Below are 54,380 nucleotides of genomic sequence, written 5' to 3' on the forward strand. Positions count from 1 at the left end.
TTGTCCTGCATTATCAATTGCAGGTCAGTGCGCTCGGCGACCCCATTGGGGCAGAGGTATTGCTGCGCTGGCATCATCCTGCACGCGGACTGGTGTCGCCGCTGGACTTCATCCCGCTGGCAGAAGAAACCGGCCTTATCCTGCCGATAGGCCTGTGGGTACTGGAAACAGCCTGCAAGCAAATCGCCATCTGGGCTGATGATCCGGTTAAATCCGGCATGCAACTGGCCGTCAATGTCAGTGCCCGCCAGTTCCGCCATCCGGGTTTTGTCGATGACGTCAAACGCATCTTGCATGAGACTGGTACCAACCCGGTCTTGTTGAAACTGGAACTGACCGAGAGCGTGGTGCTCGAAGATGTCACCATCGTCATAGAAAAAATGCATGCCATCAAGAAGCTCGGCGTCGGTTTTTCCATGGATGATTTTGGTACCGGTTATTCGTCACTTTCTTATCTGCAACGTTTGCCTTTGACACAGCTCAAGATAGACCGCAGTTTTGTGCATAATCTGCCTGACGATGTGAACAATGCCAACATCGTACGCACCATCATCAGCCTCGGCGCCAGCCTCGATTTGAACGTCATTGCAGAAGGTGTGGAAACCGAACAGCAGCGCGAATTTTTACTGCAGGCCGGTTGCCAGGCTTATCAGGGTTACCTGTTCTGTAAACCCATTCCCATAGACGAATTTGACCGCTTCATCAGTGCCCGCCACGCACTGCAAAAAGCCGACAGCTCAAAAGTTGAAATTCAGGTAAGCTAGTGGCACCGCCTTCGTAACCCAAAGCGAGGTGGGCAGTTTTCAAGTGGTATTAAAATAAAAGGGGAGACAAATGCGATTGAACAAAACAGTAATGCGCCTGGCAGGTCTGGCGCTGGCCGTATGCATGAGTGTGCAAGCCAGTGCCACCGAAGTTGCCGGGGTTAAGTTTGATGAAAACGTACAAGTAGGCGGCACTGATCTGAAGTTGAACGGTGCAGGCATACGTTACAAGGCCATTTTCAAAGTCTATGCAGCGGGACTGTATCTGAAAGAGAAAAAGACCACAGTACCAGAAGTACTGGCATCACAAGGGCCACGTCGCGTGACTATCGTCATGTTGCGCGACCTCAGTAATGAAGAATTCGGGCGTGGTTTCATGACCGGCATTCAACAAAACACCGACAAGGCAGAAAAGTCCAAAATGACTTCGCAATTCATCCGTTTCGGTGAATTGTTTGCCTCCGTGCCTGAACTCAAAAAAGGCGATGTCATGACCAATGACTGGATACCCGGAGTAGGCACCGTCGTAGCACTGAACGGCAAGAAAATGGGCGACCCTTACCCGGACCTCGGTTTCTACAATGCCTTGCTGCGTATCTGGCTGGGCGAATCCCCGGTAGATCGCAGTCTCAAGAAAGCCATGCTGGCTGAGGAAGATACGCGCGGCCGCTAAACCTGAAAGCTTCTAAGACCGCTGTTTCAAAACAGGCGCATTACAATGCGCCTGTTTTTTTGACGGACGTTTGCTAGTGCGACTCATCCTGGCAAAGCATATCTGGGGATACTCAATTTTTATCTGGCAGACTTTATTACTATGTTTACGGTTATTATCAGGTCGCGGCCATCAGGCGCTAAGACATTTAAGAAATGCTTTGATGAAACCTGCCCTTTTTTCTAGCAGTGTTGAAAATCAGAAGTCAGGCGTGTCGCGATATTTGACTGACGGGGCAATTTACAATTTATGGCAATGAGGCTGACAAGTCCATGAAAATATTTCTGATTTTACTTATCAATGTTCTGTTTGTTGTGAATGCTCAGGCGCGACCGATCAATGAACGGCAGCCGCAAGTAATTTCCTGTGAACAGCTTACGTCATCAAAGCCTGGTTTGGGTAGGGCATTTCAAGGATCAATCACTAATGATGACTATGCTTTTTCTGCAGTTATTCCTGCCGGATTGACAGGATGGGATGGTGTTGACCAGAGCGCTTCATTTCACGGGTTTACGATTTTCCTGAATTCACAAATCAGCATGTGTATCAATTTTGAGATACATAGGAGGATTGATGAGAAAGATACTCCCGTACCCTCCTGGCTCTCAAAATCCATTTCCCTGGGAGATGCACAGGCTTGGCAATCAAGTCGAAGTCAAAAGAATAAAAAGACAGGCATGACAAATGTCAGCACCTTGTTTTCATTCAATCGTGGCAACCAAATATATGATGGAGAAATTATCTTGATTGCTCCGACAGCAGAAATAACAGGCGCAAAAAGCATTTATGATAAGTTTATAACTACATTAGTCTTTCATAGCACATTGTGATCTGAATGCAGCTAGCCTTCAGATTTAACGCAGCAGTAAGGCTAGCCTGTAACATAGTTCTGTTTCCTGTGAGATCGTTAAATGAGAAAAGTAATTTTTGCTCTGGTTTTTTTGGGAGAAATGATTAGTTCTTGCGCACTGGCGCAAACCTGCCCACCCAGGATTGCTGGTAGTGTTGTACTTAAACCTGCAATTTCTGGATGGAAGGCTACATCAGACCGTCAAGATTTCGCCTTGCAAATCGTTTCAATTATTGCAGGACCTTTGTCTCGTCATCGCGCAGAACCTGAGGCTGAGCTGAAGCCTATGGAAAAGGATGGAATTCAATATTGGGCATTTGGTGCTCCAATCGGAAAAACAGAAGTATGGATGCGGTGTCAGTATGCGCAGACATCTGTTACATTGAGCAAGCGGGTTCGCTCAAATACGACACTGTGTTTTCAGCCTGGTGGCATGAGTACAGAGAAAGCGGTCAAGAGTAAAGTCGTTATCATGTGTGTTGATTCCTCACATAAAGCTAATGAAACGCTACGACCATACCAGGCTAGCCTCTCTCAAGAGAAATTCATGTTTGACACGACAAATGTGGGCACATTAATCGACCACGTTATCATGCTGGACTGGATTAATGTCATGACGCTTAGATTGATTTAATCATCTAAGAAAAACGTGAAGCCTGGCCAGATTCAATCTGAACCATGCTTCTTCATAAAGTCGCGATGAAAAATTTGTTGCGGGTGAAAATGCAGGAATGTCAGAGGTGATTCTGCCTCCACCTCCCCATCAAGGTATACGCAATTTTATCTGCTGTACATTATTGGTAACCTGATTGTCCTCATCCAGTTCAATATACTCGCCGCTCAAGGTATTGCCTTTTTGCCTGAGGTTTATCGCGATACGTTTGCTACCGGGTAAGCTTATCAGCTTAAATTGACCATTGTCTATCCACGCGCCCATGAAGAAATATGATTGGTGCAGATCACCGTAAATATCCACATTGCCAGAGTAGTGGATAAGACCAGATTTATTGGTTTCGTCCGCACGCATTTTGACTGATTCCTTACCCATGCTGCCGTACAGGATTTGTCCTCTCCAGTCTGTGCCTGTGGCATCGCCTTCGTTGAGTAAAATGGTGCGGCCATAGGCCGTCATCCATGGACGCAAGCTTGTATAGCTAAAAGTAAAATCAGTAGTAGCTACTTTATCCAGATATCTCTCGTCAGGACTGGTGCACCAGCGGTTAGTGAACTCTACCCTGTCGTCGAAAAAGCGACTCGTTAGCGCGTACTGATTAAAAAATTCCATGGGAGACAGTTTTGCTTTGATACTTGCCAGGCAGTCTTTATTTACACGCAGGCTGTCTTGCAAGTATTTTAGCTTGCGGTCGCCACGATACTGTCCACTTTTCAACTTGCGGATTCCATCCTGCAGCAAGTCAATTTGCTTGCGATAGCGTTTGCGCAACTCTGCGATAACTACTCGCTCCATCATCTTGCTGGTTTCCGGTTGCAAGACTTCATGCAAGTCAATTTTATGACCATTTCGCAAATCGAAATTAAAGTATTCGTCATACTGCAAGCAGGTGGACCGGCAAAAAAGCGATGTGACCTTTATTGCTAGCCTGCGTTCGTTCTGATAGACCAGTTCATGTGAAAGATCCCGGATAAAAGCAATATGGTCGCCTTCATTAGTCAAGCCTGGAACATAGTTATCTGGCGCGTAATAACCCAGTGTATAAATGTAAAGCTGATCATTGATGGGCTGGGCAACATCTGCGTCGCTCATTTTGATGTATGGCATCCTGAGTTCGACTTGCCTGATCTTCCCAGCCTCTTCAAAGGTCTTGTTCATCGTGCTGCTCAAGATGCTGAAGTCGGCTGCTAATACATTATCAGCGCATACGGCAATCAGGCCACATGTCTGCAACAGTAAGTTCGTCAGTTTTTCTATCATAGCCTTACTTGCCATCACTCATCCAGTCGCGTGCCAATTTAGTTGTAGTTATATTATGCATAATTGCTATGATTTGCGTTCAGTTTTTTTTACGGACACTGAAGGTACTCATTAGCCTTGAAAGAAGCGTTGCTCAACAATGCCTGTTTTTGCGCAGAAATACCGGGAAGCGGGTATTTTCGTGACACATATCAAGTATTCAAATCTGCTTATTTCTCAGTCGCTATATATAAGTGTATATTACGCTTCTTGTTCCTCATTTCCCTCTGGATACCTTATGCAAATCAAGACCCTGGGCAAACTCATTGCCAGTATTGCTTTCTGCACAATTTCTGCCACCAGCCTTGCTGCAGAAGTCACAGTCTCTGCCGCTGCCAGCCTGACCAATGCCTTCAAGGAAATCGCGCAAAATTATCAGGCGCAATATCCTGAAGCCAAGGTATCGCTGAATTTTGGTGCGTCTGGTGCGTTGCTGCAGCAAATTGCCAAAGGTGCGCCGGTCGATGTATTTGCCTCGGCTGATCAGGAGAGCATGGATGAAGCACAAAAACAGAGCCTGGTCCTTGCAACTGACCGCCGTGATTTCGTTAAAAATACTCTGGTACTGATTGCTCCCATAGACAGCGTCTTGTCCATCAAACGCTTGGAAGATTTGAGCCAGGCTGGCATCAAGCGTATCGCCATTGGCAACCCAGCTAGCGTACCGGTCGGGCGTTATACCCAGCATGCGTTGACGGCAGCAAAACTCTGGCCAGCGCTGGAAACCAAGGCCATCTATACCCAGAACGTGCGCCAGTCGCTCGATTATGTGGCACGTGGCGAAGTCGAGAGTGGCTTTGTGTATGCGACCGATGCTGCCATCATGAAGGATAAGGTCAAGGTCGCCTTGGAAGTACCACTGGACATGCCTATCACTTATCCTGTTGCGAAAATCAAGGCCAGCAACAATGGGGAAGAGGCCAAGCGTTTCATCTCCTTTTTGTTCTTGCCACAAAGCCAGGCTATCCTGACTAAATACGGTTTCCAGAAGCCGTAAAAAATAAGGTTATCGATGAATCCAGCATGGACAGCCTTGCTATTGTCATTGAAAGTCGCGGGTTGGGCCACGCTGCTGAACTTGATTTTTGGCATAGGCGTAGGTTATCTGCTGGCAAGCAAGCGCTTTCCTGGCCGGGACCTGCTCGATACCATACTGACCCTGCCCATGGTCATGCCGCCCACGGTACTCGGTTATTACCTGCTGGTCTTGCTGGGGCGGCGTAGTGCGCTCGGCGCATGGTTGCAAGATCATTTTGGCTTCAGCTTTATTTTTACCTGGCAGGGTGCGGTCATTGCCGCAGCCATTGTCGCCTTCCCGCTGGTATTCAAACCGGCGAGAGCGGCTTTTGAAGCGGTCGATGGGCAACTGGAGCAGGCGGCCAGGGTGTTGGGTATTTCTGAAATGGCCGTGTTTTTCCGCGTGACTTTGCCGCTGGCGTGGCGTGGCATTTTGGCCGGTGTCTTGCTGGCCTTTGCCCGCGCCCTCGGTGAGTTTGGTGCGACCCTGATGGTGGCGGGCAGCATACCCGGCAAGACCCAGACTTTATCGATTGCGGTCTATGAAGCAGTACAGGCCGGGCAGGACGATGTCGCCAATACCTTGGTCTTGCTGACTTCGGCAGTCTGTATTGTGGTCTTGCTGCTGGCAGGCAAGCTCGCGCCTGGCCGTATTGCCAACCGCATGTGACGCCTTTGAATATGAGCAAATAAAATGCAATTTGACCTGCACATACACAAGAGTCTGCAATCTGGCCAGCGTCGTTTTGAACTGGATGTTGTGGTTCGCAGCGATAGCCAGCGCCTCGTCATACTTGGCCCATCTGGTGCTGGCAAGAGCCTGGTGCTTAAAGCCATCGCCGGTTTGATGACGCCCGATACTGGTTACATCCATGTCGCAGGTAATACCCTGTTTGACCATACTGCGCGTATCAACCTGCCACCACAGCGCCGCCAACTGGCTTATCTGTTCCAGGACTATGCCCTGTTCCCGCATCTGAACGTGGCGCAGAATATTGCCTTTGGCCTCAGTCAGGGCTGGCGCAATCCTTCTGCCAAAGTACAGGATGAAAAGGTCGATTACTGGCTCGAAGCCCTGCACATCAAAGCCCTGGCCAGGCAAATGCCGCATGAATTATCGGGCGGGCAAAAACAGAGAACTGCCCTGGCACGCGCACTGATCGCTGAACCGCGCGCGCTCTTGCTCGATGAACCCTTTGCCGCACTCGACCAGCCCCTGCGCATCAGCATGCGCAAAGAACTGGACAGTCTGCAAAAGCAATTGAATATCCCCATGATACTCATCACCCACGATGCAGAAGACGCCCAGGTGTTTGGTGAGCATGTGCTGAACCTGCAGGATGGAAAGCTGCAAACAAGTTTGGCTGTTGCAGGTTCATCCGGCTCACCCAGCATATTCAGCGCCGCATAAAAATTTTTAACCACCGTTATATACAAGTTGCTATAACGTTTTTTTGAAAGTAACTATGTTGTCAGGTTTTAAACAATCTCCATTGCACAGATTCAAGCCCGGCCTGCTTGCCACCAGCATTGCCCTTGCTCTTCTGGCCATGCAAAGCCAGTCTGTTCAGGCAGCCGAAGACAAGACCTCAGCTTTTGAACTGGGTACAGTCTTGGTGACCGCAAAGCGCTTGCCTCAGACTGAAGTAGGCGAGACGGGTGACCAGGTTGCCTCTGTGCTCACTGCCAAAGACATACAGCAATACAACCGCAATAACATCGGTGACGCGCTGAACCTGCTCTCAGGTGTCAGTCTTTCCACCAATGCCCGGAATGAAAAAACCATCGCCGTGCGTGGTTTCGATAGCCGCCAGGTGCCACTGTTCATCGACGGCATCCCGGTCTATGTGCCCTATGATGGCTATGTGGATTTCAACCGTTTCACGACAGCCGACCTGGCCGCGATACAACTGGCCAAGGGTTTCTCTTCCATGGCGTATGGCCCTAATACTTTAGGTGGCGCAATTAACCTGATTTCGCGCAAGCCCAGGGCAGCGCTGGAGGGGGATGCCATCGTTAGTCTGGGCAGCGGCAGTGAGCGGCAGGCAGCCGTCAATCTCGGTGGCAAACAGGGTATCTGGTATTGGCAAACTGCTTTGTCTTATCTGCAGAGCGACACTTTCTCGCTGTCTGGCGACTTTGTTCCGACCAGCAGTGAGAACGGTGGCTCACGCAATAATGCCTATCGTAAAGACAGCAAGTTTTCCTTCAAGCTGGGTTTGACACCAAATGCCGGTGATGAATATGCGATCAGCTATTACAAACAAAATGGCGAAAAAGGCCAGCCACCATCCACAGTACCCGCCGCCGCACGCTACTGGAAATGGCCTTACTGGGATAAAGAGAGTCTGTACTTCATCTCGAATATCACGCTGGGTGAGCATGAAAGCGTCAAGCTCAGGCTTTACCATGATAGCTATGGCAATGAAGTCGATACCTATACCAACGACAGCTATACCACGCTCAAGACTTCTGGTTCAGGCAGTGTCAGCACTGGCCGCAGTATTTATGATGACCACACCAATGGCGCATCGCTGACGCTGGAATCCACGCGCCTTTCATCGCATACCCTGCGTCTGATAGGACATTACAAGGCAGATGAACATAAGGAGCTAGATGGTGTTGGTACGCTGAATACCCGCTTTAAAGACGTGCTGATGTCGATTGCGGCAGAAGACAATATACAACTGAGCCAGTCCCTGCTGTTGTCGCTGGGCCTGGGCAGGCATGAGTTAAGGCCGGACAGTGTCTTCAGTCTCGGCAACCCTTATTCCCTGCCACGTACACAGTCTGCAAGCGATGCGCAGGCAGGCTTGTTCTACACACTCAGCAATAGTGCACGCCTGTATGGCAGTATTGCCCAAAAGAACCGCCTGACCACACTCAAGGACCGCTATTCACAACGCCTGGGCACCTTTATAGAAAACCCTGACTTGCAGCCTGAGCGTGCCCTGAATATGGAAGTCGGTTACCAGGGGCAACCGTGGCAGGGTGCCAAAGCCGAGGCGGCAGTTTTCTATAGCGATGTCAGCAATAAGATCCAGACTGTTGCCAATGTCGTTGGCACCAAATCACAAATGCAAAATGCTGGCAAGGTCAGGATCAGTGGCATCGAAGCGGGTCTCAGCAGCAGCGTCAATCAATGGCTGGAGCTCGGTGGCAATTACACGTTCACTGATCTCAATAATATCAGCAATCCTGCAACTAGGCTGACTGATATCCCGCGCCATAAACTGACAGCCCATGCCACCTTGCATCCAATGGAACAAGTCGATATCACCGCCTATGTAGAAAACAATAGCAGCCGCTGGGTATCAAATACTTTGGAATTACCAGGCTTTACCACGCTCAATTTGAAACTGGCTTACCAGCCCATGAAGAACCTGAATCTGGAAGCAGGCGTCACCAATTTGACAGACAAGAATTATGCTTTGGCAGACGGTTTCCCCAATGCTGGCCGCATGTGGTTTGCCAACCTGAATTGCCGTTTTTAAGGATCATCAACATGTTCAAGCTACTGAGCAACACTGCATTCGCCCTCATACTCTTACACGCATCCACCGCGTTTTCACATGACAAGCCAGGGGACATCTCCCAGTATGTGAGCCAGACCCTGAGCATCACCGGTGCGGTTGAAAAACCGCTGACGCTGACCGTGGAAGACCTGAAAAAATTCCCCATACAGCAAATCAATGAATTGCCGCTGACCAGACAAAATGGTGCGAATGCAGGCAAGCTGGAAAACTTCAAAGGCGTGCGCCTGCGCGACCTGCTTGACAAAGCCACCGTCATAGCACGCGATCATAATGACGTTAAAAAAACCATCATCATCGCTACCGCCACCGATGGGTATAAGGTCGTCTATTCATGGAGTGAAATCTATAACACTGCCGTTGGTGAAGGTGTACTGGTCTTCTTTGAAAAAGATGGCAAAGCCCTGCCAGATGAAGAAGGGCGCATCGCCATGATCTCCGGCAAGGACATACGTACCGGCCTGCGCCATGTCAAATGGCTCAAGACCCTGGAAGTCAGGAAGATCAGCGATTAGCGAAAGCCTGCCATGGACAGCCAGCAACTGCATTTCATCCGCAAGCAAAATGAGCCTCATGCAGGGGCAGTATATTTGCGCACGGCAATTGCTGGTGTACTCAGACATGCACAAGAAGGCGAACTGCCATTGTTCGCCTGGACCCTGGGTTTGCCGCAGCAAGAGTTGCTAGTGATGCTGGCAAGTGGCTTTCCCGAGCCCGGCATGTCAGATACGCGGATATTGATGAACTTATCAGGTGAGCAGTACCATGCGCTGTTACAGACCGCACCTGTCGAATTCATGCAATTGAAACAGCTATTGCTGGATCATCAATCTGTGTCTGTTAATGCACAGCTCGCCAGTTGGCTGGCCAGCGCCATCGCCGCTGCCAGTTTTGGTAGCCGCCACCTGTGGCAAGATCTGGGCGTGTCAGGCCGCGAAGCAGTCTCGGCGCTGATGCGGGAATATTTCACTGAGCTGTTTCTGGCGAATACCCACAACCTCAAATGTAAGCGCTTTTTGTTTGCCGAACTGGGCCGCAGGCAAGGCAAACACGATTTACGTCCACCAAAATGTACGCATTGCGACGACTTCCATGTATGCTTTCCGGATTCAGCAACTACGGCATAGCACAACATGGCAGCGAAAGATAAATCCATCGCCCTGCAAGGCTCAGTATGGATGACAGTCGACGGTGAAAATTTTGGTGGCAAGGGGCGCATCGCCCTGCTGGCCCAACTGGCCGAAAGCGGCTCCATCACCCAGGCTGCAAAAGCCGTCAAAATGAGTTATAAAGCTGCGTGGGATGCCATCGACACCATGAACAATCTCGCAGGCGAGCCCCTGGTAGAACGCCTGACCGGCGGCAAGGGCGGCGGTGGCACAAGGCTGACGAAGCGCGGCGAACAATTGGTCAATAATTTCAGGATCATAGAACAAGAACACCGCGACTTCATCGCCCAGCTAGACCGGCAGGCCGTAGGCATTGCCGACGACTTTTTACTCATCAGGAAAATGAATATGAAAACCAGCGCACGCAACCAGTTCCTTGGCAAAGTCAGCCAGGTCAAACCCGGTGCCATCAATGACGAGATAGAACTCGAAATAGCCGGCGGCCAAAAGATAGTCGCCATCATCACCCATGAGAGCACGCAGGAGCTGGGCTTGCAAATCGGTGCAGAAGCCTTTGCACTCATCAAGGCATCTTCCATCATCCTCATGGAAGAAGACCCCAAAGCCAGGCTTTCAGCCCGCAACCAGCTCACAGGCACCATCAGCCGCATCCTGCCCGGTGCAGTCAATAACGAAGTGGTGGTTGAATTGCCAGGTGGCGCGACACTGGCTGCCATCATCACCAATGAAAGCGCGACCAGCATGGGCTTGGTCGTAGGTGGCACGGTGACTGGCTTGTTCAAGGCTTCGAGCGTGATACTGGGTGTGGCGGGCTGATTGTTTGATAGTTGGTGCAAGAGATGTCAGACCTGGCACCTCACTTCAACGTATAGCCCTGGATTTCGTGGTGCGGATAATTTTGCCAGAATACGCATTGACCAGTATGGATTCCATCTGTGTACTGTAGCCGTTGTCCGATAATATCTTGGTATACCTCCAAGCGAGAGTATCAAGTTCTTTATCGTATTCGAGCATGACAGTCATGTTTTTCTCGAACATGCTTTTCTTGACCAGGACCTCATTTTCATTGTATTCGAGCTTGTAAGCCATGTTTTTTTCATGAAACCCTTTTTTTGCGACGACGCCCATTAATTCTTTGAAAGAATGAAATACTTGTTTTTCTGTTGAAGTGGCATAAGCGGGCAGATTAATTTCTTCTATTATGCTTGCGTCTGATCTGAGTGAAATTTCTGCAGGAAAAATGACTTTGGGTATTCCTGGTAGTTCAAAATCGAATTGCAATATATAGGCCGGAATTTCCCATTGATAGTCCCTGGAGTTGGGTTCTTTTTTACGTAACTCTTTTGCGTTTATCACCTGACCACCTGCAAATTTCAAATGTGCATATTGCGCTTCACCCAGGCGTTTTTTAAGGTGCTCAATAAGTTTTGCGGCTACAGGCTGTGGGATATCTGCCAGCGATTTTGGTTCTTTCGGTTCGTATTTTCCGAAATAGACACTACCATGTCCACCCGACTCAGGAACAATCTCTGCAAATGCAGGGCAAGTTAGCTGCATTAAAACAGCGAGAAAAAGTAAGCGAGCTATGTGAATATGCATCATGTGAAGAATTTTTAATATCTTTAATGTGGTAGATAATTGTTAAGTGCTTAGCTACTGTGTACTTGCAAAAGAATTAGTCCACTGTGAATCTCAGGTCACGATTATCCTTCGCCACATTCCCCGCAAAGTCCGCTGCATGGATACGCAAGACATAATTGCCAGGCGCGAGTTTGCTGACATCCCAGCTGCCTTTTTTCGCAACACCATCCTTGACCGAATTGCTGGCCATGTACAGGAAGCGGGTTTTCTTGGCACCGTGTACAGTGATGCCGCTTTCTTCTGCATACAATAATTTGACCATTTCACGGTCAGGTGGCAGGGCGTTGAATTCCATCGTCATGCGTGGGGTTTCATAGCCAGGCACGGGGCTGCCGTCGGTGTACAGGAGTTGATAGCCCAATTGGTACAGACCCAGACGACGGCGTTTGGCATTACCATCGACCTGGTCATAGGCATCGACGACGATGCCATAGTCTTTGACCTGGCTGGACAGGAGCAGGCGGCCCTGCTGTTTGTCCTTGATTTCTTTGCCGCTGCCATCAACGATAGTGATGTCTTCTATCTCAGGTGCGACGGTATCGACCAGGCCGGGGAAGTTCAGTTGCAGAGGGTTGATTTTGAGGCCAGCGTGATTGTGTTCCAGATGCACATGGAACATGCGGTTGATACTGCCCAGTGCTTCGCCAGTCTTGAAACGGGTGCCGCGCCTGACACGCACTGCATAGGGTTTGCCATCTGCCAACGTCTGTAGCTGGAATTTATCCTCATCGATCAGCGCGTCTTTGGCGGTGCGCCCGACCTTCATGTGAATGTAAGCCATGCTGTCGAGCTTGATGCCTTCGCTGAGACCAGCGTAGCCCCAGCTACTGCTGGTGCCGCGTACTTTTTCACTGGCGATGGCATACACGGTTGTGCCCATGTTTGCCTGCACATCGAGGCCACCGTGGAAGTGATCACGGCTTTCGCCATCATAATTGCCACGCACTTCACCCATGGTGCCGACGACTTCGTGCGGTGATTTTTGCGGCTTGATGGGCCAGGGGTAGGATTTGATCTCATCATCAAGACGGGTATTTTTTATTTCCTGCACATTGGCTGGTGCTGCCGGTTTTTGCCCGGTCATGCTGTCAGGCATGCCTTTGCTATGCAGGCTCACCAATTGCAGGCGGGCGGAATCACTGACCAGCAGGCCACCTTTGTCATTCAACGCTATGCCTGTGGGCTGCAAGAAGCGTATGGCTTTTTCATTCCCGGCTTCAAAATTGATACCCACTCCCGTCACGCCACGCATCTCCCCTGTGGGAGAAATCTGTATGATGCGACCCTTGCCGCCTTCACCTATGTAAAAGTGATCGTCATAAGTGGCGACGATGCTCAAAGGGCGGCGCATCAGGGGTTTTTCTTCATCATCCAGTGCACGGGCCAGTGTGGTGACTTGTCCATCCTTGCTCAGCATGCGGATGGCGTCGTTCTTGCTGTCGGCGATGAGTATGTCGCCCTTGCTATTGAGTGCCAGCCCTGTTGGCGTATCAAACAGCGCAGCGGCCGCCTCGCCATCCAGATAACCAGAGCCATTGCCACCGGCGAGTGTGCTGACCTGGCCGTCAGGGCTGATCTTGCGTATGCGGTCATTGTAGGTATCGGCCACGTAAATATTGCCTGCTGCATCTACGGCTATACCCACCGGGCCATTGAATTGTGCCGTAATACCTGCGCCGTCCTGGTAACCAGGTTTGCCATTTCCTGCCAATGTCGTCACCATGCCTTCTGGGCTGATGCTGCGTATCGCGTGATTGCCAGTGTCAGCCACCAGCAAATTACCCTTGCCATCCAGAGCTATGCCAGATGGCGTATTGAAAGCCGCCTGATCAGCCTTGCCGTCGACAAAGCCTTCGACAGAACCGGCATAGGGCGCAACTGCACCATCAGTGCTGATCTTCAAGATCTGGTTATGTTCACCTGCATCACTGACAAAAATAGTGCCCTGCTTGTCTATCGCGACCGCGTAAGGATCAGAGAAATAACTGTTGTCGACATCAGGTAAGCCTGCATACACATCCAGCTCCGCTTGCCAGTCAAAGGAAGTAGGAGCTGGTTTGTTGATCACGCCCACTTTCGCCAGCAAATTGTCTGGCGCAATATCACTATTGTCCTTGCCCAGATAGCGTGCCAGCCCCAGGACTATGGCGATCAAGGCAATAACAAATAGAAGTCGTGTGAAAATGGTCCTGAGCATGGGGTAAGTAACTGGATTACGGCACAAGTCGTGCAGCTTAGCCCAAATGTCGTCCACTTGCCATCATAGATATGATGGCCCTGCGCAGAAATTTCATAAATGGATTAGCATCTGGTTTCTGCGCCTGAAAGGCCGCTATCAGATCAACCCAGGAAGGAAACACCATGTCCAGCTCTGTTCTCAATAATTTCCCTATCACTAAAAAATGGCCAGCCCAGCATCCTGAACGCCTGCAACTGTATTCATTGCCGACACCGAATGGCGTGAAAGTCTCCATCATGCTCGAAGAGACCGGCCTGGCCTATGAACCTCACCTGGTCAGCTTTGAGACCAATGACCAGACTTCGCCAGAGTTTTTGTCACTGAACCCGAATAATAAAATTCCCGCCATCATCGACCCGCAAGGCCCGGGCGGCAAGCCACTGGCGCTGTTTGAATCTGGTGCCATTCTGATCTACCTGGCAGACAAGACCGGGCAGTGCATCCCAACCGATGCGGCAGAACGCTATGAATGCCTGCAATGGCTGATGTTCCAGATGGGTGGCATAGGCCCGATGTTTGGTCAGCTTGGTTTCTTCAATAAATTTGCCGGCAAGGCCTATGAAGACAAACGCCCGCGCGACCGCTACGTGGCAGAATCCACGCGCCTGCTGGCCGTCGTCAACCAGCGTTTGGCAGACCGCAAGTGGATCATGGGCGATACCTATACCATTGCTGATATTGCCATCTTCCCATGGATACGCAATCTGATTGGTTTTTATGAAGCAGGTGAGCTGGTGGGCATCAATGACTTCCCGCATGTACAACGCGCATTGGCCGAATTTGTCGGGCGACCTGCGGTGCAGAGGGGCTTGTTGATACCCGCACGCGGATAATGTTCGCTAAAAATATCAGCCTCTTCAGTCTCTTTGGCAGTGCCTTGCTATTTTCTGGCACTTGCCTGGGCGCGACTTTCAGCGATAAACCGCTCAAGTATGTTAGCAAGAATTCCTCAGGGGAGAAAGTAGAGCTCACCATTCCTTTCATCTCAACCGAGGATAGGCAGGTGACAGATCGTATCAATAACTTTTTGCACATACAGTTATTGAATACTTTGCCACCTGCAAAAGAAGACACTGCTGCAAAGACTGCACTGATAGAGCTGGAGCTTCCTCTTGAGTCCATGGAGCCTGCATCTTCGGGCCTGCTGAATGGTAAGCGACACTATGCTATCGTTGTCAGTACTGAGGGCTGCGGCGCGTACTGCAGCCTGAATGATATACGTTTTGACTTTGATGCAAGGACAGGGCGTGTCATCACGCCTGTGGAGTTGTTAAGCGAGTCTGGTAAAAAGGCCCTGGCGATACTGGCGCAAAAAACCAATGCCAAGCGTTTGCGTACAGAAATAGCACGTCTGGAGAAATTGTCCAACAAGGCGACGAAAGAGCGCGGCAAAGAAACGGTAGCTGATCAGATCGAGCTATACGAGCGCTGCCTGGAAGAACGCTATACCAAATCTGGCAGCCTCTACGATTTGTATCTGAAGTATCCTGGTCAGATAAGCATACTTGATGGTGCACTCAGTTTTGACAGCGGCACATGTTCAGCACATGCCAACCGTGCCATTGATGATCTGGGTAATCTGGTCATGACACTCAAAGCACCGCAGTTGACTACTTACCTCAGCAACTATGGAAAATATATTTTGCTAGGCGAGGGGGATGGAGCAATTGCTGACATCAATCCCTATGCCCAGGTTTTTCGCGGCAAGATCAATGGCAACACGCCGATTACCCTGATGCTCACAGATAGTGTCGAAGGTGCATATTACTCAAGCTCGCGCTATTATTATGACAAACATCGCCAGGCCATACCGCTCAAGGTAGTACGCAAGAAGGATGTAACCGAGCTGACTGAATTTGACGGCAAGGGCAAACCAAGCGCCACCATCAGTTATCGTCGGGAAGGTAATAAATTACTGGGGCAGTGGCGCGGGGCAGGTAAGACATTGGCTTTCGAAGCCACACCTTGAGTTTTGTCCGTATCCCCGCCGTTTCCCTGATATGAGCAAACAAAAATACGATGAATATCTTAAAAAACGGACCGTTATTGCTTGTTCTCACCTTCCACGCTGTTGCCAGCGCTGAAAGCATGAGCAGGTCTGCCGAAATTGAAAAAATCTATCAACAAGACCAAAAGACTCGTTCTCTGTTTAAGCGGGGTGATGTCTATGACAGACCAGCTGAATTGAAATCAGATGCTGCCAACCGCATGCGTCTGTTTGAAATGATGGTTGATGATCTGCCGTGGAACGCCAGAGATTTTGCTTTGGTCTCGCGGGTTTTTCAGCACACCAATACCGGTGGCGAATCCGAAGAAAATGAGAACTGGCGTTCACAGGAAAATCACCTGCTGGGTTTTTTTATGTCACGCAAGGCAGCCAGGCTGGGTATATTGGAGGAGGCCGGGAGCATGGTTAGTCGTATTGAGCGCTATCTGAAGGCCAGCGGCATCCCCAGGGAGTATGGGCTGGAACTGGTGTCAAAAACGCCTTTCAAGGTGTGTACTATCAACCCCAGGATAAGCGATGAGCAAAGACTGGATGCCGGGCTGCCATTGAGATTGAATGAAATGATGAAGGAGTTTTGTCATTGATTGCTCAAATATGCTGACTGCAAAACAGCGTATCAGCCTGTATCAATGATACTTGCGCAACAGGGCTTCCAGCCTGCTGGCCAGGTCTGCATGCTTCTTATGCAGATAATGGTAAAGCGGTATCGTGCTGATGGGGGGAGTCAGCATATGTACCGTGCCTTCCAGCTTCATCTCTTTGACCAGTTGCAAGCCTGCCTGTTCATCAATGACGATCAGTTCTACCCGGCGGTTCAGCATCTGCCGGAAGGCGGCCTTGATATTGTGCTCGGCATGGCCAGTGCTGAAGCCCTGGGTGTTTTGTTCTATGACCTTGGTGCCAGTCTCATAAGAAAACGTATGTTCTTTCAGGCTGGCCCAGCCTTTGTCGAGGTCGATGTTTTTATCGAGGGCAAAGGCGACAGTATTGGTGGTTGCCAGTGGCACCATGATTTGCAGGAGATTGGGATATTCCACAGCCAGCCCGGCCTTGCGCATGAGCTCACCATCCAGACGCCCGCTATTTGATTCCTGCAGGGCGCGGTTGCCAGGCAGGTTGACGAACTCGACCCGCACACCGAGTTTTTTATAAAATTCAGTCAGGTGTACGGCGGCGGCTTTTTCCATGGGGCCGCCCTGGCCAAAGGTGGCTATGCGCAGGCTCTCTTGCTGCGCTTGTGCGGAGCAGATTGCACTGAGGTAAAAAATGCTGAATGTGACAAGCCAGTTTGCCGCCGTCTTGCCATACTTGCCTGGGATCATGCATGAACTCCAAATCCAGTGCTGGACATTGATTTTTGCCAAGTATTGCTGATACAGGCCAGCTGTGCAATATGAATATTTTGCTCATGTCAGATAGACCATGCCCGGATATATTATGGGCTAATCATGCAGCAAGCTCGCATTGCAGGTAGAATCTCGCCTGTCTAAAATAAATGGGCGAGAGCATGAACGCAACAAGCAACACAGGATTGACTCCACAGCAATTATTTGAAAACAACCGCAAGTGGGCTGCTGCCATCACGGCAAAAGATGCCAATTTCTTCAAGACATTGGCGGCACAGCAAAGCCCTGAATACTTATGGATAGGCTGCTCTGACAGCCGCGTTCCAGCCAATGAATTGCTGGGCCTTTTGCCTGGCGAACTGTTTGTTCACCGCAATATCGCCAACGTGGTCGTGCATTCAGACCTCAATTGCCTTTCTGTATTGCAATTTGCGATTGATGTGCTCGGTGTCAAACACATCATCGTCTGTGGCCATTATGGCTGCTCAGGTGTGCATGCCGCCATGACTAACCGCCGTGTCGGCCTGGCTGACAACTGGTTGCGCCATGTGCAGGATGTGCATCAGAAACATGAAAAATACCTGGGTGAGGTTCTCTCAGAGCAAGAGAGAAGTGAACGACTGTGCGAGCTCAATGTGATTGAACAGGTAGCCAACGTCTGCCGCACCACCATCGTGCAAGATGCCTGGGAGCGTGGCCAGCCATTGACTGTGCATGGCTGGGTATATGGCTTGCGCGACGGTTTGCTGAGCGAACTTGGCATGACCATCAGTTCTGTTGATGAACTGGCTACGCATCATGCAGCCAGCCTGACACGTTACGATCAATAAAGGCGCCATTGTTGGAATCGGTCGCGGATGAAACAGATGGCTGCTGAATGCAGCCATCGTCCCAATTGCAAGATCAAGGCATCTTCCTGATGGTCGCATTTAGATGAAATTCAGATGAAAATGCGAAAAAAGGCCGACCTGCCCAGCAAGCTTTGCCAGACTTGCGGCCTGCCATTTAACTGGCGCAAGAAATGGGAAAAAAACTGGGACGAGGTCAAATACTGTTCCCAGCGTTGCCGCAACAACAGCCAAAGCAATCGCAGTGGCAAGTCACAGACTTGAGAGCCCTTATCAGATCGGAAAGCGCCATGCAATCTACTGCACCTGCAACGACATTGCGCCTGATACTCGGTGACCAGCTCTATCCTGCACATAGCTGGTTTAACCAAACTTCCGGCGATGTCGTCTATGTCATGATGGAAATCCGTCAAGAGACAGATTATGTGCTCCATCATGCACAAAAAATTATCGCCATCTTTGCCGCCATGCGCGAGCTGGCTGCACAACTCCAGGCTGCTGGCCATCGCCTGCATTACCTGACTGTTGATGACGCAGACAATACGCAATCCCTGACAGCCAATCTTGATTGGCTGCTGGCACGTTATCAGTGCAGTCAGTTTGAATACCAGGAGCCTGACGAATTCAGACTCGATGCACAACTTGCCACCTATTGCGATGCCAGCAAGATCAATTGCCGCATGCGCAGTAGTGAACATTTTTTTACCCGCCGTGATGAAGCCGCCATCCTGTTTGAAGGCCGCAAAAAATGGCTGATGGAAAATTTCTATCGCCACATGCGGGTCAAGCACCAGGTCTTGCTGGAAGAAGCCAACAAACCAGTCGGTGGGCAATGGAATTATGACCACGACAACCGTAAAGCCTGGCCAGGCATACCCTGGGAGCCTGCTGATTTCCGGCCACGGCATGATCACTCAGACTTGTGGAAAACCATACAGCAGGCAGGCATCAATAGTTTTGGTGAGGCGAATGCGGCTAATTTTTCCTGGCCGCTGAACCGGGCAGAAGCACTGGCGCAACTTGATGCTTTCATCCAGCATGCCTTGCCGCATTTTGGTGAGTTCCAGGATGCCATGAGCAGCAAGTCATGGCGCTTGTTTCATTCACTGATTTCTTTCGCCTTGAATGTCAAAATGCTGCAGCCACAAGAAGTGGTCAGCAAGGTAGAGGCTGCACTCTGGGCCGGCCATGCCGCACTGCCTGCAGTAGAGGGGTATATACGGCAGATACTGGGCTGGCGAGAATATGTACGCGGCATTTACTGGGCGCAAATGCCAGGCTATGAAGAGCATAATTTCTTTGGCCATGAGGCAGAATTGCCAGCATGGTTCTGGACTGGTAAAACAAAAATGCGCTGCCTCTCCAGCGCCATCACGCAATCGTTGGAGCAAGGCCATGCCCACCACATACAGCGCCTGATGGTCATCGGCAATTTTGCCTTGCTTGCGGGCTTGCAGCCACAGCAAGTCCATCGCTGGTATTTGGGTATTTATATCGATGCGTTTGAGTGGGTAGAGCTACCCAATACCCTGGGCATGAGCCAGTTTGCTGACGGTGGTATGCTGGCAACCAAACCCTATGTATCTGCCGCAGCCTATATCGATAAGATGAGCGATTATTGCAAGGGCTGCCATTATGATAAAAAACAACGCACAAGCGAACAAGCTTGCCCCTACAATGCTCTGTACTGGGATTTTTTTGCGCGTAACGAAGACAAGTTATCCAGCAACCCGCGTATAGGCATGGTATATCCGCAACTCAGGAAAATGGATCAATCCACGTTGCAAGCTTTGCGTGACAGGGCAACAGATATACGTGCCAGGTTCGATGATCTTTAAGTAGATATAGCACCATTTGAAAGCCAGAAAATGAATCCCATACAGCCAAACAAGCTCATGCTCTCCAAATGGACTGCGGTAGAAGTCGTTGCCAAACAAAAGCATTTTCTGGTCAGTAAAGTCTATTTGCCTGAGCAACAAGAAGGGCAGCTTGTCATGAATGCCCAGGTAGAATTTGTTGAGCTTGAAGCCGTGTATACCAAGGCCCGGCGCAAGATTGCCTGGCAGGAACTGGCTGACCCTGCAATGTGGAAGCAAGGATGGCTATGATGGCGGATAGCCTGCTAAGCTCCTTCCCGCAGGGCTTCAGGGCGCTTGTGATAGGCGCATCTGGCGGCATAGGTGCGGCATTTGTAGAGCTATTGGCCGCGCAGGAACATTGCGGCCTGGTTGTAAGTCTGCATCGCCAAAGCCAGCCGCCACTGGACTTCGCCAGTGAAGACATCATCGCGCAAGCCGCTGATGTGATGAAAGAGCATGGCCCTTTTCATCTGATCATCAATGCGACGGGTGTATTGCATACTGCTGACTTCATGCCCGAGAAAAAACTGGCCGATTTGCAATATGCACAAATGCAGGCGACTTTTCTCGTCAATACCTTTGGTCCGGCCTTGCTCCTGCGTCACTTTGCCCCTCTGCTCGACAAGCAAAGAGCTGTCATGGCCATGTTATCCGCCAAGGTCGGCAGCATAGAAGACAATCACCTTGGTGGCTGGTATAGCTATCGCGCATCCAAGGCGGCGCTGAACATGATGATCAAGACCGCCGCCATAGAACTCAAACGCACCCATCCTGATGCTGTCTTATTTGCCTTGCACCCCGGCACGGTCAACACCGCCTTGTCACAACCTTTTCGCGGTGCCAGCATAGGCCGCCCGGTAGCCCAGGCAGCCAGTGAAATGCTGGCGGTGATCAACAGCATGCAGCCTGCACAATCGGGTGAGTTTTATACCTATGCAGGTGAGACGCTACCCTGGTGATCATCAGCAGATACTCAAACCAGTTGCATCACTTCATGCACTTGCTTGCGCGGTTTTTGCGGCCAGTTGCCTGCGGCGGCATGACCCACCGTGATCAGCATGACCGGGATTTCCGTGACATGCAGATCAAACTCACGCGCCACCGCATCTGCATCAAAACCACTCAAGGCGCAAGATGCCAGGCCCATCCCTTGCGCTGCCAGCATCAGGGTCATTGCTGCCAGTGAGGCCGAGCGCAGGGCTTCATCCCTTTGCAGCACCGCATTGCCAGTATGACTTCGTTCTGCCATACCCACCCATGTCGTCAGCATCTTGCTATCGATGATCCCGGCATCTACGGAGGGGCGCAAGGCGGGCTCCAGTTGTGTGTGGGCATTCAAGGTGCCGCAGATGAGGAACGTCACCGCAGCATCGCTGATCTTTTGCTGATTAAAAGCTGCTGCCTGCAAGCGCTGTTTAGCCTCGTCGCTGACAACCGCCACGAATTTCCAGTTCTGAAAATTATAGGCAGAAGGTGCCAGTGTCGCCAGGCGCACGAGCTCGCTGATCTCGTCATGGCTGAGCTTGCGGCTGCTGTCATAGTTATTCGCAGAAACGCGGGACTCAATAATTTCTTGTATGGATGCGTGCATCTTGTTTTCCTTGATAAAGATGAGAGTGATAAAAATTCAGGCCTGGATACGCATGCTTTTTTGCACGACGATGACACTGGCAAGAACGATCAATAAACCCGCCAGCGACATCCCCCGCATGCTTTGATCAAGTACAAGCCAGCCCAGGATGACGGCAGTAATAGGGCTTAACAAACCCAGTGAAGACACTGCAACCGGTGACAGACGCGCTATGCCGCGGAACCACAGGCTATAGGCCAGCAAAGCACCGATGATGGACAGATAGGCATAGCCCAGTATCTGCGTCAGGTTCAGTGCCGGCAGCGGCGCATCCACCAGCAGGCTCAAAGGCAGCAAGATCAAACCGCCCAGCAAGAGCTGCCAGCCAGTGAAAGCCAATACCGGCAAACTGCTTTGCCAGCGCCGCGACAGATAAGTGCCACCCGCCATACAAATCGCCCCAGCCGCAGCGGCCGCCAGACCTACGGCATCCATGACCGCCGTGGCTGATAGCAATAGCGCCGCCATCCCCAGCACTGCACAGACACTGGCTGTGATCGCCAGCGCGGCTGGCCTGCGCCTGTCCAGCAGCCAGGCCATCGCCATGATCAACAGAGGTTGTATGGAGCCAATCACGGCAGCCATGCCACCCGGCAAGCGATAAGCCGCAATGAACAGCAGCGCCTGGAAAAAGCCTATGTTCAGCGCAGCCAGCACCAGCAAGCGCCCCCATTCACGAGACAAGGGCAGGCGTTTGCAAAACAGCACCAGCAAAATCCCGCTCGGCAGGCAGCGTAGCAGGGCTGCTGTAAATGGCCGGTCTGGCGGCAGGAATTGAGTGGTAACAATATACGTCGAACCCCAGATGGCAGGGGCAAGGGCAGTCAGCAAGGTATCGAGCCAAAAGCCCAGACGTGAAGATGCATTTGCAGTTTTCATGATAATGTCTTGAGTTCAAGATAAATTCATCTTATCACAAACTATCTTGATATCAAGATAAATGCACATGCCTTGTGTGGTCTTTAAGGTCTGTGCAAGAGGTTAAGAGCGTAAATACATGAATCGCCAGATGGCTGCCCATATAATGGCGACCTATACGCAAACGAATAATTGATGCGCGAATGAATAATCAGGGGAGCGAGATGGCGGAAAAGAAGATGGATGCGGTCGACAAGATTTTGGAACAATGGCGCAATGCCAGACCAGACCTTGATTGCAGCCCCATGGAAAACATAGGCCGCCTGCGCCGTTGCAGTGACTTGCTGGGGCGCGAACTTGATGCGACCTTCAGCAGCTTCGGCATGAGCGCCTGGGAATTCGACATGCTGGCTACCTTGCGCCGCTCCAGCGCCACTTTCTGCATGAGCCCGACCGACCTGTTCTCCAAACTCATGGTCACCTCCGGCACCATGACCCACAGGCTGCAAAAACTTGAAGCCAGCGGCTGGATACTACGCCTGCAAAACCCCGACGACGCCCGCAGCATGCTGGTGCAATTGACGGATACCGGCAAAGACCTGGTAGATCGTGCGCTGGTTGCTCACGTAGAGAACGAGAGACGCATCATGGCTGGTTTGAGTGCTGCGGATTTGAAGCGTTTGAATGAGGGGTTGAGGGCGATGCTGGCGGTGTTGGAGAAGAGTGGAGAGGATATCTAAACACTGTTCAGGCCCCAAATCAGCGAGCAAGAAAGCAGAGTTCTCTGGTTTTTTAGATTATGATTGCAATCCATTTCAATGCAAGCATCACCAAAAATTATGACAGAAATACATATACTGAAAGACCAGCAGCAAGGGGCATTTTTTCGTGGTTTGAGAAAATCCATGCCTTTATGGCTTGTAGTCGGAGTCATACTCATGAATATCTACTTTTATAAATCATGGGTACTGCCAGCTTGCCTGATTGTAGCCTTATGCATCGCAATGCCATGGCAATTTTCTGGACGTAATAGATGGGGTGATCAATTGATCTTCACTCCAAGTGAACTTACAGTCATGAAAGGTGGTGAGATCGTTGATACGATTGATTTCCAGTCTCTTAAGCAAAAAAATTTTAATGACGATACTTTTACCTGCGTGTGGGAAAAGAATGGCAAAAGAAAATTTATTATTGTTGGACGCGAAAGCTTTAGCGATGAGAGCTGGCAGAAATTGGCAGATGCATACGGGAATTTGAACCATCAAGTTGTTTGATGTTTCTGAATTAGAAGTCTATGAATGATGCTCTGGTGTTTGCAATTCTGACTGCGTTCCTTTTTTTAGGACTATGGTCTTGCTGACAGGGGATGTGTGGTAATCCAGCGTTTCCAAATAAAGTTGCTTGCCTTCTTTGGAAACCAGCAGTTGCAGATTCTCAGTCCCGCCATGCACCTGCGCGTTGGAAAATGTACCGTCCTCACGCGTGGTCGATTCACTCACCCAGTTCCCATAAATAATGAAAACAGAGGCTTTGCTGACAGCCTTGCCTTCCTCATCCACGACCTTGCCCGACACTCTGAGCAAGGAATGGCATGCACTCAGGCAAAGGGAAAAAAATAAAAGTGGCAGAAGCTTGTATTGAATTTTCATTTGCTTGTTCAGAGAATGAGTGAAGCTGATATTTGTTGTAGTGGTGCTCTGATTTGACAGTTACCTGATTTGAAAGGCGGCAATTGTCAGGTCAATTTCAGCAGTACCATAGCTTTTACTCAAAAATAATCGCCTCAACACGCGCAGCCACATCATCAACGATGGCCAGTGGCACTTTTTCTTTAAATTTGGCCTGACGTATTTTCCAGTCCAGTGATTTCATTTGATGACAATGGACTGCACCCTGGGTATCAAGTCCCAATCCCATCAGGGTAACGATCATCCCATGTGTCGTGGCAGCATCTGCAGCACCTTGGGAAATGGGGCAGATCATCGCCAGACCGCGTTGATTGAAAGCTTTTTGGCTGATCACCAGACCAAAATGCCTGCCTTTCATTTCATGACCGGATGCCGGGTCAAATTGTAAATGGACGATATCACCACGAGCCGGGACGTATGCCGCCATCAGAGGACTTCCAATCCGGCGGGAGGCATTTCATCCCAGCCTTCTACTTTTGGCAGTTCCCCGCCTGGCATTTCTGCCAGCAGCTCTTCGAGCTTGTAACGACGCTTGCTTGGTGCATTGACAGTCATGCGTGCCCCTTCCAGCGAAAGCTCTACTTGGGAGCCTTCCTGCAATTGGTTTTGTTCTATAAACGCTTTGGGAACCGTCATCACCAGTGAGCCACCGGCACGTCGTAATGTTTGCAGCATAATGCCTCCTGATAATGCATCAGTTTTATTTTAGTAGGACTTTTTGTTATACGCAAGTAGGATAATTTTGAATGTATGCGCTTGGCATGCGTCCGATTACGCATGTTGCTGATTAACATTCGTAGGGCGTGATGTACAAGTACATAGGGGCATCACCAGTTTTTGTGCAGCCCTTAATACACTTGAATCTTTCGCCTGGAGTTTTCCCCGTTGCGTCGCAAGCATCGCGCCCATGTTTTTGAAGTCTGTAGGTTTTTCCTGCAAGAGGTGTGCGGCCGTTTGCTTTACACGAGAACTGGTCTCCGTCACCCGTACATTCTTCCTCAACTGGAAAATGCCCTTCTTCGCCATTTTTCTTACCGAAAAATATATGAGCGCTACTGTATTCGCAGCCTCTGTCAGAAATTTCGATAGCTACATTGTGGCTCTTACCTGAAACTTCATCAGAGCAAGCAGCAGAGCTTGTTAGCGGCGTCAGTAGGGCCGCAAATATAAAGAAGATCAGTTTCATATATTTTTTCGATGCGTCCGATTACGCTACGCTAATTGCACCTACCGCTGTTGCAGGCACCACCCCGTAATACCCCAAAAACATCCCCGCCGTCAGTTCTATCAACACCTTTTGCTGCTGCTCTTCCAGCATAGGCTGCCCCATCGCGACTTGCGGCCAGAAGGCCAGTGACTTGAGTTGTCCTTGCAGCATGTCGCCCATGAAATAGGGGTCACCAGCTGTTAACTTGCCGTCTGCCTGTGCTGCCCTGATCCAGGCGACGATGCCTTCTTCACGCTTGTTCATGCGTTCGACCATGTCGCGGGCGCGGTCTGGGGTGTGGATGGTGGCAGCAACGGCAACGCGGACCAGGTCGATGAAATTGGTGTCGCTCATCAGGCGCATCTTGTTGCCAAGGAAAGTTTCCAGCTGTTCGCGCAGGTTTTTATCGGCTTGATAGCGAAAATCATCCTGAGAAACAGCGCTTTGCCACAATTTTAACAATATTGCGGCGAACAAATCGTCTTTACTAGGGAAGTGGTTGTACACCGTGCGTTTGGAGACCACCGCCGTGGCGGCGATCTTGTCCATGCTGGTTGCATCAAAACCATTGAGGCGAAATTCATGGATGGCTGCCTGCAATATGGCTTCGCGCTTGCGGTCGGTCTGGCGTACGGGTTCTGACATTTTGTAATTTTATTATCTGATGTGCTGGTTGAGCCTGTCTGGCTGCGATAAAAGAATTTTACACTAAGTAGTTTACTTTTTCAGATTTAGAAACTACACTGTGTAGTGTAATAATTCGATGCAGTATTTTTCTTATGTAGTTTTGTGCAGTCACCAGGCGCAATCATTTATGCCCCGAATTTCGCGGTTTGTATTCAGTCTCTTCATGACAGGAGTGTTGATCATCATGGCTTATGTTTCTTACCCCAGCAATGCCCAGAATTTACCCGTCGTTGCTTCTGCAATTACGCCTGCAACACCGGCTCCCGCTACTACAGGCGGTTTTGTCAATGACAAAGAGATGCGCGAACCCGGCTTGTGGGGCAATCTCAAAATCATGTGGAAATTTTTCTTTGACAAGCCCAAAGACACTGTACCGGGTGGCAGCATTCCCGTGTTTGAGCTGACTCAAGAGCAGTTGCTGGCCGCGCCAGACAATAGCCTCTATCGCCTCGGCCATTCAACCATGCTGATGAAGTTGCAAGGCGAATTCTGGCTGACTGATCCTGTGTTTTCTGAGCGTGCATCGCCCTTCCAGTGGATGGGCCCAAAACGTTTTCACCAGCCACCAATCAGCATTGCAGACCTGCCGCCTATCAAGGGTATCATCCTGTCGCATGATCATTATGATCACCTTGATTATGCCGCTATTTTGCAACTGGCGAAAAAGACCGAGCACATCCTGACGCCGACAGGTGTTGGTGACCGTCTCATCAAATGGGGTATAGCTGCCGACAAAATTCAGCAACTTGGCTGGTGGCAAAGCACCTGGATCAATGGCACGCAGTTTGTCGCCACACCTGCCCAGCATTTTTCTGGCCGTGGTTTGCATGACCGTGACCAGACTCTGTGGGCATCATGGAGCATACTCACGCCTGAACTGAAAATATTTTTCAGTGGCGACACCGGCTACTTCAAGGGCTTCAAAGAGATAGGCGACAAATACGGCCCGTTTGACCTGACCATGATAGAAACCGGTGCATATAACAAGATGTGGCCTGATGTCCACATGCAGCCTGAACAATCGCTGCAGGCTCATATTGATTTGCGTGGCAAAACCATGCTGCCCATCCATAACGGCACTTTTGATTTATCACTGCATAGCTGGTTTGAGCCGTTCGAGCGCATTGTCGCGCTGGCCAAGCAGCATAATGTGCGTATCAGTACGCCGCAGATGGGTGAAGAAGTCGATATCGCTGAACCACAAACCGGCATGCGCTGGTGGTTGTTCCCCATGGCGCAGGCCAGCAAGCCTGTGTCTTTGCAGTCTGTGCTGGCTGATTGATTACCAGATACGCTTATACAGATACATCTACACAGAATATGGCTACAAGGCAGGCCGGGTTTTTTTAATCAAAAATCTGGCCTTACTTGATTATGGGTAAGGCAGCGCCAGCCAGCACAAACAAAGTCCCGCACGATCGGTTAAAAAGTTTCTCGCCTCGCTCCAGCCAGGGGCGTAGCTGGTGGGCCAATCTGGCCAGCAGGCATTCGACCACAAATTCCATGCCCGCAAATGTCACCGTCATGATCAGGAATTGCGTCAGCAAAGAGCGCTGTAGATCAATAAACTGCGGCAAGAAAGCGCCATAGAACAGGATCACTTTTGGATTCGCAATGGCGGTCAGCAAGCCGGTGCGGAACAGAATGTATCCGTGCGCACTGCCCTTGTTGTCTTTCAGCGAGAGATGCAGGGCGGGTGCGCGCCATAACTGTATGCCCAGCCAGACCAGATAAAGCCCGCCGCCTATCTTGAGCACCAGCAGGGCATGTGAAGATGCCTGTAACAAGGCGCCGAGCCCAAACATGGACAAGGCAATCAGGGCAGTAAAACCCACCACGCCGCCAGTGATGGTCCACAAGGCTTTTCTTGCGCCATACATCGCGCCATGTGTCATTGCAAGCAAGCCATTTGGGCCAGGTGTCAGCGACAGTCCCAGTACTGTGATGGCGTAAATAATCCAGATGCTCAATGCCATGTTTTCTCCCGTTTCTATGCAATCAGTGTAAACAGTATCATGTTTTATAAATGGTATTATCTGGACTTATTAGGGTAAATTATAGACATCGATTGTGCCAACATATATGCGTACTGAAACGGCTGTGGCAGACATACGCCTGCTGATTATGCCTTTGCCTGAATTTGCGATGCTGCCGTTCGGGGGATTTTTGGATAAGCTGCGCTTTACCGCAGATGAGGCAGACTACAGCCGCCAGCGCTATTGCACCTGGCAAATCCTGGGACTGGAAGCTGGCAGTATCAAATCCAGCAGTGGCATCGATGTACAAGTCCAGCTTACGCCGGCAGAAATTAATTATGCAGACTTTGATTATCTGGTGGTTTTTGGTGGCAGAAACGCGCAGGCAACGCAGGCGCTGGCACCACGCTACAAAAACTTTCTGCGTAAAGCGGCAGGGCATGGCGTGAAACTGGTCTGTATTGATAATGCCTGCTTTCTGCTGGCCGCCTGTGGCTTGCTGAATGGCCATAAAGTTGCCTTGCACTGGCGGCATGAAGCTGAATTCCGTGCATCATTCCCACGCATAGAAGTCGTCAGCGGGCAGATGTATTGTTTTGATGGCGAGCGCGGTGAACGCATTTCATGCGCCGGTGGCATGGCAGCGATAGACCTGGCGATAGAAATGCTGGCGCGTGCCTGTGGCCGCAGCCGTGCGCTGAAGGGCCTGGCCGACATGCTGGTCGATGAAGCACGCAGCAGCAGTCATGAGTTGCGCTCACTTGATATAGAAGCTGCAACGAACCGCCATACAGGTCGTGCCATTGCCCTGATGCGCAGCCTGCTCAGCGCCAGCAAGACCATCGATGAACTTGCGGGCATGGTCGGCATCAGCAGGCGGCAGCTGGATCGCCAGTTTTTGTCTGAGCATGGCATGACGGCAAAGAATTACTGGAATGAGTTGCGCCTGCAGCATGTGCAATGGCGCTTGCTTAATTCTGCCCACAGTATTGCTGTTATTGCAGATGAGGCTGGCATAGCCGATGTCAGTTATCTGGGGAAGATATTTCGCAAGCGTTTTGGTATGTCGCCTGCGCAATTTCGAAAAGCATCACCGGGTATGCCGTCAGACTTATAGCTGCACATCTGTACTGTGATCAACAAACATGAGTGCAGAAATACCGTGACGTAGGGCGCATTGTAATGCGCCGCATGAGATCATTGCATACTGAGGAAATAATCTGTGCCGTGTGCGTCGCATACATACGGCGCGTTACAACGCACTCTACATTCTCGCTTTTATTATTGCCAGACATGTTCCGCTCTCAAGGCTGCCGTATAAAATCCACGAGATCCAAGGTCTTCTGATCCGGCCTGGGCGTAAAAAAACTCACTGCCAGCATGGTGATGAACCCTGCCGGGACACCGAATACACCTGCCGATATAGGTGCGATGCTGAACCACTGATTTGCCGGGCTGCCACCAAATATGGGGTGGGTATACAGCATATAAAACACGCACACTACAAAGCCAGCAATCATGCCGCAGATGGCACCCTGGCGGTTCGCACGCTTCCAGAATATGCCCAGTACCAGGCAGGGGAATAGCGCTGATGCAGCCACTGAAAATGCCGCACCTACCAGTGACAAAATATCGGCAGGCTTGAGCGAAGCCACATAGGCCGCCACCAGTGCCACCACCAGTAACAGCAGCTTGGATATCGTCACCCGTTTTTGTGTTGAGGCTTGCGGGTCTATGATCTTGTAGTAGATATCGTGCGACAGGGAATTCGATATCGTCAACAGCAAGCCATCTGCAGTAGAGAGGGCAGCTGCCAGGCCACCAGCTGCCACCAGTGCAGATACCACATAGGGCAGGCCGGCAATCTCGGGTGTGGCCAGCACGACGATGTCACCATCAAGCACAATCTCGGCGAGCTGGACTATGCCGTCATGGTTGATGTCGGTGATATTCACGAGTGGGTTGTTGCGGTCTATATTGGCCCAGTAAGTGACCCAGGCGGGCAGTTTGGAAAATTCTGTGCCGACCAGGGAATTATAGATATCGTATTTAACCAGTATCGCCAGTGCCGGTATCGTGATGTACAGCAGCATGATAAAGAACAGTGACCAGAATACTGAATCGCGGCTCTCCTTGACCGAGGGCGTGGTGTAGTAGCGCACCAGCACATGGGGCAGGGCTGCGGTGCCCATCATCAGGCACAGTACCAGTGCCATGAAATTATTGCGTTTGCTGTCAGACTCTTTCTGGTCTTTGGCAGCGTAGGGAGTATATTTGGAGAAGCCGGGTTGCGATTTACTCAGGTAGTTATTGCGTATGTCGTTCCAGCGGTTTTGTGCCTCTTGCGGCGTTTTGGGATAATTCGCCAACACCCGGCTGGCGGCTTTGATATCCAGCAGCGAGGCATTGCCTGATTTTAATTCTTCGAGTTTGTGCTGCAATTCAAAACGGCCATCTTCCCATGATTGCGGTAATTGTTGAATTTTCTTTTGCAGCTCGTCGGCACGCTGGCGGTAAATGGCCCTGACTTCTTTTTCCCTTGGATCTGACTCAAAAATCTTTTCCTTGTTGACCAGCTCAGGCAGCACCGCCCCGTACGAGAGCGGCGCGACCGGGTTATTGGTGTGTTTGACTGACAGCCAGGCAACCGGGATCAGGAAGGCGATAATGATGATGATGTATTGCGCAACCTGGGTCCAGGTCACCGCACGCATGCCACCGAGGAAAGAACACACCAGTATGCTGGCCAGACCGAGGAAGATGCCGACAGAAAAATCCACACCGGTAAAGCGCGAAGTGATCAGGCCCACGCCATAGATTTGCGCGACCACGTAAATAAAGGAGATGAATACCGTGGCAATGACTGCCAGTATCCTGACCATATTGTTTTCTGGGTTACCTGCAAAGCGTGCACCTAGAAAATCTGGGATTGTGTATTGGCCAAACTTGCGCAGATAAGGTGCGATCAGCATCGCCACCAGGCAAAAGCCGCCGGTCCAGCCTATGATGTAGGCGAGGCCATCAAAGCCCTGCAAATACAGGCCGCCCGCCAGGCTTAAAAAACTCGCAGCAGACATCCAGTCTGCCGCCGTTGCCATGCCATTGAAAACCGCAGGCACGCGCCGCCCGGCGACATAATATTCGCTGATGTCAGCCGTACGGCTGACCACGCCTATGCCTGCATATAGCACGATGGTGGCAAACATGAACAGATAACCTATCCAGGCGCGCGGCACACCTTCTTTTTCGAGAATGGCCAGACTGATCAGGAAGATGAAAAACAGCAGCGTGTACCACAGGTAATACACCGTCAATCTTTGTGTGAAAGTTTTTTGTCCCATGTGATCAGCTTCCTTTCTGCCTGCGGCCTATCCAGCCCATGCTGAGTGAATAGATAGCCAGCATCAGCACAAAGCTCAGCGTCAGGCCTTGCGCCGCCATGTAAAAAGAAAACGGCCAGCCAAAGAAAACCACGCTGGACAATTCACGCGCAAAGAACAGCACACAAAAGCACAGCACAGCCCAGCAAGCCATCAGGGCCACGGTCAGTCGTCGGGTATGCCGCCAGTATTGTTTGCTGACACTGCCAGCCTGCTCAGGTGCTGTACTCATGACAAGCCCTCCATGGCAAGTTCATCGTAAGGATTCAACTGGAAAGAAATGCGGAACACGCAACCAGGGTAGGCCGGGTCTTGCGGTTGCGGATTGTCGAGTATTTCTATCCTTGCCTCATGCTGGCTGGCGATCTCGCGCACGATAGCCAGGCCCAGGCCACTACCTTGCACATTGCTGCCGAGGATGCGGTAAAAACGCTCGAACACATGCCCGCGTTCTTCACCCGGTATGCCACGGCCATTGTCTTCGACTTCCAGTACTGCCAGTGCCTGTTCATGGTCGGTGCGCACACGCACGGTCACACTATGGTCTTGCGGTGTATAGCGCAGGGCATTGTCAATGAGGTTACTGAGCATTTCACGCAACATCAGCGGGCTGCCAAAAATCAGCACGGCATTTTTTTCCTGTTCAAAACCCAGGTCTATTTTTTTTGCGAATGAAGCCTGTATCCAGTCCTGCACCACATTGCGGGCCAGGATGTTCAAGTCTATCTGTTCGCGTGGCTGATTGGCCGGCGCCAGGTTTTCTGCGCGTGCCAGTGTCAGCAACTGGTTGACCAGGCGCGTCGCTGCTTCTGAACTGGTGGCCAGTTGTGTCAGGGATTGATGTATCTCTTGCTGGTCAGTCTGGCGCAGGGCCAGCTCTGACTGCATGCGCAAACCGGCCAGCGGGGTTTTCATCTGGTGTGCTGCATCGGCGATAAAGCGCTTCTGGATAGCGATGGTTTGCGCCAGCCTTTCCAGCATTTCATTGAGTGATTTGACGAGGGGTGTAATCTCTTCCGGCACATGGCGTGAATCGATGGGGCTGAGGTCATCTGGCCTGCGCGCGCGTATGCGCTGCTGCAGTTCTGCCAGGGGTGACAGACCACGGCTCAGGGCAAACCAGACCAGCGCCAGGGCAATCGGCAGGATAATGAACTGCGGCAGGATCACGCCCTTGATGATTTCATTGGCCAGCAGGGCGCGTTTTTCCAGTGTCTCGGCGACCTGTACCAGGGCTAAATGCGGGTCTGTATTCGGACCGGGTTTGCCTGTCTTGTTGAGGTCGATATAGCTATAGGCAATGCGTATATCTATGCCGCGCAAGACGGCGTTCCTGAACTGGACTGTACCTATGGTCGGTTTGTCTTCTTCAATAGGAGCGGGAAGGTCACGGTCACCATCAATGAGCTGGTCTTTGCTGATCTTGATCTGAAAATAGATATTGTCGAGATCATCTGCCCGTAAGATATCCCTTGCAGGATTGCTGAGCTGGGTCACGACCTTGCCATCTATTTCTTTGACCTGCTGTGACAGTACCAGCACATTGTCTTCTAGCGCACGGTCAAAGGGCTGGTTGGCGATGGATTTTGCCACCAGGTAGGTGATGGCGATGCTCATCGGCCATAGCAGCAAGAGCGGTGCCAGCATCCAGTCAAGGATTTCGCCAAACAGGGAACGTTGCGTTTTTTCTTCGGGCTGCTTGCCAGCCAGGCTGTCAGGCGCTGCTGCGTCGCTGTCGTCCCTGCCTGGCTGTTGACTCATTTTTGTTCAGTGCTGGCGGTAGGCGTGGTAGTAGCAGAGCTTGTTGCCGGGGCAGTTGCAGGAACAAAGAATTTTTCCAGGCAATAACCAAGACCGCGCACCGTGGCTATACGCACACCATCCACCTCTATTTTTTTGCGCAGGCGGTGCACATACACTTCGATGGCATTGTTACTGACTTCTTCACCCCATTCACACAGATGATCGACCAGCTGTTCTTTTGATACCAGCCGCCCGGTACGTTGCAACAGCACTTCCAGCAGGCCCAGCTCACGCGCAGACAAGTCCAGCATCTGTTCATGGATGTAAGCGATACGACCAACCTGGTCATAAGTCAGCGGCCCATGCTTGATGACGGTAGGCCCGCCACCTGCACCACGCCGCGTCAGCGCACGCACGCGTGCTTCGAGTTCAGACAGCGCAAAGGGCTTGGCCATATAGTCATCTGCACCGAGGTCCAGTCCCTTGACTCTTTGTTCGACCGAATCTGCCGCTGTCAGTATCAGCACCGGCAAACGTGAATTACGCGCCCGCAAACGGCGCAAGACTTCTGGCCCGCTCAACTTGGGCAAGCCTAAATCAAGTATCAGCAAATCAAAGTCCTGGGTAGTCAGCGCAGTATCTGCTGCCTCCCCATCATTGACACAATCAGTGGCATAGCCGGATTGCCTGAGCGAGCGGGTCAGACCGTCGGCCAGTACACTGTCGTCTTCTGCTAGCAAAATACGCATGATGAATTCGTTTTACGGTGGTTTGTCTCTGTTATCGGATGTCAGCATGCAGGGATTTTTACCCGGCGACATCTCTTTCTATTTTGTCACGTTGCTGAGATTTGCGCCGCGTGCAGGATCAACTTTACCTCAATATCAGGTTTTGCTGGAGTTACGCAGGGATATATTTGCGCCATGACAAGGATTTGTCGTTGAAGGGCATCAGGGGAGCAGTTGTGGACAACATCAAAGCCAGAACTGGTGCGTCAAGACGCACCGCCTGGGCGTTTGAATTATGGTAACTGCTTGTTTATCGTCACCCTGAAATAATCTACATCGACATAATCATCCCCAGCAGAAGGTGATGCATCAGGCCGTACGCTGAACAAACCCATCTGTGCACCAACCCAGCGGCCCATCGTCGCAGTGAACTCATCGCCAATCGCATTGAATTGCTGATTGTCGGTGCTGTAATAGAATTGCGTTTTGCCACCTGCCTGCACCACCATGCGCAAATAGGCTGTGTTGCTGTCCAGTGGCAGGCTGGCGCGTACCACTTCTGCGCATTTTGCTTCTGTCTTGTCGCAAGTCGATAAGAATAACTGTCTTGCCTTGTCTTGCTGGCGCACGCCCAACCAGGCATAGTTAAAGCCATACATGATGAGGCCAGTGCTGCTGCCGTTTTGCAGGTGGCTGAGGTCCAGTCTGGTATCTACTGTGAATTGTTCGGCTGGTAGTTTTTGTAAAAGCAAGGAGGGCACATCCCACAGGTTCTTGCGTTCTGCATAGCTGCTGTCCGTTTGCGTGTACAGGCGCAGGTGCTGTGGCTTGGCTGTCAATGAATACCATGCTGGTTTCCAGTTGGCATTCCACTGCCATTGCAAGCCCAGCTTGCTGTCTTTGAATTCATCGCTAGTCGCAGGCTGTATTTGCGGGACGATACCAGATACCGGCATCGCATGTCTGAGCACGGGTTCACCTGTTCCGGTATTGTTGACATCGTCACCGATGATGGGCCAGCCATCTTTCCAGTGCATGGGTTGCAGGTGCACGATGCGGCCATAGGCGCGCTTGTCCTGGAAGTGGTAAAACCAGTCAGTGCCTGCTGGCGTCTGTACCCAGGCCCCTTGGTGCGGGCCATTGGTGGTTGACTTGCCCTGTGCCATAACGATCTTGTCTTCATACGGGCCCTCGATATGGCGTGAGCGGAATACCGATTGCCAGCCTTCTTCCACGCCGCCAGCCGGGGCAAAGACATAGTAGTAGCCGTGATGTTTATAGAGCTTGGGGCCTTCCAGCGTCTTGTAGCCAGGCAGCTTGTTGCCATCGATAACGACCTTGCCTTCGGTATCCAGTATCTGTGTCGCTTCCTTGTTCATGCGGTGCAGGCTTAGCATATTGTTGATGCCAGCACGGCTTTTGGCCCAGGCGTGCAGCAGATAAGCCTGACCATCTTCATCCCACAAGGGCGTAGGATCGATGATGCCCTTGCCTGCCAGCAGCAGGTGAGGTGTAGTCCAGGGGCCGCTGAAATTTTCTGCCGTCATCACATAAATGCCCTGGTCAGGATCGGGATAAAAAATCCAGAAGCGCTGGTCGTGATAACGCAAACAGGGTGCCCACACACCCTTGCCATGCTGTGGCCTGGCAAAGTCAGCGAGTGGCAATTGCTGGGGCAGGGCATGGCCCACCAGTTGCCAGTGCATCATGTCTGCCGATTCCAGCAAAGGCAGGCCGGGCGCACTATTGAAGCTCGATGCCGTCATGTAATAGCGCTCGCCTACACGTATGACATCGGGGTCGGAATAATCGGCATGGATGATGGGGTTCTGGTATTGGGCCCGGTCGGCATGGGCAGCATGTTGGGCATGCGCTGGCGTATTCAGAACAGGCAGTAGCAGGCACGCTGTCAACAGTTGAGGCAAAAATCCGGCTTTTCTTGTCATTACGCATTACCTTAGAGTTTGGTTGACCAATTTTAAATTGGTAAGGCCAATTATGCTGGGCAAAGCCGCGGTGTGCAAGCATGGTTTGCAGATGGAAGGCAAAAATCAGGATGTTGCGCAAGTCAGCTGATTGCAATTTCTTGTTGACTTCAATGATTACGCGTGTAATCATTCATTGTCGATTACATCTGTAAATGAATGTCTGATGCAAATTTCGCCCTGGAGCCTGCAATGAAAAACATCGCCATCAGCGAGGCAGAATCGCTAGTCATGGAAACCCTGTGGAAACAGCATCCGCAGTCAGCCGAGGAGGTCAGCGCCGCTTTGGCGCAGCAACAGGATTGGCAGGAAGCCACAGTCAAAACCCTGTTGAACCGCCTGCTTAAAAAAGGTGCGATCGCTGCCGAGAAGGATGGCAGGCGTTTTTTGTATTCGCCCATCCTGCAGCGTGAACAGTGGCTGATGTCCGAGAGCAAAGGTTTTCTCGACCGCATGTTCAATGGCCGCATCGCACCGCTGGTGGCGCATTTCAGCGAACAAAAGAAATTATCGAAGCAGGATATCGCTGAACTCAAACGTCTCATCAAGGAGCTCGGTGATGATCAGTAATTTCTTGCAGCCAGCAATACTTGCCTGCCTCGTCATCAGCGGCCTGATCGTGCTGATCCTGCTGGTCAGAAATCCCTTGCGCAAACTGGCAGGTGCCGGTATTGCCTACCAGCTCTGGGCGGTCTTGCCACTCTCCCTGCTCGCCATGTTTTTGCCGCACCGGCAATACCTGGACATGGCGGAAAAATTGCAGGCTCCTGCTAACCAGCTAATCTCAGGTACAACTCTGCTGGAGATACAGCCTGCCAGCACCTGGCCAATAATTCTTGTCAGTGTATGGCTCATAGGCAGCCTGTGTCTGCTGGCCCTGCTTGGCATGCAGCACCTGTATTTCTTGCGCAGGCTCGGCAAGCCGACCGAGAGCGGGGGTGTCTATCTCGCCAGCGATGTTGATACCGGCCCGGCGCTGGCAGGCTGCTTCAGACCAAAGATCATTGTCCCCGCCGATTTTTATGAGCGTTATAGCGAGGCAGAGCAGGCACTCATCATCCGCCATGAACTGGTGCACAAAGGCCGTGGCGATGTCATTGCCAATACCCTGTTTGCGCTGCTGCAATGCCTGTTCTGGTTCAACCCGTTCGTGCATGTCGCCGCCCGCTGCTTTCGCCTCGACCAGGAGCTGGCCTGCGATGCCAGCGTGATTGCGCAAGAGCCACAGGCCAGGCGCACCTATGCCGAAGCCATGCTCAAAACCCAGTTAAGTGTCACCCCCAGTGCCCTGGCCTGCCATTGGCCTTCCCGTCATCCCTTAAAGGAGAGAATCATGCAATTGCAACAGAACAATCCGAGTAAATTGAAACGTGTTGTCGCCTACGCAGTATTGAGCTGCCTGTGCAGCGTCAGCGCCTACAGTGCCTGGGCTGCGACACCAGTGAGCAGTGTTGCCACACCCATACAGACTGGCCAGGACGCGGACAAGTCAGAAGTGGGCAGTTATTCCGTGGCGATGGATATCAAGGTTGCTGGTATAAAAAGTTCACCCCGTGTTGTAGTCAAGCAAGGTACGCCAGCCGCCATCGGCATACAGTCCGAAGACGGTCAGGCAAAATGGGACTTCAGTTTTACGCTTACTCCGGCGCCTGGAGACAAATATAAAAATTCGGTCGTCATAGACATGATCGTCAAAAAAGGCGATGAAGTGATCGCCAAGCCAAAACTGATTACAGGCCTGGGCCAGCAAGCGAAGCTGCAAAAAGAAACGCCAGACAAGCAGCAGGACTTTGATATTGCGATGACGGCTAGTCTGGTCAAATAAGTGGAATAAATTAATATCCGTGCGACATCAGGCAAGCTCTATCGGGCTGCCTGGTTTTGCTGTTCTGTTAAAATCGACGAAAGTAATTTTATGTTGATGCATCAGATCGAGACCGACTGACAGGACAGGAAAAAATGCTGTGAAACAAACGCTTGAGGCAAGCACAGAATATCAGGCGATCAGCAAATTTTACGGTGGGCGCCGGGCTGAACGCAGCCAGGAATTGCTGATGAAGCACATTGATGACGGCCTGGACATCATGATGCGCCTCGATGCCAGCATGGACGCCTTGAAGGCGTTTTGCATACATCCATTGTTTCAAGGAGATGCAGAATTAGCTTCCCATGCGTCCATGGTATCTTCATTTTCGGCAGAAGTGATGATGCTGGTGATGAAGTACCGTCGCGCAGCCAATGCCTACTTATGCAAACCACATACCGATGCATGGGAGATAACTGATCTTGCCATCTACGTAGGCTGGACCGTGCCAGAAGTGCGCAAGATGCTACTGGCTGACAAGTTGCAAAATCAGGCAGATTTTTTGAAGCACCATGCCGATACCCATCAACGCAAGGCAGAATTGAAGCGTTATTTTGAACTCTGGATAAAGTATCTCAATGAGATGAAATGAGCCCGTTTATCATGCAAACCACCTGCACCAAACTCGCCGTCGCATTGTTGCTGTTATCTGCTTCCACTGCCATGGCGGCATCTGCCAAAGTTTGCACAGGCGACGCCGCCCTGAGCCAGCTCGACGGTTACTGGACCACCACTCATTTTCTGAGCCTGCTGAAAAAGCATGGCAACTGGACAGGGGCCATGACAGCCACTGACAGCCAGCAAGTTGCTCTGAGTATCAGGGATGGCCGCATCAAACAAAACCTGGCCTGGCATGAGGGTGACGAGACTGCCTATTGCCTGCGCCTAGCAGGTGATAAAGTCTGGTTAGTGGGTAACGGCAAGCACAGGGCAGAGCAGGGGCCGTATCAACGCCTGGGCACACTTGAGCAGAACGAGGCCGACCTTTATCTGGCACGCATCATACAAGGCTGCTTTGTCAGCGAAGAAAAAGAGCAATGGTGTTTCGCAGACGGCAAGCTCAGCATCAATGGCAAACCGGATAAAGCCAGATTGTCCCTGGATTTGTCTGAACTGGATTTATATGGCACGCCATTGCGTGTTGAAGGTCGCAAACTGCCATTCTGGTACCTGGTCAGGCGTGGTGATGCATGGGTAGTCTTTGAAGACGATTATGCGAGTAATGAAAAACGTGTGCCCGTCGATCCAAAAACCAGCAAGCCCTGGCGCGTGTTAAGAAAGCAGTAGGCCAGCGTGAAGCTTTATTTTACTGTTGTGCGCCGTTACTTCCGCGTTAAGTTTATTCTGTTGCTGGCATTGATCATCGCTCTGGCTGGCTTTATCCAGATCATGCTGAGTATTGCTCTTTATCCTGCAATGCTGGCCCAACAATCTGCCATACCAGAGAAAATTAAAGCTGATGCGGCGATAGTGTTAGGCGCATCAGTCTGGAAAGACAGGCCATCACCCGTATTTGCAGAGCGCATCAAGCATGGCATACACCTGTACAAAAACGGTCAGGTGCAGTATCTGATTTTTACAGGTGGCTTGAGCGAAGGCGATACTCTTTCTGAATCAGCCGCAGCCCGCCAATATGCGATTGCCGAGGGTATTCCTGCTGAAAAGATTTTGATCGAAGAGGTATCGAAAAATACCCATCAAAACCTGATGCAGGCCTGCAAACTCATGCGCGCGCATCAATTGCAGAAGGTAATGTTGGTCAGTGACCCTTTGCACATGAAGCGGGCGATGACGATGGCGAATGAACTGCAACTCCATGCTATTTCTGTTGCTACGCCGACCAGTCGTTATGTCAGTTGGCGTTCAAAAGCGAAGTCGTTGTTGTATGAGAGCTTCTTTTATGTGAAGCATGAATTGTTTGATGAAAATAATCAGGTTTGCAAATAAAATGCCGTCACGTCGCGTGTATCGCGTAGGCCTCTTGCATATCACGCCTTATTTTCAATTTCTCACCGCTTGCCAGATTTTTGCCGCAATCTATGAATTGCATTTTTTCAGCAATATCGTTACGCGAAAGATATTCTAATGATGTGCGATCGAAGCGCTTCTGACGCTCATCTTTGATGGCTTCAAACTGCTCTTCGGTTACATGAACCAGATTTGTTAATCGATATTGCATCTGTGCCAGTGACCAATAGGGATAACGGTGTAGGTCAATATTCCAGCCAGCGATTGTTGTTGGTTGAGCGAGGAAATAATTCCAGATGATGAGTGTTGCCTCATCCAGTGTGTCAATATCGATAGAGAAATCATTTTCACCGGGCCCCGGTGTGTAATCCCAGCGCCCCAAATTAAAACGAGAGTCTGTGATTTTTAAACTAATTGTGGCGTCTCCAGATTTACTGACTTGGATATAGTTAGCTGAGCACTGGCTAATTAACAAACCCTTTTCTTCCAGATATTTGCTGATAAGCTGTAAATCTTCCATTTCTACCCTCTTTCTTTTATCAACAGTTCCAGCTTTTCCAGCATCACAAACAAACCCCTGTCGTCTTCAGAATAGGGATAATCAAAATACGCTATCTGCATCCATTGCGCCTCCTGGCCCGGATGCACATAGATTTCAAAATCATCCACGAGGATGATGTCACTGACTGCTGCATCAGGCACAAATTCCAGATTCTTGGTGTCGCCATGCCAATGCACATATTCCATGTCGGCATACCAGGCTGGTGCCATGCCTTCTTCCACCAGCAAGCGGGCGATTTGCCTGAACTTGTCTTCCTTCACTGTCGTGAACATGACCAGGCGTGGGAATAGTGCAGCGCAGCGCTCGAGAAAAGCATGCAGGCCAGGACGTGGTATCTGGCTCATTGCATTGGAGATCAGTGTGCCTTCAAGATCAAGTGCGAGTACGGTAGGTGGTGTTTTTTTCATTTGATGAAAGATGATGAGGCGCTAGTATGTCACCGTAATTTTTGTAGGGTGCGCCGTGCGCACCATTGTATTCGAAGCTGCGGCAGGCAATGGCGCGTAGGGCGCATTCGACAGAACACGCTACCCAAGTTTAAAAAAATCCTCAGGTCTGTCTTCACCAAATTCTGCCCAATACCAGCAAGCCATCAAGAAACTGCTGAGATGATGATCTTCTGCGTACCATGCTCCGTCATCATTATTTCTTTGCCAGACGATGGGATCATCTTGCGCCAGGTCTTGCAGACATATGCCCCAATCGACCACACCCTGATTCTCGTGCATGAAGATCAGATGTTCTTGTTCTGCATACAAATCTTCGGGCTGCAAAAGTTCATTGTATGCAGTGTTGACAGGGCTGTTGCCGGCGCAAAGATAGTGGGCTGTCAATGCGAGTGGCAACGGGTGCGCAATTGCGTGTAATCTGTTGGCTGCATCTGGCAGGGCCAGCATTTCCAGCCCGGCATTTTGCATCCAGTACCGATAAAAATCCTGGCAGGTTTTTATCGTAGTATCTGTGGATAAGCCTTCGTCCATCAGGCTTTGGCTGCCGCAAGCAGCGCATGTGCTGTTGCAGTTAACAGCGCCGTGGCTTCACCTTCAAAAAACATTTGCGAGCTGACAAAGGCACCGTTGATCAACACCGCCAACTGGCCCGCCAGTTCGTCCGGGCGTTTGGCATCCAGGCGTATGGCGATGTCTTTGAGTCTGCGCCGCAGCTCATGTTTATGCTTGTAGGCGACCTGGCGGGCAGGGTGATCCTGGTCGGGGAATTCTGCCGCCACATTGATTTGCGGGCAGCCGCGGTAGTTAGGGCGGGCCACGCGTTCACCTATCCACTGGAAATGCGCGTCAAGCTCGGCAGCGGCATTATCAGTATGGCGCTGGTGGACATCGCCCCAGCATTGCCAGAAATGTTCATCTTCGCGTTGTAAAAAAGCGGCAATGAGATCGTCCTTGGTACCAAAGTGACGATAGATGCTGGTTTTTGCGACGTCAGCCTGCTCTGCCACCAGATCCACGCCCACGGCCCTGACACCCTGACTATAGAAAAGCCGGGAAGCTGTTTCAAGTATGCGTTCTTTTACCTCTGAGGGTGCAGATGCGCTGGCGGTCTTTGAAGTAGTCATGGAAAAAATTATAGCATGATCGCTTGACATGCTACAGACCTGTATGTATCTTATAAAACATACCGGTCTGTATCGTATTAAATAAATAACAAACTTGGAGTCAAACTATGAATACCTCAGTCAATAACAAAGTTGCTGTTTTTGGTGCTACCGGGCATACCGGTCGCTTTGTGGTGGATGAGCTGATCCGGCGCGGCATGGTACCAGTCGCCCTGGCCCGCGATAGCGGCAAGCTGGCCGCTGCTGGCTTTGAAAGTCGCGGTATCCAGACTCGCTGCGTTTCAATCGCTGATGATGCCGCGCTGGATCAGGCCTTGCAAGGCGTCGCGGCCCTGATCAATTGCGCTGGCCCCTTCCTGGAAACCGCCAACCAGCTTGCTGCCGCAGCCATACGCAATCGCGTGCATTATCTCGATGTCAGCGCAGAGCAAATGAGCGCCCACGATACCTTGAAGAACTTTGATGGTCCAGCGCGTGAAGCAGGCGTGCTGGTTATGCCCGCCATGGGCTTTTACGGTGGCCTCGCAGATTTGCTGGCGACAGCGGTAACTGGCGACTGGGATGCAGTTGATGACATCCGCATAGGCATCGCCCTCGACAGCTGGCACCCTACCGAAGGCACGCGCATCACCGGTGCGCGCAATACAGCACATCGTCTGGTGGTCAGTGATGGCAAGCTGGTACCCATGACATTGCCTGCAACTGAAATTGCCTGGGACTATGCTGAGCCCTTCGGGCGGCTTGATGCGATAGAAGTGCCGTTCTCGGAAGTTATACTGATGACACAACATTTGAGCATAGGGCAATTGCATACCTATCTGAATCTGTCTGCCCTGCAGGATATACGTGACCCGCTGACGCCACCACCCGCTGCAGCAGACGAAAGCGGCAAGTCTGCCCAGATATTTCTGGTCGATGTTATTGCCAGCAAGGATGGGCAAACCCGCAAACTGGTGGCGCAGGGGCGCGACATCTATGGCTTCACTGCGCCACTGATATGCGAGGCCGTGCAGAGGATTTTGCAAGGTGAAGTGAAACAGCATAGTGGAGCGCATGCGCCAGGTGCAGTCTTTGATGCACGCAGCTTTTTGCATGCGCTTGCACCTGAGCTGGTCTGCACTTTTGAAGCAGTATGATTCGTGGCTGAAACCATCACTGCTTACTAGCTCGTGCCGCAGATGCATTAAACCTGAAAAGGCGTAGATACATCGTCTTTTGCAGTGACAAGACCTTAAAAATATCTTGTATTTGCTGCAATTTATGCTTTATTATGTCTTGGTACATAATTTATGTATCTGGACATAATAAAGCATAATAGAGTAAGTACAAATAAAAAGCAGAGATAAAAAGGGTCGTCAGCCATGAGCATTTCCTTTACTTTTCGCCGCCCTGAGCTGGCGCAGGAGCTTTGCAACAGGTTGCAAGGCAAGGGCTTGAGCGATGCACGCTCAGGTTTATTCCTGGCTGCCCCAAGGCGCGTCGGCAAGAGCACCTTCCTGCGCGAAGATCTGGTGCCAGAGATCAGTGCACGCGGCTGGCTGCCTGTGTATGTGGATTTGTGGGCCAACAAAGAACGTGACCCCGCCCTCATTATTACCGAGGCCATCAAAAAACACCTGGCTGATACGTTGGGCATCATCAGCAAGGCTGCCAAGGCAGTGGGCTTGTCCAAAGTGAATGTCATGGGCACGCTGACCATTGACATTAATCAGCCGGGTTTGCCAGACAATGTCACGCTGTCAGATGTGATTGCCGAGCTCAGTCACCAGGTTAAAAAACCTATCGTGCTCATCGTCGATGAAGCCCAGCATGCACTGAGCACGACAGCAGGCCTGAATGCCATGTTTGCACTGAAGTCAGCGCGCGATACCCTGAACCTCAGTGCTGAGCTGCCCGCACTGATGCTGGTGTTCACCGGTTCCAACCGTGACAAACTGGCTCACCTCGTGCTGAACCGCACCCAGCCTTTCTTTGGTTCCAGCATTACCGCTTTTCCCTTGCTCAACAAGTCATACACCGATGCCTTTACCAAATGGGCAAATGGCAATCTGGCCAGAGGCAACAAGCTGCGCGCCGAGAGTGTGTGGGCAGCATTCCAGTTGCTGGGAAACCGGCCAGAAATGCTGCGTGACCTGATCGCCCACATCGCCCTCGAAGGTCAGGCACAAAGCCTTTCAGAAATACTCGAAGATGGTGCCCGCAAAATCAATAACCGCCTGTGGGAAGAATTCGCCAGCGAGTTCGATGCCCTGACCGCGATACAAAAAGCCGTGCTCAGCGTGCTCATCAGCAAGGGCGAATACTGGATACCATTTTCTGATGAATCCATGGCGGCCTATATGGCTATCACCAAAACCAGGCGCTTATCCAAGGCCACGGTGCAAACAGCCATTGATGGCCTGCGCGAAAAAAACCTGGTCTGGAAACAATCGCGCGGCATTTATGCGCTGGAGGATCAGGGTTTTGCTGAGTGGTTCAGGCATAACAGGTTAACAGTGGACGATAAGGACTAAGGCTGCGCTCTGTACAAAGAGGAAGATGAAAAAATGAACAAACCCACCAACAAGTAGAAAGCAGTCATCTGCCTTCTACTCCTCGCTGCAACATCTGTTCATGCTGCCGACAGGATTTTCTATGATGGCAAACAGATGTCGCTGAAGCAGATAGACGTAGAAAAAAACAATGCGCCGGAAGTAGCCTGGTATCGCCGCGTCGGAAACAAGACACAACAGCCGGGGATGTTGAAGATTAATTGTTTGATGTCATGATCTTTGGTTTCTGGGCTTACTACTTTTCATCTAATGGAATCCAAGTGCCACGCACCAGTTGTGTTTTTACGTGGTCTTTAAAATGTGTGACTCGCTCTTCCAGCGTCTCGCAGGATGGCGGTTTCTCATTCTTGGCCCTGATTTTTACCATTCCCAAGATCAGATGTTTGTATGCTTTAATTTCCAGACGAAGCTGCCTCCTGGCCAGATCACTGATCTCTGTAATACATCCTTCGCAAGTAGCTTCATAAAAATCAAAGAAATCACCCCATTCAATTCCATCGGATGCACTAGAGGAACAGGCGCTGACATTTTCTGCCAGCGTAAGAATTTTTCCAAACTGCTCAGTGTGTTTTTCTAATTCTGTCATTGTAGCCATTGGCAGTTGAAGCAGTTTTTTTTCATCAGAAATTGCCAGTCTGGCCTTGTGTGCGCATAGTTCTTTCTCAATGACAGGAATACCAGCCTTGACCCAATGCTTGAAACCTGGAATTAATCCTGCATAGGCATCTATTAGTGCTTTATTGCCATCTGCGGAAATACCTGCGCCATTTTTTTTTCTCATCTCAGGAGGAACGAGGTAGGACAAAAAGAAGGGCGAACCATATACGCCACCTCGGCCACCATTCATCAGCGATATTTCTATACTCGCTATGCCGCGATCAATGGCTGCATCATATTGTTCAGATCGATACCAGAGCTTACGCAGTACCCCTTCGTAATATTCGAAGGCACCGCGATCGCCTGCTTGCTGGCATTGAGTTTGATAGTCGGCAAGTTCAAGCAACTTGATAGGAACTTGACGCCATGGGTCAGTGCAGGCTTCCCTGTCTCTGAGCCTGTTCAGACATACTGTCTGATTGGCAGTTGACTTGCTTACTTGCGATTGCGCAAAAGCAGGAATCAAGTACAGAGTTAAAGAGAATAAGGTGATTGATAAAATTATTTTTCTCAGGAAATGGCTTTGAAAATTTTTCAATGGAATATTTCCTTTTTAAGAATAGGAGTAAGTCACAGTATTTTAAGCAATATATTGCCTCACTATGTCAAAAATTCCATTCCTCAGGCAATGCAGCTTCACACAGCGCACATTCAAGCACATCGTCCTTGATGATGTTGATGGCCTGGCATAGCCTGCAACGGCGAAATTCATAGCCGCTGCTGAAATGTCCAGGCGCAGCCATGCCCGCAAGTTGCAAGGCGTTTGCCACATTGGGCCATGACGAAGTTTGCGGGCAATAGCCTGTGGATTGATTGGTGATCGCACTCACTTCGAGCTTGTTGCCATCAATGACAAAAGTAATTTCACCAGCAGATAATACCGGTTTGCCACCAGCACAAGCGACATGCTCGCTGTGCCGGTCTGCGAGATGCAGGGTGCCATGCTGGTCAATGGTGAAGGTCGCAATTATGCTGCCGTCACGGTTGATATGCTGTTCAGTCTCTTTTATCCAGCGCATGACATCCTGCAACTGGCGAATCGCAAAACCTATGGGGATGGCTGCAACTGCGGTGGCAATTTCTACGGGGCCTACATAATGATAAAGCTGCGTCATAACAGAATTGAAGAAGAGATCAGCAAACCGATGTGCTGATTTTTGTCAGTTGTATGAATAGCACAGGCAGCAATATGCCGGTGGCACCTGTCAGATACAGGACTAGCTGCATATTCTTTAAGCGAACCTTGTCACCGCAGATTTTTATATAGGCAACAGGCGCAATGAAAAAAAGCGAAGTCCAGATGAGCGTGAGCGCGCAAGCATTGTATAACAGGTCACCGCAATAAATGATCTCGAAAAAACCTCTTGATAAAAACATCCACAAAGTCGCAACACCAAACCAGCGGGCAACAGAGTTCCAGTTTTTAACAAAGAATTGTATATATACGGCTGCGCCGCAGATACCAATCAGTATTAGCCATGCCAGTGCCAACGATATGCTCACGCTTTTCTGGCCCAGAAAAAGAATACTAGCGCCAAGACTGCAAATGCAAGCGCGGGCAGCAATCTGCCCAGGCAGGCAGAGATGATTACGTCCGCAAATGAAACGATACTGACGGCATACAGGTCGCGGCGGCGGAGGTTGAATTTCATTTTTTGTATTGTGCTTTGTTTTCGACGCTTCTCAAAAGCAAAGTAACGATTGCTATTTATGAAGCATTGATGAGTCGCTTCAGATGTTGAGTCATTTTTTTCAAGTGTATCTGAAGGCAGTGCCAAGATGAATCTTCCCGCCATTCTATCCAGGTTTCTTCAATCAGAAAATCCAGAAATACATGCTGACGATTTGATCTTACTTCGTCAAGTAAAGAGATCAGAGCATCCATTTCTTTTGGGGCACCATCATGCAACCTGATAGCTGTTTGTTCTGCGAGTGAAGAAAATCCCTCTTTGCTCCAAACAACTACATTCGCGTGGTAATAACAATGCAGTTCTTGAAGAATCAGGTTTTCCAGATGCTCGGTTCTTATCATGATTTCATGCTAAATTTTGCACCCCATCTGCTTGCGCAACTTGACCACATCACCGGCCGCAGTCGCTTTCAGGATGTCTTCAGGGATGTGCCCATATTCTTCACGCATGAGGGTAAAATTATTTTTGGTTCCGGCGGGCTGGAACCACATCAGGTAGCCGCAGGTGACGGGGGCGATGCTTTGCCTGGTTTCATAATCGACGGCGATATAGGTGCCTGCCTGCTGCGCATTGGCAGGGTTGTCATAGACGGTGATGCGCCAGAGGTCGCGGCTGACTTGCTTGCCAATTTGCGTCTGGTAGGCTGAGGTGCGGGTTTGCCATTCTTCCAGCGTGCTGGTGTTCTTCAAACCCTTGCTCAGCATATTATAGGCAACTTCATAGTAGCCATTGTCAATGGCTGACATATAGGCATTGCTGAGTTTTTTGCCTTCTATCTTGAACCTGGCGATGTCATCTTCACTGAGTTTGCTACTGGCCAGCTTGGGGCGTTCCGGGATGTCGGCCACGCAATTCAATATCTGTACCATGCTGAAGCTGGTTTTGCCCTCTGCAGCCTGACCCGCCAGGGGTTCATCGCGGTTGAATTTGTATTTGCCAAATTCTGGTATTTTGCCATTGCATAGTTTGGCCGCAGGTTCGGCCATCATGGTTTGTGCCTGATCTACGGTCAGGCTGCTGTCACTGCTGAGCACCAGTTCAAAGCTTGTGCCTGAGAGTTTTTTATAGGCGAGGTCAGCAGCCCACGCCGGGCTGACGCTGATGAAAAGACAGGTGCTTACAGCAATGGCAAGGCGGGATGGTGTCATGGCAATCAGTGATAAGAGAAGATCCAGCAAAGATACGGGATGCGACCTGATTTAACAATCACGAAACTGTTTCAAAAAATTACCTGAGGTTTGTACCGCATCTGAAGCACGTGACTCTGGAGCGAAAAATATATGAGAAGCAAATGGCATCGGGCAGCATTTATTGTGACTCCTGCAAACCCTCCAGTACGCCAAAGTACGCTGGTTTTGCCTGCCCTTTGTCGTCGAATAGCAGTGGCCAGTCCGGGTAGGGTTTGTTGTCCAGCAACCATGAATCCTTGTCCAGCAAACCCCAGAAGGTGATGCCACCGCGCTGGGCAGGCGGCACGCTTTGCAGATAAGCGCTGACGATGTCGCGGTACCTGGCTTTTTGCAGTTGTGCCCGTGCCGGGTCCAGGCTGACTGCCTTTTGTTGTTGGTTCAGGCTGACATCGAGTTCTGAAATGCGTACCTGCAGGCCACGTGCAGCCACCGCCTGCAGCGCAGTTTTGATTTGCGCGATATCCGGGCTATCGACACTGACATGCATCTGAAAACCTATGCCATGCAGGGGGATGTGACGGCGCTGGAAGTCATCAATCATATCCAGCATGAACTGCAATTTGTCGGCCTTGCTCTCCATGTTAAAGTCGTTGTAGTACAGCACTGCGGCAGGGTCGGCTTCATGGGCGGCGATGAAGGCCTGTTCTATGTAGGCGGGGCCCAGCTTTTCAAAAAAGAGGGTGGCACGGTATTGTTTGGGATGCTTGTTATCTATCGCTTCATTGACGACATCCCAGCTTTTGACCTTGCCTGCAAAGTGCCTGCAAATTTGCTGTACATGTTCACGCAGCATCGCCTGCCAGTCACCCTGATAGTTTTTCATCCACACCGGTAGCTGGTAATCATGGTGCCAGATCAGGGTATGGCCATGCAATATCATGCCATGTGTGCGTGCGTAGTCTGCCAGTGCATCTGCCGCCGCAAAATCATAGGTATCTATGGCAGGGTGCAGGAAGCGCATTTTCATGCCGTTTTCTGCGACGATGCTGTTGAACTGCGCATTGATGAGTGCAGCATTTTCCTTGATGTCAGCCATATCACCAGGCGCATTCCCTATATTCAATGCGACCCCGATGGGGAACCTTGCATTGTCTTTCAATGCGGGCACAGGCACTACAGATTGCGCCTGGCTTTCAGGGGGGACGAAACTGAATATCAAAGCGAGCAGTGTGAGGGCAAAGCGGTAATGCATGGTTTAGGGCACTTTGTTTGTAAGCTGGTCATCCTACAACATTGCCATGTAAATGCCAGTGAAGCGGCTAAATAATCATGTTTTTCTGATGAAGTTTGGCAGATTTCATGTGTTTTGTGATCGGTTGTCATACAACAGTCATGTGCATACCTTATGATCGCCGGACTTTTCCACTTCAGATCAGACCTGCATCATGACCTCTGCTTATTGCTTGAAACACTGCTTGAAACGCCTGCCCCTGGCTTTGATGATCAGCGCTGCGCTTACTCTTATGGCTTGTGGTGGTGGCTCGAACACCGTGGCAACCGATACTGTCGTCGTCGAAGGCCCGCTGGTGATTCCTGCACCGCCTGCTGATCCTGGCACGGTCGATAGCGCACCGGTGCCTGCCGGTGTGCCAGCCTTTGTCGATAATGTCGCCAGCAACCAGCGAGGGGACGCCAGATATGCGACGCTGGAAACCAATGCGGGTGTGCGCGTATTGTCCGGCTTTCTCGCGATCTGGCAGCCGTTGACACTGATCGTGGATGCTGGTGTGACCGCACCTGCGGTAGATAATTTCCCGGCAGTAGTCACTTCCAAATGGACAGGTGTGCCAAATGACGGCACGCCAGATGGCACTATCCTGAACCGTGCAGTGCATGATGCCAACATCAATTACGTTGCGAGCCTGACTGGCAAACGCACGCCTGAGCAGGAGCTGGCCGCCTACCTCGATGACCGTCGCGGCAAAGGCTATAGCGTGACCGATGGCCTGGGCCCATTGACAGCTGCATGGCGCAGTGCAGCCCAGCAGACTACCAGCATCACTGCCATACCTGCTGATGCGGGCACGGTTTTATACAATGACAGCGGCAATAATACAGGTGTGGGTGGCACTGCAAATACCAGTTTTGGCAATGCCGTCGATCTGTTGTCGCTGATAGGCAATAACGGTTCTACGGAACCGGCCAAACGCTTTTATAAATATGCCCGTCCTTACCGCTGGAGCAGCCAGGTCATCGTTGCTCCTTCACTGGTACCAGCCAAGAGCACGACACCGGCAACCGATGGTGGTTTCACCAGCGGTCACTCGGCAGAAGCGACCCGCGACGTCATTGCCATGGCTTATATGGTGCCAGAGCGTTTCCAGGAATTATTGAGCCGTGGCCTGGAACTCGGTGAAAACCGCATCATGGCAGGCATGCATTCACCACTGGACGTCATGAGTGGCCGCATACAGGCACAGGCTGTAGCTGCTGCCAACTTGTATGATGCTGCCAATGCAGCCAAGAAAACTGCAGCTTATGCACAGGCTCACGCTACGCTGATCACGCAAACCAATACCACGGCAGACAGCTTCAATGCCTATGCCCATTCTGCCACTGCAACGACAGACCGTTTTGCTGACTATGCCAGCAACAAGGTCAACTACCTGCGCCGCATGACCTATGGCTTTGCGCCGATTGCTGCCACTAATGTTGCCCCTGTCGTGCCCAAGGGGGCAGAAGTCTTGCTGGAAACCCGTTTGCCTTATTTGAGCGATGCGCAAAGGCGCGTGGTCTTGAAAACCACTGCCATGGCATCTGGTTATCCTGTTATGGATGATGCCGAAGGCTGGGGCAGGCTCAACCTGTTTGCCGCCGCAGATGGTTATGGCAGTTTTGTTGGCAATGTCATTGTCAACATGGATGCCACCAAGGGTGGTTTCAATATCATGGATATCTGGCGCAATGACATCAATGGCAGCGGCAAACTCAGCAAACTCGGTAGCGGCACGTTGAAGCTGGCAGGTAATAATAGCTGGACCGGTGGCACGCAAATTGATGCAGGTACAATCGAAGCCAATTCAGCCACGGCCTTTGGTAATGGCGATGTGTATAGCGGCGCCAGCGTGGTTGTCAATACCGCAGGCAATCTCAGCATTACCGGCAAATACACACAGTTGGCCAGCGGTGCACTGGAGATCAACCTGCGCAGCGCGCAAAGCCAGATGCAGGTTGGCAGCACAGTCACCATCGCTGGCGGCAGCTTGCGCATACGTTTCCAGAATGGCTACAAACCCAGCGTTGGCGATACCCTTACCGTTATCAATGCAGGCAGTCTGAAAGGCAAGTTCACCAGCATCACGGTGGATGGATATACCGCAACGCCGACTTATACTGCAACCAGTTTGCAACTGAAGCTGACTGCCTGATGTGCTAGTGAGTAGTTTGGTTTTTGGCTTTTTTTTGGTTTGTGTAGCAATGTATGGCAAGGATTTAATTTTGCTGCGCACGCGTGTAAGATGTGGGCATTCTCTTTCAGTACAGATTTGTACCATATTGCACCATGAGCGAAACACCACAACGCTTTAAAGCAGGCGATTTTTACCTGGAGCTGCCCAAGGGCAGCTCTATCTCCGCCGACCCTGCTGCTGCGCCAGTCACAGCAGACAAGCCAGAAACACCCGAACCCCTGGAAGAAGCGCAATACGTCTATCGCCCTAATGATCCCTTCCAGGCATCGATAGACGAAGCCCGTGCGATCGCCAGTATCAGCAGCAGCCAAAAAAGCTGGGTCAAGAAAACCTGGTTTGCCCTGTTTGTAGTCGGGCCGCTTGTGTATGCAGAATTAATCGCGATAGGCTTGAGCATCAATGGTGACGTGAAGAATCCAGGCCTTGCCTTCCTGATTTCCAACGCTCTCATCATGCCGGTCTGGCTGATCTATTACACGATCTGGCGCAGGAAGGTGAAGTCTTGAAGCCTTGAAGCCGCATAGGCTCAGGCCGCAAGGCAAGCTCAGGCTGGATGCCCGTTGCTGACGCGTATGCAATTGCGCCCCTGAGACTTGGCGTAATACAGTGCCTTGTCGGCGGCTTGTATCAATTCCAATGGTTGATTGTTTTCCCTGACGGGGACAAAGGCATCTATGCCAGCGCTGATGGTGACTACGCCGGTGGCATTGCCTGAGTGCTTCAGTTCCAGCTGGTAAATTGCCTGTCTGATGCTTTCAGCGACCTTCATGGCACCGGCTACATCGGTGCCTGGCAATAAAACGACCATTTCTTCACCGCCATACCGTGCGCTCAAGTCCCCTGGTCTGTGTTTGCCGGCGGCCACTACTTTACTGATCGCGCGCAGGCATTCGTCACCGGCGGCATGGCCGTAGATGTCGTTATATTGTTTGAAGCAATCGACATCGATCATGATCAAAGCCAGGGAGCTGGCGTTGCGCATGGCACGGCTGAATTCATCTTTGAGGGCGATATCAAACTGACGCCGGTTGGCAAGGCCGGTCAGGCCATCTTGCATGGCGAGTTTTTCCAGCGTCTGATTTAATTGTTCGAGAGAGTTGCGTGCCCTGACCAGCTCGGCCTCTGCCTGTACACGCAATGCTATTTGCCGTATCAGGCGCGAGCCTATAAATGCCAGCACGATGACCAGGCAGCCTACGCCTATGGCGTGAATAATGGCGTTAGATTTCCAGTCCGCCAAGACTTCATCGCGTGACAGGGCGGCAGAAACCACCAGTGGGTATTCGTCGAGTTGACGGTAACTATTGATGCGTACGACACCGTCCTGAGCAGAAGTAAATGTCTTGGTCGCAGCCCTGGCCTGGGGAAGATACTCACGGAACAAGGGGAACTGCGAGATATCTTTGCCCAAGGTTTTTTCTTCAAACGGACGCCGTAATAAAATGATGCCTTGGTTGAGTGCAACAAAAATCGCGCCAGAATCACCTATTTCAAATTGCTCATAAAATTTCTTGAAATAACTCATCTTTACCGTGGCCAGCACGACACCGCCAAAACTGCCATCACTTTTGTTAAAGCGGCGGGACACCGTGATAATCCATTCACCAGTCGATTTGCTTTTGATCGGCGGGCCTATATGGACACCGCGATCGGTGTGGTCGCGGTGATAGATAAAGTATTCGCGGTCTGAATTGTTGGCGCCTTTTTTTAAATCAGGCTGGGAGTTGACGACCCAGTTGCCTGCCTGGTCATATACAAAAATACCGTGTAACTGCGGCAATTCTTCTACCCGTTTGACGACCAGGGCATGAAAACGCTGCAGATGGGATTCCGACAATCCTTCGACTTCCAGCCGCTCAACCAGGCCAACCAGAACAGTGTCTGCCCCTTTTATGGTGTCGTAGGCATGCTGGCCTATGGACCGGGCGAGATTGTAGGTTGCCCTCTCGGTTTCTGCCAACTGCACTTCACGGGCCTTCCAGGTGACCCAGACCTGTATCAGTATCAAAGACATGCAGACCAGAACGACGAAACCTATTGCCAGGGTAGTGATGGGCAATTTTTTGGGGGCTGGGGCCTGGGTGGGGCGCTCGGTATTTATGGCTGTCATGGTGGTCATGAAGGGGCACCTTCCATCATTGTTTAAGGCTACCTGCAATAAGTGACAAGAGCCTCACATTATCTTAATCGGCAAAATCAGTGAGAAATAGGTAATTATTATAGAGCTTGATTATAGAACTTGATTATAGAGCGCATTAGCAATCAGATATGATCTTCTTCAATTCTGTGCCGTGACCCCCTTTGTTTTTGCCAGCAAGCCTATTCCTGCATTGCATGCTATCAGCATGCTATTACTTGTGCCGCGATTGTTATTTTTTGTAACGCAGCAAAAGAATTACTCCATTCTTATCTCTATTTTTGAGTCAATTTCGGCCATTTTCTCCTATGACAGCAGCATATTTATCTGCTGCTGCAATCAATTTTCATGCTGCCCTGCAAAAATTTTTAAACTGGTATAAACTGTTGACTAGTCAATGAATATTGTTGCTGCCATGAATCCCGAAATACAAAATTCAGAGTTTTTTGCTCATCAGGTTGAAGAAAGCGTGGGTTACTTGCTTGCCCGTTCCCGCACCATGTTGTCACGTGCCATTGATGAATCCCTGCGCCGCCTGGATATTACCCATGCTCAAGGCAGTGTATTCATGATGTTGTCCATGGGGAGCTGCCATACCGCGGCTGACCTGGCGCGCGAGTTGTTTATTGATTCTGCCGCTATGAAACGCACGCTGGACAAACTTGAAAGCAAAGGCTACGTGCAGCGCATCGTCGATGAGAATGACAAGCGCCTGTTCAAGTTGGCGCTAACAGTCAGCGGCAAGGAACTGGCGGCGCAATTGCCAGCTGTTTATTCCGAAGTGCTGGATGTGGGCTTTACCGGATTTGCTCCTGAAGAAATCAATTTCCTCAAGTATCTCTTGCGTAAATTGCTGTTGAACAGGCCGATTCTTGAAGCCTGGATGGAAAAGAATAATTGATTGCTCAGGCAAGCAATCTTAGCTCCAATCTTAGCTCCACTTTATAGCTTCATTGTAGATTTAAAGACTTTTAA

The 54,380-nt window shown here is 50.8% G+C and carries 63 protein-coding genes (1 of these 63 cut by a window edge); 34 read left to right on the forward strand and 29 right to left on the reverse strand.

The window, feature by feature from the left end; translation table 11 throughout:
• The 4 genes from ACO0LI_RS14420 to ACO0LI_RS14435 all read left to right on the forward strand — a co-directional run.
• On the forward strand, positions 1-764 hold the end of the coding sequence (locus ACO0LI_RS14420; RefSeq protein WP_423033139.1) for an EAL domain-containing protein. The gene continues 2,215 nt to the left of window position 1, outside the view; 764 of the gene's 2,979 nt are visible here — the last part of the coding sequence; its start codon lies off the left edge, out of view; it ends in the stop codon at positions 762-764.
• 70 nt (positions 765-834) lie between these two features.
• On the forward strand, positions 835-1,437 hold the full coding sequence (locus ACO0LI_RS14425; protein ID WP_422950843.1) for a chalcone isomerase family protein: 603 nt from the start codon (positions 835-837) through the stop codon (positions 1,435-1,437).
• A gap of 311 nt (positions 1,438-1,748) precedes the next feature.
• Complete coding sequence (locus tag ACO0LI_RS14430; protein WP_423033141.1) at positions 1,749-2,306, forward strand: hypothetical protein; 558 nt, start codon at positions 1,749-1,751, stop codon at positions 2,304-2,306.
• Positions 2,307-2,387: 81 nt separating this feature from the next.
• Complete coding sequence (locus ACO0LI_RS14435) at positions 2,388-2,960, forward strand: STY0301 family protein (RefSeq protein WP_423033143.1); 573 nt, start codon at positions 2,388-2,390, stop codon at positions 2,958-2,960.
• A gap of 129 nt (positions 2,961-3,089) precedes the next feature.
• Here the strand turns inward: ACO0LI_RS14435 and ACO0LI_RS14440 are convergent, their stop codons facing one another.
• Positions 3,090-4,259: a hypothetical protein gene (locus ACO0LI_RS14440; protein WP_423033145.1), complete on the reverse strand. Its 1,170-nt coding sequence runs from the start codon at positions 4,257-4,259 to the stop codon at positions 3,090-3,092.
• 277 nt (positions 4,260-4,536) lie between these two features.
• On the opposite strand from ACO0LI_RS14440, the gene modA reads away from it, so the two are divergent.
• Genes modA through ACO0LI_RS14475 form a run of 7 tightly spaced genes read left to right on the forward strand, consistent with a single transcriptional unit; the run spans position 4,537 to position 10,794 of the window.
• Complete coding sequence (modA, locus tag ACO0LI_RS14445) at positions 4,537-5,295, forward strand: molybdate ABC transporter substrate-binding protein (protein WP_423033147.1); 759 nt, start codon at positions 4,537-4,539, stop codon at positions 5,293-5,295.
• A gap of 15 nt (positions 5,296-5,310) precedes the next feature.
• Complete coding sequence (gene modB / locus ACO0LI_RS14450; protein WP_423033149.1) at positions 5,311-5,985, forward strand: molybdate ABC transporter permease subunit; 675 nt, start codon at positions 5,311-5,313, stop codon at positions 5,983-5,985.
• A gap of 24 nt (positions 5,986-6,009) precedes the next feature.
• Positions 6,010-6,726, forward strand: a complete 717-nt coding sequence (locus ACO0LI_RS14455; protein WP_423033151.1) for an ABC transporter ATP-binding protein — start codon at positions 6,010-6,012, stop codon at positions 6,724-6,726.
• A gap of 55 nt (positions 6,727-6,781) precedes the next feature.
• On the forward strand, positions 6,782-8,809 hold the full coding sequence (locus ACO0LI_RS14460) for a TonB-dependent receptor plug domain-containing protein (protein ID WP_423033153.1): 2,028 nt from the start codon (positions 6,782-6,784) through the stop codon (positions 8,807-8,809).
• Between the two features lie 11 nt (positions 8,810-8,820).
• A complete protein-coding gene (locus ACO0LI_RS14465) occupies positions 8,821-9,363 on the forward strand; it encodes a molybdopterin-dependent oxidoreductase (protein WP_423033155.1) in 543 nt (180 codons plus the stop codon).
• A gap of 12 nt (positions 9,364-9,375) precedes the next feature.
• Positions 9,376-9,975, forward strand: a complete 600-nt coding sequence (locus ACO0LI_RS14470; RefSeq protein WP_423033157.1) for a nitrogen fixation protein NifQ — start codon at positions 9,376-9,378, stop codon at positions 9,973-9,975.
• A 6-nt stretch (positions 9,976-9,981) separates the two neighbouring features.
• Positions 9,982-10,794, forward strand: coding sequence for a TOBE domain-containing protein (locus ACO0LI_RS14475; protein WP_423033159.1), 813 nt, complete (start codon positions 9,982-9,984; stop codon positions 10,792-10,794).
• Positions 10,795-10,839: 45 nt separating this feature from the next.
• On the opposite strand, the gene ACO0LI_RS14480 is transcribed toward ACO0LI_RS14475, so the two are convergent.
• On the reverse strand, positions 10,840-11,580 hold the full coding sequence (locus tag ACO0LI_RS14480) for a hypothetical protein (RefSeq protein WP_423033161.1): 741 nt from the start codon (positions 11,578-11,580) through the stop codon (positions 10,840-10,842).
• A 73-nt stretch (positions 11,581-11,653) separates the two neighbouring features.
• Positions 11,654-13,873 (reverse strand): gluconolaconase, encoded by a 2,220-nt coding sequence (locus ACO0LI_RS14485; protein WP_423033163.1) that lies wholly within the window; start codon positions 13,871-13,873, stop codon positions 11,654-11,656.
• A gap of 107 nt (positions 13,874-13,980) precedes the next feature.
• Here ACO0LI_RS14485 and ACO0LI_RS14490 point away from each other — a divergent pair, with 107 nt between their 5' ends.
• The 3 genes from ACO0LI_RS14490 (at position 13,981) to ACO0LI_RS14500 (ending at position 16,450) form a co-directional block, all read left to right on the forward strand.
• A complete protein-coding gene (locus tag ACO0LI_RS14490) occupies positions 13,981-14,691 on the forward strand; it encodes a glutathione S-transferase N-terminal domain-containing protein (RefSeq protein WP_423033165.1) in 711 nt (236 codons plus the stop codon).
• Positions 14,691-15,827 carry a hypothetical protein gene (locus ACO0LI_RS14495; RefSeq protein ID WP_423033167.1) on the forward strand — a complete coding sequence of 379 codons (1,137 nt, stop codon included), beginning with the start codon at positions 14,691-14,693 and terminating at the stop codon, positions 15,825-15,827. Before ACO0LI_RS14490 ends, ACO0LI_RS14495 begins: the two co-directional genes overlap by 1 nt.
• A 119-nt stretch (positions 15,828-15,946) precedes the next feature.
• The gene (locus tag ACO0LI_RS14500) at positions 15,947-16,450 is read left to right on the forward strand and encodes a hypothetical protein (protein ID WP_423033168.1); all 504 of its coding nucleotides are present in this window, start codon (positions 15,947-15,949) and stop codon (positions 16,448-16,450) included.
• A gap of 42 nt (positions 16,451-16,492) precedes the next feature.
• Here ACO0LI_RS14500 and ACO0LI_RS14505 read toward each other — a convergent pair whose 3' ends face one another.
• The gene (locus tag ACO0LI_RS14505) at positions 16,493-17,188 is read right to left on the reverse strand and encodes a hypothetical protein (RefSeq protein ID WP_423033170.1); all 696 of its coding nucleotides are present in this window, start codon (positions 17,186-17,188) and stop codon (positions 16,493-16,495) included.
• A 185-nt stretch (positions 17,189-17,373) separates the two neighbouring features.
• Between ACO0LI_RS14505 and can the strand changes: the two genes are divergently transcribed.
• From can to ACO0LI_RS14530, 5 genes are all read left to right on the forward strand, one after another.
• Positions 17,374-18,042, forward strand: coding sequence for a carbonate dehydratase (gene can, locus ACO0LI_RS14510; protein ID WP_422950859.1), 669 nt, complete (start codon positions 17,374-17,376; stop codon positions 18,040-18,042).
• Between the two features lie 114 nt (positions 18,043-18,156).
• Entirely contained in the window at positions 18,157-18,324 is a 168-nt protein-coding gene (locus ACO0LI_RS14515; RefSeq protein WP_423033172.1) for a DUF2256 domain-containing protein, read from the forward strand.
• Between the two features lie 26 nt (positions 18,325-18,350).
• On the forward strand, positions 18,351-19,898 hold the full coding sequence (locus ACO0LI_RS14520) for a cryptochrome/photolyase family protein (RefSeq protein WP_423033174.1): 1,548 nt from the start codon (positions 18,351-18,353) through the stop codon (positions 19,896-19,898).
• A 30-nt stretch (positions 19,899-19,928) separates the two neighbouring features.
• On the forward strand, positions 19,929-20,168 hold the full coding sequence (locus ACO0LI_RS14525) for a TIGR02450 family Trp-rich protein (protein ID WP_423033176.1): 240 nt from the start codon (positions 19,929-19,931) through the stop codon (positions 20,166-20,168).
• A complete protein-coding gene (locus ACO0LI_RS14530) occupies positions 20,159-20,878 on the forward strand; it encodes an SDR family NAD(P)-dependent oxidoreductase (protein ID WP_423033178.1) in 720 nt (239 codons plus the stop codon). The genes ACO0LI_RS14525 and ACO0LI_RS14530 overlap by 10 nt, the downstream gene beginning before the upstream one ends.
• A 14-nt stretch (positions 20,879-20,892) precedes the next feature.
• Here ACO0LI_RS14530 and ACO0LI_RS14535 read toward each other — a convergent pair whose 3' ends face one another.
• Positions 20,893-21,510, reverse strand: a complete 618-nt coding sequence (locus ACO0LI_RS14535) for a nitroreductase family protein (RefSeq protein ID WP_423033180.1) — start codon at positions 21,508-21,510, stop codon at positions 20,893-20,895.
• 36 nt (positions 21,511-21,546) lie between these two features.
• Entirely contained in the window at positions 21,547-22,428 is an 882-nt protein-coding gene (locus tag ACO0LI_RS14540) for an EamA family transporter (protein WP_423033182.1), read from the reverse strand.
• Positions 22,429-22,631: 203 nt separating this feature from the next.
• On the opposite strand from ACO0LI_RS14540, the gene ACO0LI_RS14545 reads away from it, so the two are divergent.
• Together ACO0LI_RS14545 and ACO0LI_RS14550 are read left to right on the forward strand one after the other, a co-directional pair.
• Positions 22,632-23,147 carry a MarR family winged helix-turn-helix transcriptional regulator gene (locus ACO0LI_RS14545; protein WP_423033184.1) on the forward strand — a complete coding sequence of 172 codons (516 nt, stop codon included), beginning with the start codon at positions 22,632-22,634 and terminating at the stop codon, positions 23,145-23,147.
• A 78-nt stretch (positions 23,148-23,225) separates the two neighbouring features.
• Entirely contained in the window at positions 23,226-23,681 is a 456-nt protein-coding gene (locus tag ACO0LI_RS14550) for a hypothetical protein (protein ID WP_422950867.1), read from the forward strand.
• Between the two features lie 18 nt (positions 23,682-23,699).
• Here ACO0LI_RS14550 and ACO0LI_RS14555 read toward each other — a convergent pair whose 3' ends face one another.
• The 5 genes from ACO0LI_RS14555 to ACO0LI_RS14575 all read right to left on the reverse strand — a co-directional run bounded on the left by ACO0LI_RS14555 (position 23,700) and on the right by ACO0LI_RS14575 (position 25,947).
• Positions 23,700-24,056: a carboxypeptidase-like regulatory domain-containing protein gene (locus tag ACO0LI_RS14555; protein ID WP_423033186.1), complete on the reverse strand. Its 357-nt coding sequence runs from the start codon at positions 24,054-24,056 to the stop codon at positions 23,700-23,702.
• A gap of 115 nt (positions 24,057-24,171) precedes the next feature.
• Positions 24,172-24,522, reverse strand: a complete 351-nt coding sequence (locus tag ACO0LI_RS14560) for a type II toxin-antitoxin system PemK/MazF family toxin (protein WP_423033188.1) — start codon at positions 24,520-24,522, stop codon at positions 24,172-24,174.
• On the reverse strand, positions 24,522-24,770 hold the full coding sequence (locus ACO0LI_RS14565; protein WP_162060618.1) for an AbrB/MazE/SpoVT family DNA-binding domain-containing protein: 249 nt from the start codon (positions 24,768-24,770) through the stop codon (positions 24,522-24,524). Before ACO0LI_RS14565 ends, ACO0LI_RS14560 begins: the two co-directional genes overlap by 1 nt.
• Before the next feature lie 112 nt (positions 24,771-24,882).
• Positions 24,883-25,281 carry a hypothetical protein gene (locus ACO0LI_RS14570; RefSeq protein ID WP_423033190.1) on the reverse strand — a complete coding sequence of 133 codons (399 nt, stop codon included), beginning with the start codon at positions 25,279-25,281 and terminating at the stop codon, positions 24,883-24,885.
• A gap of 21 nt (positions 25,282-25,302) precedes the next feature.
• The gene (locus ACO0LI_RS14575) at positions 25,303-25,947 is read right to left on the reverse strand and encodes a TetR/AcrR family transcriptional regulator (protein ID WP_423033192.1); all 645 of its coding nucleotides are present in this window, start codon (positions 25,945-25,947) and stop codon (positions 25,303-25,305) included.
• Positions 25,948-26,173: 226 nt separating this feature from the next.
• Here ACO0LI_RS14575 and ACO0LI_RS14580 point away from each other — a divergent pair, with 226 nt between their 5' ends.
• The gene (locus tag ACO0LI_RS14580) at positions 26,174-27,271 is read left to right on the forward strand and encodes an MBL fold metallo-hydrolase (RefSeq protein ID WP_422950872.1); all 1,098 of its coding nucleotides are present in this window, start codon (positions 26,174-26,176) and stop codon (positions 27,269-27,271) included.
• A gap of 82 nt (positions 27,272-27,353) precedes the next feature.
• On the opposite strand, the gene ACO0LI_RS14585 is transcribed toward ACO0LI_RS14580, so the two are convergent.
• Positions 27,354-27,965 (reverse strand): LysE family translocator, encoded by a 612-nt coding sequence (locus ACO0LI_RS14585; RefSeq protein WP_422950873.1) that lies wholly within the window; start codon positions 27,963-27,965, stop codon positions 27,354-27,356.
• Between the two features lie 106 nt (positions 27,966-28,071).
• Here ACO0LI_RS14585 and ACO0LI_RS14590 point away from each other — a divergent pair, with 106 nt between their 5' ends.
• Positions 28,072-29,082, forward strand: coding sequence for a GlxA family transcriptional regulator (locus ACO0LI_RS14590; protein ID WP_423033194.1), 1,011 nt, complete (start codon positions 28,072-28,074; stop codon positions 29,080-29,082).
• Positions 29,083-29,269: 187 nt separating this feature from the next.
• Here ACO0LI_RS14590 and ACO0LI_RS14595 read toward each other — a convergent pair whose 3' ends face one another.
• From ACO0LI_RS14595 to ACO0LI_RS14610, 4 genes are read right to left on the reverse strand one after another with little or no spacing between them, the layout of a single operon-like run.
• Complete coding sequence (locus ACO0LI_RS14595; protein WP_423033196.1) at positions 29,270-31,306, reverse strand: sodium:solute symporter family protein; 2,037 nt, start codon at positions 31,304-31,306, stop codon at positions 29,270-29,272.
• 4 nt (positions 31,307-31,310) lie between these two features.
• Complete coding sequence (locus ACO0LI_RS14600) at positions 31,311-31,577, reverse strand: DUF4212 domain-containing protein (protein WP_423033198.1); 267 nt, start codon at positions 31,575-31,577, stop codon at positions 31,311-31,313.
• The gene (locus tag ACO0LI_RS14605) at positions 31,574-33,106 is read right to left on the reverse strand and encodes a sensor histidine kinase N-terminal domain-containing protein (protein WP_423033200.1); all 1,533 of its coding nucleotides are present in this window, start codon (positions 33,104-33,106) and stop codon (positions 31,574-31,576) included. The genes ACO0LI_RS14600 and ACO0LI_RS14605 overlap by 4 nt, the downstream gene beginning before the upstream one ends.
• A complete protein-coding gene (locus ACO0LI_RS14610; RefSeq protein WP_423033202.1) occupies positions 33,103-33,837 on the reverse strand; it encodes a response regulator in 735 nt (244 codons plus the stop codon). Before ACO0LI_RS14610 ends, ACO0LI_RS14605 begins: the two co-directional genes overlap by 4 nt.
• On the opposite strand from ACO0LI_RS14610, the gene ACO0LI_RS14615 reads away from it, so the two are divergent.
• Positions 33,836-34,015 (forward strand): hypothetical protein, encoded by a 180-nt coding sequence (locus tag ACO0LI_RS14615; RefSeq protein WP_422950879.1) that lies wholly within the window; start codon positions 33,836-33,838, stop codon positions 34,013-34,015. The two genes, ACO0LI_RS14610 and ACO0LI_RS14615, sit on opposite strands and share 2 nt — an antisense overlap.
• A gap of 94 nt (positions 34,016-34,109) precedes the next feature.
• On the opposite strand, the gene ACO0LI_RS14620 is transcribed toward ACO0LI_RS14615, so the two are convergent.
• Positions 34,110-35,762, reverse strand: coding sequence for a glycoside hydrolase 43 family protein (locus tag ACO0LI_RS14620; protein WP_423033204.1), 1,653 nt, complete (start codon positions 35,760-35,762; stop codon positions 34,110-34,112).
• Between the two features lie 231 nt (positions 35,763-35,993).
• Between ACO0LI_RS14620 and ACO0LI_RS14625 the strand changes: the two genes are divergently transcribed.
• The 5 genes from ACO0LI_RS14625 (at position 35,994) to ACO0LI_RS14645 (ending at position 39,612) form a co-directional block, all read left to right on the forward strand.
• Complete coding sequence (locus ACO0LI_RS14625) at positions 35,994-36,371, forward strand: BlaI/MecI/CopY family transcriptional regulator (protein WP_422950881.1); 378 nt, start codon at positions 35,994-35,996, stop codon at positions 36,369-36,371.
• The gene (locus tag ACO0LI_RS14630; protein ID WP_423033206.1) at positions 36,361-37,626 is read left to right on the forward strand and encodes a M56 family metallopeptidase; all 1,266 of its coding nucleotides are present in this window, start codon (positions 36,361-36,363) and stop codon (positions 37,624-37,626) included. The genes ACO0LI_RS14625 and ACO0LI_RS14630 overlap by 11 nt, the downstream gene beginning before the upstream one ends.
• A gap of 139 nt (positions 37,627-37,765) precedes the next feature.
• Complete coding sequence (locus tag ACO0LI_RS14635) at positions 37,766-38,257, forward strand: hypothetical protein (RefSeq protein WP_423033208.1); 492 nt, start codon at positions 37,766-37,768, stop codon at positions 38,255-38,257.
• Positions 38,254-38,952, forward strand: a complete 699-nt coding sequence (locus tag ACO0LI_RS14640; RefSeq protein WP_423033210.1) for a hypothetical protein — start codon at positions 38,254-38,256, stop codon at positions 38,950-38,952. Before ACO0LI_RS14635 ends, ACO0LI_RS14640 begins: the two co-directional genes overlap by 4 nt.
• Positions 38,953-38,958: 6 nt before the next feature.
• Complete coding sequence (locus ACO0LI_RS14645) at positions 38,959-39,612, forward strand: YdcF family protein (protein WP_423033212.1); 654 nt, start codon at positions 38,959-38,961, stop codon at positions 39,610-39,612.
• Positions 39,613-39,619: 7 nt separating this feature from the next.
• Here ACO0LI_RS14645 and ACO0LI_RS14650 read toward each other — a convergent pair whose 3' ends face one another.
• The 4 genes from ACO0LI_RS14650 to ACO0LI_RS14665 form a co-directional block, all read right to left on the reverse strand.
• The gene (locus ACO0LI_RS14650; protein ID WP_423033214.1) at positions 39,620-40,153 is read right to left on the reverse strand and encodes a hypothetical protein; all 534 of its coding nucleotides are present in this window, start codon (positions 40,151-40,153) and stop codon (positions 39,620-39,622) included.
• 2 nt (positions 40,154-40,155) lie between these two features.
• Positions 40,156-40,602, reverse strand: a complete 447-nt coding sequence (locus ACO0LI_RS14655) for an NIF family HAD-type phosphatase (RefSeq protein WP_423033216.1) — start codon at positions 40,600-40,602, stop codon at positions 40,156-40,158.
• Between the two features lie 120 nt (positions 40,603-40,722).
• Positions 40,723-41,175: a hypothetical protein gene (locus ACO0LI_RS14660; RefSeq protein WP_423033218.1), complete on the reverse strand. Its 453-nt coding sequence runs from the start codon at positions 41,173-41,175 to the stop codon at positions 40,723-40,725.
• The gene (locus ACO0LI_RS14665) at positions 41,175-41,768 is read right to left on the reverse strand and encodes a TetR/AcrR family transcriptional regulator (protein WP_423033220.1); all 594 of its coding nucleotides are present in this window, start codon (positions 41,766-41,768) and stop codon (positions 41,175-41,177) included. The genes ACO0LI_RS14660 and ACO0LI_RS14665 overlap by 1 nt, the downstream gene beginning before the upstream one ends.
• Before the next feature lie 107 nt (positions 41,769-41,875).
• On the opposite strand from ACO0LI_RS14665, the gene ACO0LI_RS14670 reads away from it, so the two are divergent.
• A complete protein-coding gene (locus ACO0LI_RS14670; protein ID WP_423033222.1) occupies positions 41,876-42,904 on the forward strand; it encodes a saccharopine dehydrogenase family protein in 1,029 nt (342 codons plus the stop codon).
• Positions 42,905-43,129: 225 nt separating this feature from the next.
• A complete protein-coding gene (locus ACO0LI_RS14675; RefSeq protein WP_423033224.1) occupies positions 43,130-44,281 on the forward strand; it encodes a hypothetical protein in 1,152 nt (383 codons plus the stop codon).
• A 274-nt stretch (positions 44,282-44,555) separates the two neighbouring features.
• Here the strand turns inward: ACO0LI_RS14675 and ACO0LI_RS14680 are convergent, their stop codons facing one another.
• The 7 genes from ACO0LI_RS14680 to ACO0LI_RS14710 form a co-directional block, all read right to left on the reverse strand.
• A complete protein-coding gene (locus ACO0LI_RS14680) occupies positions 44,556-45,515 on the reverse strand; it encodes a hypothetical protein (RefSeq protein ID WP_423033226.1) in 960 nt (319 codons plus the stop codon).
• 67 nt (positions 45,516-45,582) lie between these two features.
• The gene (locus tag ACO0LI_RS14685) at positions 45,583-46,092 is read right to left on the reverse strand and encodes a hypothetical protein (RefSeq protein WP_423033227.1); all 510 of its coding nucleotides are present in this window, start codon (positions 46,090-46,092) and stop codon (positions 45,583-45,585) included.
• 19 nt (positions 46,093-46,111) lie between these two features.
• Complete coding sequence (locus ACO0LI_RS14690) at positions 46,112-46,480, reverse strand: hypothetical protein (RefSeq protein WP_422950893.1); 369 nt, start codon at positions 46,478-46,480, stop codon at positions 46,112-46,114.
• Positions 46,477-46,629, reverse strand: coding sequence for a hypothetical protein (locus ACO0LI_RS14695; protein WP_423033229.1), 153 nt, complete (start codon positions 46,627-46,629; stop codon positions 46,477-46,479). Before ACO0LI_RS14695 ends, ACO0LI_RS14690 begins: the two co-directional genes overlap by 4 nt.
• Before the next feature lie 56 nt (positions 46,630-46,685).
• On the reverse strand, positions 46,686-47,009 hold the full coding sequence (locus ACO0LI_RS14700) for a hypothetical protein (RefSeq protein WP_423033231.1): 324 nt from the start codon (positions 47,007-47,009) through the stop codon (positions 46,686-46,688).
• Positions 47,010-47,018: 9 nt separating this feature from the next.
• Positions 47,019-47,816 (reverse strand): DUF4019 domain-containing protein, encoded by a 798-nt coding sequence (locus tag ACO0LI_RS14705; RefSeq protein ID WP_423033233.1) that lies wholly within the window; start codon positions 47,814-47,816, stop codon positions 47,019-47,021.
• A gap of 160 nt (positions 47,817-47,976) precedes the next feature.
• Positions 47,977-49,050 (reverse strand): endo-1,4-beta-xylanase, encoded by a 1,074-nt coding sequence (locus ACO0LI_RS14710; protein WP_423033235.1) that lies wholly within the window; start codon positions 49,048-49,050, stop codon positions 47,977-47,979.
• A gap of 193 nt (positions 49,051-49,243) precedes the next feature.
• On the opposite strand from ACO0LI_RS14710, the gene ACO0LI_RS14715 reads away from it, so the two are divergent.
• Positions 49,244-51,226 carry a phosphatase PAP2 family protein gene (locus ACO0LI_RS14715; RefSeq protein ID WP_423033237.1) on the forward strand — a complete coding sequence of 661 codons (1,983 nt, stop codon included), beginning with the start codon at positions 49,244-49,246 and terminating at the stop codon, positions 51,224-51,226.
• Between the two features lie 134 nt (positions 51,227-51,360).
• Positions 51,361-51,774, forward strand: coding sequence for a hypothetical protein (locus tag ACO0LI_RS14720; RefSeq protein WP_423033239.1), 414 nt, complete (start codon positions 51,361-51,363; stop codon positions 51,772-51,774).
• A 38-nt stretch (positions 51,775-51,812) separates the two neighbouring features.
• Here ACO0LI_RS14720 and ACO0LI_RS14725 read toward each other — a convergent pair whose 3' ends face one another.
• Positions 51,813-53,387, reverse strand: a complete 1,575-nt coding sequence (locus tag ACO0LI_RS14725; RefSeq protein WP_423033241.1) for a sensor domain-containing diguanylate cyclase — start codon at positions 53,385-53,387, stop codon at positions 51,813-51,815.
• 433 nt (positions 53,388-53,820) lie between these two features.
• Between ACO0LI_RS14725 and ACO0LI_RS14730 the strand changes: the two genes are divergently transcribed.
• Complete coding sequence (locus ACO0LI_RS14730) at positions 53,821-54,306, forward strand: MarR family winged helix-turn-helix transcriptional regulator (protein WP_422950900.1); 486 nt, start codon at positions 53,821-53,823, stop codon at positions 54,304-54,306.
• Positions 54,307-54,380: the final 74 nt, after the last annotated feature.

It is taken from the genome of Undibacterium sp. Tian12W (assembly GCF_049339405.1).
Taxonomy (GTDB): Bacteria; Pseudomonadota; Gammaproteobacteria; order Burkholderiales; family Burkholderiaceae_D; genus Undibacterium.

Bases quoted from the DNA above. Each gene is read 5' to 3' on its own strand.
- ACO0LI_RS14460 (WP_423033153.1), top strand. From the start codon at position 6,782: ATGTTGTCAGGTTTTAAACAATCTCCATTGCACAGATTCAAGCCCGGC.
- ACO0LI_RS14430 (WP_423033141.1), top strand. From the start codon at position 1,749: ATGAAAATATTTCTGATTTTACTTATCAATGTTCTGTTTGTTGTGAAT.
- ACO0LI_RS14540 (WP_423033182.1), bottom strand. From the start codon at position 22,428: ATGAAAACTGCAAATGCATCTTCACGTCTGGGCTTTTGGCTCGATACC.
- ACO0LI_RS14670 (WP_423033222.1), top strand. From the start codon at position 41,876: ATGAATACCTCAGTCAATAACAAAGTTGCTGTTTTTGGTGCTACCGGG.
- ACO0LI_RS14660 (WP_423033218.1), bottom strand. From the start codon at position 41,175: ATGGACGAAGGCTTATCCACAGATACTACGATAAAAACCTGCCAGGAT.
- ACO0LI_RS14595 (WP_423033196.1), bottom strand. From the start codon at position 31,306: ATGGGACAAAAAACTTTCACACAAAGATTGACGGTGTATTACCTGTGG.
- ACO0LI_RS14600 (WP_423033198.1), bottom strand. From the start codon at position 31,577: ATGAGTACAGCACCTGAGCAGGCTGGCAGTGTCAGCAAACAATACTGG.
- ACO0LI_RS14455 (WP_423033151.1), top strand. From the start codon at position 6,010: ATGCAATTTGACCTGCACATACACAAGAGTCTGCAATCTGGCCAGCGT.
- ACO0LI_RS14675 (WP_423033224.1), top strand. From the start codon at position 43,130: ATGAGCATTTCCTTTACTTTTCGCCGCCCTGAGCTGGCGCAGGAGCTT.
- ACO0LI_RS14575 (WP_423033192.1), bottom strand. From the start codon at position 25,947: ATGTCAGAACCCGTACGCCAGACCGACCGCAAGCGCGAAGCCATATTG.
- modA (WP_423033147.1), top strand. From the start codon at position 4,537: ATGCAAATCAAGACCCTGGGCAAACTCATTGCCAGTATTGCTTTCTGC.
- ACO0LI_RS14535 (WP_423033180.1), bottom strand. From the start codon at position 21,510: ATGCACGCATCCATACAAGAAATTATTGAGTCCCGCGTTTCTGCGAAT.
- ACO0LI_RS14520 (WP_423033174.1), top strand. From the start codon at position 18,351: ATGCAATCTACTGCACCTGCAACGACATTGCGCCTGATACTCGGTGAC.
- ACO0LI_RS14725 (WP_423033241.1), bottom strand. From the start codon at position 53,387: ATGACCACCATGACAGCCATAAATACCGAGCGCCCCACCCAGGCCCCA.
- ACO0LI_RS14475 (WP_423033159.1), top strand. From the start codon at position 9,982: ATGGCAGCGAAAGATAAATCCATCGCCCTGCAAGGCTCAGTATGGATG.
- ACO0LI_RS14715 (WP_423033237.1), top strand. From the start codon at position 49,244: ATGACCTCTGCTTATTGCTTGAAACACTGCTTGAAACGCCTGCCCCTG.
- ACO0LI_RS14435 (WP_423033143.1), top strand. From the start codon at position 2,388: ATGAGAAAAGTAATTTTTGCTCTGGTTTTTTTGGGAGAAATGATTAGT.
- ACO0LI_RS14560 (WP_423033188.1), bottom strand. From the start codon at position 24,522: ATGGCGGCATACGTCCCGGCTCGTGGTGATATCGTCCATTTACAATTT.
- ACO0LI_RS14625 (WP_422950881.1), top strand. From the start codon at position 35,994: ATGAAAAACATCGCCATCAGCGAGGCAGAATCGCTAGTCATGGAAACC.
- ACO0LI_RS14530 (WP_423033178.1), top strand. From the start codon at position 20,159: ATGGCTATGATGGCGGATAGCCTGCTAAGCTCCTTCCCGCAGGGCTTC.
- ACO0LI_RS14515 (WP_423033172.1), top strand. From the start codon at position 18,157: ATGAAAATGCGAAAAAAGGCCGACCTGCCCAGCAAGCTTTGCCAGACT.
- ACO0LI_RS14465 (WP_423033155.1), top strand. From the start codon at position 8,821: ATGTTCAAGCTACTGAGCAACACTGCATTCGCCCTCATACTCTTACAC.
- ACO0LI_RS14495 (WP_423033167.1), top strand. From the start codon at position 14,691: ATGTTCGCTAAAAATATCAGCCTCTTCAGTCTCTTTGGCAGTGCCTTG.
- ACO0LI_RS14705 (WP_423033233.1), bottom strand. From the start codon at position 47,816: ATGACACCATCCCGCCTTGCCATTGCTGTAAGCACCTGTCTTTTCATC.
- modB (WP_423033149.1), top strand. From the start codon at position 5,311: ATGAATCCAGCATGGACAGCCTTGCTATTGTCATTGAAAGTCGCGGGT.
- ACO0LI_RS14615 (WP_422950879.1), top strand. From the start codon at position 33,836: ATGATGAATTCGTTTTACGGTGGTTTGTCTCTGTTATCGGATGTCAGC.
- ACO0LI_RS14580 (WP_422950872.1), top strand. From the start codon at position 26,174: ATGGCTTATGTTTCTTACCCCAGCAATGCCCAGAATTTACCCGTCGTT.
- ACO0LI_RS14710 (WP_423033235.1), bottom strand. From the start codon at position 49,050: ATGCATTACCGCTTTGCCCTCACACTGCTCGCTTTGATATTCAGTTTC.
- ACO0LI_RS14685 (WP_423033227.1), bottom strand. From the start codon at position 46,092: ATGACGCAGCTTTATCATTATGTAGGCCCCGTAGAAATTGCCACCGCA.
- ACO0LI_RS14650 (WP_423033214.1), bottom strand. From the start codon at position 40,153: ATGGAAGATTTACAGCTTATCAGCAAATATCTGGAAGAAAAGGGTTTG.
- ACO0LI_RS14470 (WP_423033157.1), top strand. From the start codon at position 9,376: ATGGACAGCCAGCAACTGCATTTCATCCGCAAGCAAAATGAGCCTCAT.
- ACO0LI_RS14590 (WP_423033194.1), top strand. From the start codon at position 28,072: ATGCGTACTGAAACGGCTGTGGCAGACATACGCCTGCTGATTATGCCT.
- ACO0LI_RS14570 (WP_423033190.1), bottom strand. From the start codon at position 25,281: ATGAAACTGATCTTCTTTATATTTGCGGCCCTACTGACGCCGCTAACA.
- ACO0LI_RS14640 (WP_423033210.1), top strand. From the start codon at position 38,254: ATGAGCCCGTTTATCATGCAAACCACCTGCACCAAACTCGCCGTCGCA.
- ACO0LI_RS14630 (WP_423033206.1), top strand. From the start codon at position 36,361: ATGATCAGTAATTTCTTGCAGCCAGCAATACTTGCCTGCCTCGTCATC.
- ACO0LI_RS14480 (WP_423033161.1), bottom strand. From the start codon at position 11,580: ATGATGCATATTCACATAGCTCGCTTACTTTTTCTCGCTGTTTTAATG.
- ACO0LI_RS14610 (WP_423033202.1), bottom strand. From the start codon at position 33,837: ATGCGTATTTTGCTAGCAGAAGACGACAGTGTACTGGCCGACGGTCTG.
- ACO0LI_RS14555 (WP_423033186.1), bottom strand. From the start codon at position 24,056: ATGAAAATTCAATACAAGCTTCTGCCACTTTTATTTTTTTCCCTTTGC.
- ACO0LI_RS14440 (WP_423033145.1), bottom strand. From the start codon at position 4,259: ATGATAGAAAAACTGACGAACTTACTGTTGCAGACATGTGGCCTGATT.
- ACO0LI_RS14525 (WP_423033176.1), top strand. From the start codon at position 19,929: ATGAATCCCATACAGCCAAACAAGCTCATGCTCTCCAAATGGACTGCG.
- ACO0LI_RS14700 (WP_423033231.1), bottom strand. From the start codon at position 47,009: ATGATAAGAACCGAGCATCTGGAAAACCTGATTCTTCAAGAACTGCAT.
- ACO0LI_RS14585 (WP_422950873.1), bottom strand. From the start codon at position 27,965: ATGGCATTGAGCATCTGGATTATTTACGCCATCACAGTACTGGGACTG.
- ACO0LI_RS14655 (WP_423033216.1), bottom strand. From the start codon at position 40,602: ATGAAAAAAACACCACCTACCGTACTCGCACTTGATCTTGAAGGCACA.
- ACO0LI_RS14490 (WP_423033165.1), top strand. From the start codon at position 13,981: ATGTCCAGCTCTGTTCTCAATAATTTCCCTATCACTAAAAAATGGCCA.
- ACO0LI_RS14720 (WP_423033239.1), top strand. From the start codon at position 51,361: ATGAGCGAAACACCACAACGCTTTAAAGCAGGCGATTTTTACCTGGAG.
- ACO0LI_RS14605 (WP_423033200.1), bottom strand. From the start codon at position 33,106: ATGAGTCAACAGCCAGGCAGGGACGACAGCGACGCAGCAGCGCCTGAC.
- ACO0LI_RS14695 (WP_423033229.1), bottom strand. From the start codon at position 46,629: ATGAAATTCAACCTCCGCCGCCGCGACCTGTATGCCGTCAGTATCGTT.
- can (WP_422950859.1), top strand. From the start codon at position 17,374: ATGAACGCAACAAGCAACACAGGATTGACTCCACAGCAATTATTTGAA.
- ACO0LI_RS14505 (WP_423033170.1), bottom strand. From the start codon at position 17,188: ATGATCCCAGGCAAGTATGGCAAGACGGCGGCAAACTGGCTTGTCACA.
- ACO0LI_RS14665 (WP_423033220.1), bottom strand. From the start codon at position 41,768: ATGACTACTTCAAAGACCGCCAGCGCATCTGCACCCTCAGAGGTAAAA.
- ACO0LI_RS14565 (WP_162060618.1), bottom strand. From the start codon at position 24,770: ATGCTGCAAACATTACGACGTGCCGGTGGCTCACTGGTGATGACGGTT.
- ACO0LI_RS14730 (WP_422950900.1), top strand. From the start codon at position 53,821: ATGAATCCCGAAATACAAAATTCAGAGTTTTTTGCTCATCAGGTTGAA.
- ACO0LI_RS14550 (WP_422950867.1), top strand. From the start codon at position 23,226: ATGCAAGCATCACCAAAAATTATGACAGAAATACATATACTGAAAGAC.
- ACO0LI_RS14500 (WP_423033168.1), top strand. From the start codon at position 15,947: ATGAGCAGGTCTGCCGAAATTGAAAAAATCTATCAACAAGACCAAAAG.
- ACO0LI_RS14620 (WP_423033204.1), bottom strand. From the start codon at position 35,762: ATGACAAGAAAAGCCGGATTTTTGCCTCAACTGTTGACAGCGTGCCTG.
- ACO0LI_RS14545 (WP_423033184.1), top strand. From the start codon at position 22,632: ATGGCGGAAAAGAAGATGGATGCGGTCGACAAGATTTTGGAACAATGG.
- ACO0LI_RS14425 (WP_422950843.1), top strand. From the start codon at position 835: ATGCGATTGAACAAAACAGTAATGCGCCTGGCAGGTCTGGCGCTGGCC.